The organism is Rathayibacter sp. AY1E2 (assembly GCF_002932325.1).
Lineage (GTDB): Bacteria > Actinomycetota > Actinomycetes > Actinomycetales > Microbacteriaceae > Rathayibacter.
Genome location: NZ_PSVO01000002.1, coordinates 1 through 57,671, shown reverse-complemented (window position 1 = coordinate 57,671; position 57,671 = coordinate 1). Strand labels below are relative to the sequence as shown.

The following is a 57,671-nucleotide window of genomic DNA, read 5'->3' as shown; positions in this document are numbered from 1 at the left end:
AGCGAGGGCGGCTGCAGCAGCGGGATCGACGCCGTGCTCGGGTGCGGCGCGCTCGCGGTGAACAGGCGCGCGGCCGGCTCGTCGGCGCCGGTGCGCTCGAAGCGGCCGGAGCCGGTGATCACGCCGCGGACGGCGGCCTCGCCGAAGACGAGGCGCGCCCGCTCCTCAGGGTCGTCCGCGTCCACCGGGACGTACGCGGCTCCCGCGGCGAGGACGGCCAGGATCGCGAGGTAGAGCTCGCGGGAGCCGCTGGGCATGCGGATCCCGACGCGGTCGCCGCGTCGGACCCCGGCGGCGGTGAGCTCGCCCGCGAGCTGCACCGTGCGGGCCAGCAGCTCCCGGTAGCTGAGCGCTCCGGCCGGGTCCTCCAGCGCGGAGGCGTCCGGGTGGCGCTCCGCGGTGTCGCGGAGGACGTCGACCAGCGTGCGGGGAGGAGGGGTGGCCGCTCCGGCGTCGAGCACGTCCTGGGGGCCGGCCGTCTCGGTCACGTCTCGTCTCCGTCCCGGCCGCGCGATCGGGAGCGCGGCGGCCGGGGCGACACCGTAGGGAGGCGGGGTGACGCGGAGGTGAACAGGCGGGGTCGGCCCGCCCGGCTCAGTGCGCCATCGGGAGCGGCGCGTCCGACTCCGCCGGGCGGCGGACGAAGAACGCGGCCACGATCGCGACCGTCGCGATCGACGCGCCCCACAGGAACGCGGAGTGGATGCCGCCGGCGTAGGAGGCGACCTCGTCGGCTCCGCCCTGCGCGAGCTCCGCCGACCGGATCGAGAGGACGGTGACGAACAGCGCCGTGCCCGCCGCGCCGCCCAGCTGCTGCACGGTGCCGATGATCGCGCTGCCGTGCGAGTAGAGCGAGGGGCGCACCGAGCCGAGGCCGGCGGTGAACAGCGGCGTGAAGACGAAGGCGAGGCCCAGGCTGAGGGTGACGTGCAGCGAGAGGACGAACCAGGGCGACGAGTCCGCCGCGAGCAGGGTGTACCCCCACAGAGCGCCGGCGACGACGATCGAGCCGGGCACGAGCAGCACGCGCGGGCCGAAGCGGTCGTAGCCGCGGCCGACGAACGGCGCGAGCAGGCCCATCAGCAGGCCGCCGGGGAGCAGGAGCAGCCCGGTCTCCAGCGGAGTGAGGCCCAGCACGTTCTGCGTGTAGAGGGGCAGCAGGATCAGCGTGCCGAAGAGCGCCGACATGCTGACCGCCATCATCGCGATGACGATGGTGAAGTTCGCGGAGGAGAAGGTCCGGAGGTCCAGCAGGGCCCGGTCGGTGCGCTGCAGCAGGAGCTGGCGCGCGATGAAGCCCGCGAGGCCGAGGCCCGCGACGACGAACGGGATCCACGGCGCGACGACCGCGGCTCCGCCCTCGCCGAGGCTCGACAGGCCGTAGACGAGGCCGCCGAAGCCGAAGACCGAGAGGACGACCGAGAGCGAGTCGATCGGGATGGAGCGGGGCTCGGTGACGTTCTCGACCTTGCGCAGGCCCAGGAGCAGCGCGCCGATCGCGATCGGCAGCACGATCCAGAACATCCAGCGCCAGCCGAGGAAGTTGAGGATGACGCCCGAGATCGTCGGTCCGACGGCCGGAGCCACCGAGATGACGATCGAGATGTTGCCCATCATCCGGCCGCGGATCGCCGGGGGCACCAGCGTCATCACGGTCGTCATCAGCAGCGGCATCATGATGGCCGTGCCGCCGGCCTGCACCACGCGGGCCGCCAGGAGGACCGCGAAGGTCGGGGCGAGCGCGGCGGTGAGCGTGCCGAGGCTGAAGAGGATCATCGCGGCGGCGAAGAGCGTGCGGGTGTGCAGCCGCTGGATCAGGTAGCCCGTGATCGGGATGACGACGGCCATCGTGAGCATGAAGGCGGTCGAGAGCCACTGGCCCACGTGCGCCTCGACGTCGAAGTCGCGCATGAGGTCGGGCAGCGCCACGCTCATGATCGTCTCGTTGAGGATCACGACGAACGCCGACACCAGCAGGAGGCTGATGACCAGGCGGCTGCGCGGCTCGAGGGTCGAGCCGGCGGCGGGTGCGGCGGGCCGCGCGGCGGGAAGGGTGCTGCGCTCGGTCACAGGTGTTCTCCGGTCGTGAGGGGGATCGGTGTGAGGGGCGCATCGACGGCTCGACTCGCGGGCGCGGATGCGGGGTACGGAGGGAGAACAGCGGCGGACGCCCCGGACATTCCCGATCGACGGGGATCCGCTGCGAGAGGTCTCAGGTGAGGACCGCGCAGAGCGCGGAGGACGCGGCCTCGGCCTCCTCGAGCGTGGAGCCCTCGCCGAAGCTGAACCGCACGGCGGTCCGGGCGACGTCGGGGTCAAGGCCGAGGGCCAGCAGCGCGGGCGAGGGCTCGTCGCGCCCGGCGGCGCACGCCGAGCCGCTCGAGACGACGACTCCGCGCTCCTCCAGCTCGAGGAGCGTCGACTCGCCGCTGCGCCCGGGGACGGCGTACGCGGCGATCGAGGGGAGCCGGTGCGCCGTGGAGCCCAGCGGCACGGCCCGGGGCGCCAGGGCCGCGACCCGCTCGGCGAACGCGTCCCGGACCGCTCCGACCCGCGCCGCGCGGTCCGGATCGAGCAGGCGCACCGCGGTGCCGAGCGCGACCGCGAAGGCCACGTTCTCGGTGCCCGAGCGCCGCTCCCGCTCCTGGCCGCCGCCGTGCAGCAGGGGCTCGAACGGGAGCCGGCTGCGCAGCAGCAGCGCCCCCACGCCCTTCGGCGCCCCGAGCTTGTGCCCCGAGACCGAGACCGCGTCGGCGCCCCAGCCCGCGACGTCCAGCCAGCCGGCGGCCTGGACGGCGTCCACGTGGAGCGGCACGCCCCGCGATCGACAGAGCGCCGCTATCGCCGGCACGTCCTGCACCGTCCCGATCTCGTTGCTCGCCGCGAGCACCGAGACCAGTGCGGTGTCCGGCCGGACCAGCGCGGCGAGCGCGTCGAGGTCGAGCAGGCCGGTCGCGTCGACGGGGGCCGTCGACACCTCGAAGCCGTGCAGGCGCCGGAGGTGGTCGGCCGACTCGACGGTCGCCTCGTGCTCGAGCGCCGAGATCACCAGGTGCCGTCCGCGCGGCGATCCCAGCGCGAGGCCCTTGACCGCCGTGTTGATCGACTCCGTGCCGCCGGAGGTGAAGAGCGTCTCGGAGGCGCGGCCGCCGAGGAAGCGGGCCACGTGAGCGCGCGCCGCCTCCAGCGCGCGCGCCGCGGCGTCGCCGAGCGAGTGGCTGCTCGACGGATTGCCGTACTCGGCGGTGAGGAACGGCCACATGGCCTCCAGCACCTCGCGGCGCACGGGCGAGGTCGCGGCGTGGTCGAGGTAGATCACTCGACCGCGATGTCCAGGCCGAGGTCGAGCGAGCGGACGCTGTGGGTGAGCGCGCCGACGGAGATCACGTCGACCCCCGCCTCCGCGATCGCGCGCACGGTCGAGAGGTCGACGCCGCCGCTCGCCTCGACCACGGCCCGCCCGCCGATGAGGGCGACGCCCTGGCGGAGCAGCTCGGGGGTGAAGTTGTCGAGCATGATCGTGTCCGCGCCTCCCGCCAGCGCGGGCTCGATCTGGTCGAGCCGGTCGACCTCGACCTCGAGGTGCGCCGTGTGCGGGATCGAGGCGCGCGCGGCCCGCAGGGCCGCGGTCAGGTCGATCCCGCGCGCGGCGAGCACCGCGAGGTGGTTGTCCTTCGCCAGCACCGCGTCCGAGAGCGAGAAGCGGTGGTTGCGGCCGCCGCCGCTGCGGACGGCGTGCCTCTCGAGCGCGCGCAGGCCCGGCGTGGTCTTGCGGGTGTCGACGATGCGGGCGCGCGTCCCCTCCACCGCGGCGACGTACTGCGCCGTCAGGGTGGCGATGCCGCTCATCCGCTGCACGAGGTTGAGCGCGACGCGCTCGCCGCGGAGCACGCCGCCCGCGGGGCCCTCGATCCGGGCGAGGGTCTGCCCGGCCTCGAAGACCGCGCCGTCCTCCACGAGCACCGAGCAGCGGATCCGGGAGTCGACCTGCAGCATCGTGCCGACGAGGACGGCGCCGCCGCTGAAGACGCCGGGCTCGCGGGCCACGAGGGCTGCGCTCGCGGTGGCGTCCGCGGGGAGGAGGGTGTCGGAGGTCAGGTCGCCCCAGGGCGCGTCCTCCTCGAGGGCGAGGGTGACGACGCGGTCGATGCTCTGGCGGGTCAGCACGGAAGGGCCGCCTCTCTGGTGGGGGCGGCGGCGCTCGCCGTCGCGGGGTCGGAGGAGTCGGTGCGGTGGTGGGCGCCGACGGAGTGCGTGCGCGCGAGCGCGGCGTCGATGAGAGCGAGGGCGCAGGTCAGCAGGTTCGCGTCCTCGAGCGTCCTCAGTCCGAGCGGAGCGGGCGACGCGGAGGCGACGAGCGCGTCGCGCGCCGCTGTGAGCCCCGCCGCGTCCCGGGAGAGGCCGGCTCCCGCCCACATCGCGTCCTGAAGAGCGGTGCGGTCGAGCGTCATCGGGACGACGGCGCGGGGAGGGGCGACCGGGCCGCCGCTCCAGGAGAGGGAGTCGAGGGCGAGCGCCGCGCGGCGCGCGAACACGACGCCCTCGAGCAGGCTGTTGGAGGCGAGGCGGTTCGCGCCGTGGACGCCGGTGCGGGCGACCTCGCCCACTGCGAGCAGCCCGGGGAGGCTGGTGCGCCCCTCCAGGTCGGTCGCGATCCCGCCCATCCAGTAGTGCGCGGCCGGAGTCACGGGCAGCAGGTCGTCGGCGAGCGAGAGCCCGTTCTCGCGGCAGGCCGCCGAGATCGTCGGGAACCTCTTCGCCAGCACCTCGGGGTCGATCGCCCGGGCGTCCAGGTGCACGGGCAGCCCGCCCTGCAGCCGCATCCGCTCCGCGATCGCGCGCGCCACGACGTCGCGCGGCGCCAGCTCTGCCTCGGGGTGCACCCCGGCCAGGAACCGCTCGCCCGCGGCGTCGCGCAGCACCGCGCCCTCGCCGCGCACCGCCTCCGAGACGAGGAAGCCGCCCGGCAGCGCGAGCGTGGTCGGGTGGAACTGGTAGAACTCCAGGTCCGCCGTCTCCGCTCCTGCCCGCAGGGCGGCGGCGAGCCCGTCCCCGGTCGCGACGGACGGATTGGTGGTGTGCCGGTAGAGCTGCCCGGCGCCTCCGGTGGCCAGCACGACCGCGTCGGCCGCCAGGCGCTCGAGCACGCCGTCGTGCAGGACGTCGGCGCCCGTGACCGAGCCGCCCTCCCGCACCAGGTCGACCAGGGCGGCGTGCTCGCGCACCTCGACCGACGAGGCCCGCACCGCCGCCACGAGAGCGGCCTCGATCGCGGCGCCCGTCGCGTCGCCGCCGGCGTGCAGGATCCGCGGACGCGAGTGGGCGCCCTCGAGTCCCCCCGCCAGCTCGCCGCCCTCGCGGTCGAAGCCGACGCCCCACTCCTGCAGCACCGCGACCGCCTCCGGCCCCTCGGCGCAGAGCACCTCGACCGCCGAGCGCACGGCGAGGCCCGCACCGGCGGTGAGCGTGTCCTCCACGTGCAGCGCCACGGAGTCGCCCGGCGCCGTGACCGCGGCGATCCCGCCCTGCGCGGCGCGCGTCGACGACTCCGCCAGCGCGCCCTTGGTGACGAGCAGCACCTCGTGGCGGCGCTGCGCCGTCAGCGCGGCGACCAGCCCGGCGATGCCGCTGCCGACGACGACGACCCGCGCCATGTCAGACCGCCGCCGGCCCGGCGGGCGGAACGGCCGCGAGCATCCGCTCGAGGGCGATGCGCGCCTCGGCCTGCACCGACTCCGCGACCTCGATGCGGTTGAGCACCGTCCCCGCGACCAGTCCCTCGAGCACCCAGGCGAGGTAGCCGGGGTGGATGCGGTACATGGTCGAGCAGGGGCAGACCACGTCGTCGAGGCAGAAGATCGTGTGCTGCGGGTACTGGACGGCGAGGCGCTGCACCAGATTGATCTCGGTGCCGATCGCGAAGGTCGATCCCGCGGGTGCCGCCTGGATCGCCTTCACGATGTAGTCGGTCGAGCCGTACTCGTCGGCCGCGTCGACGACCGCCATCGGGCACTCCGGGTGAACGATCACGCGCACGCCCGGGTGCTCGGCGCGCGCCTTCGCGATCTGGGCCGTCGTGAAGCGCTTGTGCACCGAGCAGAATCCGTGCCAGAGGATCACCTGCGCGTCCAGGAGCGTCGCGGTGTCGGAGCCGCCCTGCGGCTTCCGCGGGTTCCACATCGGCATCCGCTCCAGCGGCACGCCCATCGCCTTGGCGGTGTTGCGGCCGAGGTGCTGGTCGGGGAAGAACAGCACCCGCTGCCCGCGCGCGAACGCGTCCTCGAGCACGGTCGCCGCGTTCGAGGAGGTGCAGACCACGCCTCCGTTTCGGCCGCAGAACGCCTTCAGCGCGGCGGAGGAGTTCATGTACGTGACCGGGACGAGCGGCACGCGGCCGTCGGCGTCCGGCTCGGTGCCGTAGAGCTCGGTGAGCTCGGCCCAGGCGTCCTCGACGGAGTCGATGTCGGCCATGTCCGCCATCGAGCAGCCGGCCGCCAGGTTCGGGAGGATCACGGCCTGCTCCGGTCCGGAGAGGATGTCGGCCGTCTCCGCCATGAAGTGCACGCCGCAGAACACGATGGCCTCGGCGTCGGGCCGGCTCGTCGCCGCCTTCGCCAGCTGGAACGAGTCGCCCACGTAGTCGGCGTACTGCACCACCTCGTCCCGCTGGTAGAAGTGCCCGAGCACGACGACCCGCTCGCCGAGCGTCTCCTTCGCCGCGAGGATGCGGTGGTGCAGCTCGTCGGCGCTCGCCGTCGTGTACTCCTCCGGCAGACGTCCCTGGACCGGGGCGTCGGCCGGGATCGGGTCGGCCTGGGAGGCGCCGGGCCCGTAGGCGGGCAGGCCGAGGTCGAACGACCAGGGGGCCTCCGCGAGCTCGGGCGCGCAGGTGGCGCCGGGCGCGGAGCCGCCCTCGATGAGCCGGATGGTGCTGTCGACGGATGTCACGGTGTTCTCCTCGTGAGGCGGGTGGGGGAGTCGGGCGGCGCGCTCAGACGGGCAGCGGGCCGTTGTCGACGAGCGCCGCCGACTCGTCGTAGCGGTAGAGGCGCGGGGGACGGTGGCGGGTGCCCGTCAGGCGCTCCCCGGTGGGCACCACGGTGCCGGAGCTCTCGATCGTCCGGCGGAAGTTGGCCGGGTCGAGGGGCTTCTGCAGGACGGCCTCGTGGACCTCCCGCAGCTGGGACAGGGTGAAGGCGCCGCCGAGGAAGGCCTGCGCGATGCGGGAGTACTCCATCTTGTTGCGCAGGCGCCAGAGGGCGTAGTCGACGATCAGTCCGTGGTCGAAGGCGAGCTCGAGCGGCAGATCGGTGCAGAGCCAGGCGACGTTCTCTCCCACGATGGCCTCGTCGGCCTCGGCGGAGCGCACGAGCGCCCAGTAGACGATCGACACGACGCGGTCCTCACCGGGGGAGCGGTCGGTGCCGCCGACCGCGTAGAGCTGCTCGAGGTAGCGCGGAGCCAGGCCCGTGGTCTCGCGGAGAGTGCGGCGGGCCGACTCGGCGAGATCCTCGTCCGGATGCAGCGGTCCGCCGGGCAGTGCCCAGAGTCCCTCGAACGGCTCGCGGATGCGCCGGACGACGGGGATCCAGACGGTGCTCGCTCCGGTCACCGGGTGCGGCCGCAGGGCGAAGATCACCGTCGACACGGCGAGCTGCACGTCCGGCATCCGATGCCCCCTACTAAGAGTCGCACCGACTGTAAGTGCTGGGATCACCTTAGTGTCACCAACACCTGAACACCTAGCGGGAGAAGCGACACGCCGCTACGGGCCCGCCCCGCCCGCTAGGCTGACCGCACAACCGAATACCGGGCCGCAATACGCGACGCGGGAGAGCCGACTCCGGTCGGCACCGAAGGAGCAAGCCTCCCCGCCAATCTCTCAGGTCTTGTACCGCGTCGAACTGGCCACTCTGGAAAGCGATCCGCTCGGATCCGCCCATGGTGAAAGCGCTCGACCCCTCGGGGCGGCGCGAATCTCTCAGGCTCCACGACAGAGGGGGAGTTCCCACGGCACTGCTGTGCTCTGCCGCGAACGCGGCGCGAGTCCAGCACTGCGACGAAATGGAGAACTCATGTCCGAGACCCCGACGACCAGCCCCGAAGCCCGCTACTCGCCCCTGCACGAGGTGCACGTCGCCGCCGGCGCGTCCTTCACCGACTTCGCCGGGTGGCAGATGCCGGTCCGCTACTCCGGCGATCTCGCCGAGCACCACGCCGTGCGCACCGCCGCCGGCCTCTTCGACCTCTCGCACATGGCCGAGATCCTCGTCGTCGGCCCCGAGGCGGTCGACGCCCTCGACTACGCGCTGGCGAGCGACATCTCGGCCGTCGCCGCCGGCCGCGCGAAGTACACCCTTCTCCTGGAGCGCACGGGCGGCGTGATCGACGACCTCGTCGTCTACCGCACGGGCGAGGACCGCTTCATGGTCGTCGCGAACGCGGCCAACCGGCACATCGTCGTCGAGACGCTCCGCGACCGCACCGCGATGTTCGAGTGCGAGCTGTTCGACGAGAGCGACGACGTCGCCCTCATCGCGCTGCAGGGCCCGCGCTCGCTCGAGATCCTGCAGAACGTCCAGGGCCTCGCCGTCGAGACCGAGCGGGGAGCGGAGTCGGTGCTCGACGCGGACGACGCCGCCCGCCTGCTCGCGGAGCTGCGCTACTACCGCGCCGTGCCCGCGACCTTCGAGGCGCACCCGATCCTGATCGCGCGCACCGGGTACACAGGCGAGGACGGCTTCGAGATCTACGTCTCGCCCGACTCCGCTCCCACGCTCTGGCAGGCTCTCGCCGAGACCGGCGCCGGAGCGGGCCTCGTCCCCGCCGGCCTCGCCGCCCGCGACACCCTCCGCCTCGAGGCGGGCATGCCGCTCTACGGCCACGAACTCTCCCGCGACGTCTTCCCCGCACAGGCCGGCCTCGGCCGCGTCGTCGCCTTCGGGAAGCCGATCGACTTCGTCGGCCGCGCGGCCAGCGAGGAGGGTCCCTCCGGAGACGCTCCCGTGCTCGTCGGGCTCGTCGGCGAGGGCCGCCGCGCCGCCCGTGCCGACTACACCGTCCTCTCCGGCGACGACGAGGTCGGAGTGGTCACCAGCGGCGTCCTCTCGCCGACCCTGGGCGTCCCGATCGCGATGGCCTACGTCGCCCCCGCCTCCGCGCAGCCCGGGACGGCGCTCGCCGTCGACATCCGCGGCACGCGCCTCCCGATGACCGTCACCGAGCTCCCCTTCTACTCGAGAAAGAAGAACTGACATGGCCGTGCCCACCGAGCTGCAGTACACCTCCGACCACGAGTGGATCCGGGTCGACGGAGAGGTCGCGACCGTCGGCATCACCGCCTACGCCGCGGACAAGCTGGGCGACGTCGTCTTCGTCGAGCTCCCCGAGGCGGGAGCCCGCGTCGAGGGCGGCAGCGTCGTCGGCGAGATCGAGTCGACCAAGTCGGTGGGCGAGCTGTTCGCCCCCGTCGACGGCGAGGTCCTCGAGGCCAACACGGCCGTCGTCGACAGCCCCGAGCTCGTCAACTCCGACCCGTTCGGCGAGGGGTGGCTGATCCGGGTCCGCTTCGACGCCCTGCCCGACGGCCTCCTCGACTCCGCCGCCTACACCGAGCTGGTCGGCGAGTAGATGGCGGCCACCAGGACCCCCGGCGCCTTCGAGTCCCGTCACATCGGGACCGACGCCGACGCGCAGCGCACCATGCTCGCGGCTCTCGGGTACGACTCCGTGGAGGAGCTCGTCACCGCCGCCGTCCCCGAGTCGATCCACGTCCGCGACCTCCCGCAGGTGCTGCCCGCTCCGGCCACCGAGACGGAGGCGCTCGCCGAGCTGCGCGCCCTCTCCGCGAGGAACACGGTGCGTCGGCCGATGATCGGCCTCGGCTACTACGGCACGCACACCCCCGCGGTGATCAAGCGCAACGTGCTCGAGAACCCCAGCTGGTACACGGCCTACACGCCGTACCAGCCCGAGATCTCGCAGGGGCGCCTGGAGGCGCTGATCAACTTCCAGACGATGGTCTCCGACCTCACCGGCCTCGACACGGCCGGCGCGTCGATGCTCGACGAGGGCACGGCCGTCGTCGAGGCCATGCTGCTCGCGCGCCGCGCCTCGAAGGCGCGCACCGACGTCTTCGTCGTCGACTCCGACGCTCTCCCGCAGACCCTCGCGCTGCTGCGCGGCCGGGCGGAGGCCGTCGGCATCCGCATCGTCGAGCTCCCGCTCTCGCGCACCGCCGCGGAGGAGGTGCCGGAGTGCTTCGGCGCCCTCGTGCAGTACCCCGGCGCGTCCGGGCACCTCTGGGACCCGTCGGCGGTGCTCGCCGCGGTGAAGGCACACGGAGGCCTGGCGGTCGTCGCCGCCGACCTGCTCGCGCTGACCCTGGTGCGCTCGCCGGGCGAGCTCGGCGCGGACGTCGCGGTCGGCACCACGCAGCGCTTCGGCGTCCCGCTGGGCTTCGGAGGACCGCACGCCGGCTACCTCGCCGTCCGCAAGGGACTCGAGCGCCAGCTGCCCGGCCGCCTCGTCGGCGTCAGCCAGGACGCGGACGGCCACCCCGCCTACCGCCTGTCCCTCCAGGCCCGCGAGCAGCACATCCGCCGCGAGAAGGCGACCTCGAACATCTGCACCGCGCAGGTCCTCCTGGCGGTCATGGCGGCGATGTACGCGGTCTACCACGGGCCGGACGGGCTCGCCGCGATCGCCGAGCGCGTGCACGGCCGGGCCGCGCTCCTCGCGCGCCTCCTCCTCGACCGGGGCCACCCTCTCCGGCACGCCGACTTCTTCGACACCGTCTCGGTCGTCGTGCCCGGCGGCGCGGAGGCGGCGGTCGCCCGCGCCCGCCAGGCCGGCTTCGACGTGCGCCTGGTCGACGCCGACACGGTCTCGGTGTCGATCGACGAGACGGTCACCGACCTCGAGGTGATCGCCGTCGCGACCGCCGTCGGGCAGCTGGACTCGTCGTTCGGCTTCCTCGGCGGCTCTGCGCGGAGCATCCCCGCCGAGCTCGACCGCCGCACGCCCTTCCTCGTGCACCCGGTCTTCAGCAGCCACCACAGCGAGACCTCGATGATGCGCTACCTCAAGCGCCTCGCCGACTCGGACTACGCGCTGGACCGCGGCATGATCCCGCTCGGCTCCTGCACCATGAAGCTCAACGCCGCCACCGAGATGGAGGCGGTCAGCTGGCCCGAGTTCGCGGGCCTGCACCCGTTCGCCCCCGAGGCGGACGTGCAGGGCTCCCTGGCGCTGATCGACCAGCTGGAGGGGTGGCTCGCCCACCTCACCGGCTACGACTCCGTGTCGCTCCAGCCCAACGCCGGCTCGCAGGGCGAGCTCGCGGGCCTGCTGGCGATCCGCGGCTGGCACCGGTCGAACGGCGACGAGGACCGCACGGTCTGCCTGATCCCCTCGAGCGCACACGGCACCAACGCCGCGAGCGCGGTCCTCGCCGGCATGCGCGTCGTCGTCGTGGCCTGCGACGAGCTCGGCAACGTCGACCTGGACGACCTCCGGACGAAGATCGCTGAGCACGCGGGCTCCCTCGCCGCGCTGATGATCACCTACCCGTCGACCCACGGCGTCTACGAGCACGAGGTCGCCGAGATCTGCCGCCTCGTCCACGAGGCCGGCGGACAGGTGTACGTGGACGGCGCGAACCTCAACGCGCTCCTCGGCTTCGCCCGCTTCGGAGACTTCGGCGGCGACGTCTCGCACCTCAACCTGCACAAGACGTTCTGCATCCCGCACGGTGGAGGCGGTCCCGGCGTCGGTCCCGTCGCCGCGAAGGCGCACCTCGCGCCGTTCCTGCCCGGCCACCCGCTCGCGCAGCGGCTCGAGCACGGCGTGGGCACGCAGGGCGAGCGGATCGTCCACGGCGGCGCACCGGTGTCGGCAGCTCCCTACGGCAGCCCCGGCATCCTGCCGATCTCGTGGGCGTACGCCCGGATGATGGGCGAGGAGGGCCTGCGGGCCGCGACCGGGGCGGCCGTCCTCTCGGCCAACTACGTCGCCGCGCGCCTCCGCGAGCACTACCCGGTGCTCTACACGGGGGACAACGGGCTCGTCGCCCACGAGTGCATCCTCGACATCCGCCCGCTGACGGCGGCGACCGGAGTGACCGTGGACGACGTCGCCAAGCGCCTCGTCGACTACGGCTTCCACGCGCCGACCATGAGCTTCCCCGTCGCCGGGACCCTGATGGTCGAGCCGACGGAGAGCGAGGACCTCGCCGAGATCGACCGCTTCATCGACGCGATGATCGGGATCCGGGCCGAGGCCGACCGCGTCGGCGCGGGGGAGTGGCCGGTGGACGACAACCCGCTGCGCGGCGCCCCGCACACCGCCGAGTGCCTGACGGCCGAGGAGTGGACGCACCCGTACAGCCGCGAGGAGGCCGTCTACCCGGTCCGCTCGCTGGTGCGCGGCAAGTACTGGCCGCCGGTCCGCCGGATCGACCAGGCCTACGGCGACCGCAACCTCGTCTGCGCCTGCCCGCCCATCGAGGCCTTCGCCTGATCCGCCCGCACGCGCTCGTCCGCAACCGAGGGTGAGAGAGCAGGAACGGAGCCCCGAGCCCGTCCTCGGCTCTCCGACCCTCGGTTGCGGGCACCGTCGGTCCCTCACAGGCGCGGAGTGGGGCGCAGTCCTCCCGATCCGGGGGGAACGGCGCACGGCGACTCCGATGCACGAGGGAGCCCGACCGTGTGGAACGCGTGGTGGAGGTGCCGGCAGGCAGGGCTCGACGGAGTAGTGACGAGCGAGCAGCTCCACCGTGCGGGCGTCACGCCGCGGCAGTGGAGAGCCGCGGCGCGGTCCTGCGGCTCCTCGGATGCGATCGGTCCGACGTCACGTCCGCGGAGCCGGCGGCGCGAACAGCTCGGGCCAGAGGGCGACGGCCAACGGGTACCCGACGAACGAGACGATGTCGATGATCGAGTGGGCGATCACCAGGGGCAGGGTGCGGCCGAAGCGCTGGTAGAACAGTCCGAACACCAGGCCCATGACCACGTTCCCGATGAAGGGCCCGATGCCCTGGTACAGGTGGTAGCTGCCCCGGAGCAGCGCACTGGTCACCAGGATCCGCCACCGCCCCCAGCCCAGATCGCCCAGGCGGGCGAAGAGGTACCCGATCACGACGACCTCCTCCTGCACTCCCGCCCGGATCGCGGAGAGCACGAGCACCGGCACCGTCCACCAGTACGCGTCCAGCGGCGAGGCCACCACCGCCACGGTGATGCCCAGCGCGCGTCCGACGGCGTACAGCGCGATGCCCGGCGCGCCGATCGCCACCGCGAGGACGGTCCCGGTCCCCAGGTCCGCGAACGGCCGGCGCAGGTCGAGCCCCAGGCGCCCGAGCGGACGGCCCGAGCTCTGCCAGAGCAGGAACGCGCAGAGGGCCACCGGCACCAGGTCGAAGAAGAGCGCGAGCAGCTGGTAGACGAGGTCGAAGCCCGGGCGGTCGCTGAGGGCGCCGTTGATCGTCGCGGTCTGGTCGGCCAGTGCGGTCGAGCGGGTGAGCCGGTTGGCGATGGAGACCACCGAGTAGACCGCGGAGGCGCCCAGCGAGAGCCCGAGGACCAGCAGGATCTCGATGCGGATCCGGCGCCGTCCGGGCGCGGATCCTGACAGGTCGGTGGACACTCCGTGCGTCTCCTCTGAAGTCGATGTGTTGCGCGACGGCCGCCCGGTACGCACGTTTCGTGCAGAACAGCGCAAGGATTCCACCTCCCGGTTACCGCTGTGTAACGGTTGCCACATGCTTTTGTGCAGATAGCGGGCGAATACATAGTCTCGTTGAAGGCATCCGCGCGACGGCCACCAGTCTCGTGCGCCGCCGCCGTCGCCACGCGCACGGCACTCCACGCGTCAGGGAAACCACTTCTCGCGCGCCCCCACATCACTGGAGGAATAGTGAACATCAGACGTTACGGATTCGGGGCTCTGGCGCTCGTCGCCGCGAGCACGCTGGTCCTGGCCGGCTGCAGCAGCTCGAACGACTCGGGCGGAGGTGCATCGGGAGGCGACGCCGCCGCGATCATCTCCACGAACGGCTCCGAGCCGCAGAACCCGCTGATCCCGACGAACACCAACGAGGTGGGCGGCGGCAAGATCCTCGACGAGATCTTCGCGGGCCTGGTCTACTACGACGCCAAGGGCGCCCCCGAGAACGACGTCGCCGAGTCCATCGAGTCGGACGACGCGCAGAACTACACGATCACGATCAAGTCGGGCCTGACCTTCACGAACGGCGACCCGGTCACCTCCAGCTCGTTCATCGACGCCTGGAACTACGGCGCCAAGCTGTCGAACAACCAGCTCAGCGCGTCGTTCTTCTCGAACTTCGAGGGCTTCAGCGACACCGAGGACAGCGAGCTCACCGGCCTCAAGGCCGTGGACGACACCACCTTCACCGTCGCGCTCAAGTCCCCCCAGTCGGACTTCCCGATCAGCCTCGGCTACTCGGCGTACTACCCGCTGCCCGCCGCCGCGTTCGACGACATGGCCGCCTTCGGTGAGAACCCGATCGGCAACGGCCCGTACAAGCTCGACGGCGACGACGCGTGGCAGCACGACGTCCAGATCGAGCTCGTCAAGAACGACGAGTACACCGGCCCCCGCGAGGCCCAGAACGGCGGCCTGAAGATCGTCTTCTACGCCACCCAGGACGCCTCCTACGCCGACCTCCTCGGCGGCAACGTCGACGTGATCGACCAGATCCCGGACTCCGCCTTCGGCACCTTCGAGAGCGACCTCGGCGACCGCGCCGTGAACCAGCCCTCGGCCGTGTTCCAGTCCTTCACCATCCCGGGCCGTCTCCCGCACTTCGACGGCGAGGAGGGCCAGCTCCGCCGCCAGGCGATCTCGATGTCCTTCGACCGCAAGGAGATCACCGACGTGATCTTCGAGGGCACCCGCACCCCGGCCTCCGACTTCACCTCCCCGGTGATCGACGGCTACAGCGACGCCCTCTCCGGCGCCGACGTGCTCGAGTACAACCCCGACGAGGCCAAGGCGCTGTGGGCTCAGGCCGACGCGATCAGCCCCTGGGACGGCACCTTCAAGATCGCCTACAACGCCGACGGCGGCCACCAGGGCTGGGTCGACGCGGTGACCAACTCGATCAAGAACACGCTGGGCATCGACGCCGAGGGCGACGCGTACCCGACCTTCGCCGAGGCGCGCACCAAGATCGTCGACCGCTCGATCGAGACCGCGTTCCGGACCGGATGGCAGGCCGACTACCCGAGCCTCTACAACTTCCTCGGACCGCTCTACGTGACCGGCGCCTCGTCCAACGACGGCGACTACTCGAACCCCGAGTTCGACACCCTGCTCCAGCAGGGCCTGTCGGACGCCGACGCCGACGCTGCGAACAAGACGTTCCAGCAGGCCCAGGAGATCCTCCTCAAGGACCTCCCGTCGCTGCCCCTGTGGTACGCGAACGTGACCGGCGGCTACGGCGAGGGCGTGTCGAACGTCGAGTTCGGCTGGAACTCGGTGCCGCTCTACTACGAGATCACCAAGAACTAAGCTCGAACCACTGGGGCGCTTCGCCCGTGCCGTCGGCCACCAGGTCGCGGCACGGGCGGAGCGCCCTGTTTCGGTCACAATCGAATGAGGTCCCCATCCATGCGACTCCGGAACCGGCTGGGCTGACATGCTCGCCTACATCGTCCGACGCATCCTGCAAGCCGTCCCCGTGCTCATCGGCACCACGTTCCTCATCTACTTCATGGTCTTCTCCATGCCGGGGAACCCGCTCCTGTCGCTCTTCGGCGACAAGACGCCGAGCCCCGCACTCCTCGCCCGCCTCGAGGAGCAGTACCACCTGAACGAGCCCTTCTTCGTCCAGTACCTGTACTACCTGGGAGGCGTCGTCCGCGGCGACTTCGGCATCTCGTTCTCCGGCCAGTCCGTCAACGAGATCCTCGCCCGCACCTTCCCGGTCACCCTGACGCTGGCCATGATGGCGATCGTCATCGAGATCGTCGTCGCCCTGACCATCGGCCTCATCAGCGGTCTGCGCAAGGGCAGCTTCTTCGACGCGAGCGCCCTGGTCGTCAGCCTCCTGCTCGTGTCGGTGCCGATCTTCGTGCTCTGCTTCATCGCGCAGTCCTTCTTCGCGATCCAGCTGGGATGGTTCCCTCCGACCGTCGGAGCCGACGCGTCGTTCCAGAGGCTGCTGCTGCCCGCGATCGTGCTCGCCCTGTTCGTGGTCGCGTCGGCCATCCGCCTCACGCGCGGCTCGGTCATCGAGACGGCCGGCTCGGACTTCGTCCGCACCGCGTACAGCAAGGGGCTCTCGCGACGCCGCGTCATCCCCGTGCACGTCCTGCGCAACTCGCTCATCCCGGTCACGACGCAGTTCGGAGCCGACTTCGGCCTCCTGATCGTCGGCGCGACCGTGACCGAGGGCATCTTCAACGTTCCCGGAGTCGGGAACACGCTCTATCAGGCGATCATCCGAGGTGAGCGGCCGACCGTCGTCTCCTTCGTCACGGTCATGGTGCTGTTCTACCTCGTGGTGAACATCCTCGTCGACCTGCTCTACGCCGTACTCGACCCGAGGATCCGCTATGCCAAATGAGTCCACCGGCGGCGCGCAGAAGGCCCGCCGCATCGACCACTTCGTGGCCCCGCTCGAGGAGACGCCGATCGCGTCGGTCGACGCCGTCAGCCTCGACGAGAAGCCCAGCAACCTCTGGACCGACGCGTGGCGCGACCTGCGCAAGCGGCCCATGTTCTGGATCTCGGGCGTCCTGATCCTCGTCATCATCGCCGTCGCGCTGTTCCCGGGCCTGTTCACCTCGGTGGACCCCCGCCAGTGCGCGCTCTCGTTCAGCAACCAGGGCCCCGGCGACGGCAGCCTGCTCGGCTACACCAAGCAGGGCTGCGACGTCTTCTCGCGGATCATCCACGGCACGTCCACGTCGCTGACCGTCGGCCTCATCGTGATCGTGATCACGACGGTCTCCGGCGTCATCGGCGGCGCGCTGGCAGGCTTCTTCGGCGGCTGGGTCGACACCGTGATCATGCGCCTCGGCGACATCTTCTTCTCGATCCCCTACATCCTCGCCGCGGTCGTCATCATGTCTGTCTTCTCGGCCTACCGGAACGTGTTCGTCATCGCCCTGGCGATCGGCGCGTTCGCCTGGCCGACGACGGCGCGCGTCCTGCGCTCCGAGGTCCTCCGCGTGAAGCAGGCCGACTTCGTCGGCGCCGCCACCGCGACCGGCCTCTCCCGCATGGCGATCCTGTTCCGGCACGTGCTGCCGAACTCGATCGCCCCCGTCATCGTCGTCACGACGATCTCGCTCGGCGCGGCCATCACCGCGGAGGCGACGCTGTCGTTCCTCGGCGTCGGCCTGCCCGGCTCGGTCATGTCGTGGGGCAACGACATCAGCCAGGCCCAGCGCGATCTGCGCACCAACCCGCAGACGCTGATCTACCCGTCGATCGCCCTGACGGTCACGGTGCTGAGCTTCATCCTCCTCGGCGAGTCGCTCCGCGACGCGCTCGACCCGAAGGCGAGGGCCCTCCGATGACCGCCACGACACCGAACCCACCGCAGGGGCCGCTGCTCGAGGTCACCGACCTCGAGGTCGGCTTCCAGACCGGCAGCGGACTGGTCCCCGCCCTCCGCGGCGTGAGCCTCACGATCGAACACGGCCAGACCGTCGCGATCGTGGGGGAGTCGGGCTCCGGCAAGTCGACGACCGCCGCCGCGATCATCGGCCTGCTCCCCGGCACCGGCCAGGTCACCGCCGGCTCCGTGCTGTTCGACGGCAAGGACCTCGCGAAGGCGACGAGGACCGAGCTCGAGGACATCCGCGGCCGCCGGATCGGCTACGTCCCGCAGGACCCGATGTCGAACCTGAACCCCGTGTGGTCGGTCGGCTTCCAGGTCGAGGAGACCATCAAGGCCAACGGCCTCGCGACCGGTCGCAAGGAGGTGCGCGCCAAGGCGATCGAGGTCCTGCAGAACGCGGGCCTCGCCGACGCGGAGAAGCGCCTCAAGCAGTTCCCGCACCAGTTCTCGGGCGGCATGCGCCAGCGCGTGCTGATCGGCATCGGCCTGGCCGCGGCTCCCCAGCTGCTGATCGCCGACGAGCCCACCTCGGCGCTCGACGTCACGGTCCAGCGCCGGATCCTCGACCACCTCGAGACGCTGACGAAGACCGACGGCACCGCGCTGCTCTTCATCACGCACGACCTGGGCCTCGCCGCCGAGCGCGCCGAGAAGCTCATCGTCATGTACAAGGGCCGCATCGTCGAGTCCGGCGCCTCGGTGGAGGTGCTGCAGAACCCGCAGCACCCCTACACGCAGCGCCTGATCGCTGCGGCGCCCAGCCTCGCGTCGCGTCGCATCCAGTCGACGGCCGGTCGCGCCGTGGAGTCGGTCCCCGGCGAGTCGGAGGCCGTCCGCGAGGTCGACCTTGTCGGCACGGGCGTCGCGCACCACGCCGCCGCGGTCGCCTCGGGCGCCCCGATGATCGAGGTCGACGGCCTCACGAAGGTCTTCAAGATCCGCCGCGGCGGCCTGAAGGCCGAGGACTTCACCGCCGTCGACAACGTGTCGTTCTCGATCCCGAAGGGCACCACCACGGCGCTCGTCGGCGAGTCCGGATCGGGCAAGTCGACGATCGCCCGCCTGGTGCTGGGCCTCGAGACGGCGACGTCCGGAGCGATCTCGATCGCCGGTCGCCGGACAGAGAAGCTCAAGGGCCGCGACATGCTGGCGCTCCGGCGCTCCATGCAGCCGGTGTTCCAGGACCCGTACGGCTCGCTCGACCCGCTGCACAACATCGGCAACACCATCTCGGAGCCGCTGCGGGTGCACAAGGTCGGCGACCGGACGTCGCAGCGCGAGCGCGTCCTCGAGCTGCTCGACCAGGTGTCCCTCCCGCGCGTGATCGCGAGCCGGTACCCGAACGAGCTCTCCGGCGGCCAGCGCCAGCGCGTGGCGATCGCCCGCGCGCTCGCGCTGAAGCCGGAGATCGTGGTGCTCGACGAGGCCGTGTCGGCTCTGGACGTCCTCGTCCAGGCGCAGATCCTCCGCCTCCTCGCCGACCTGCAGGCCGAGCTCGGGCTGACCTACCTGTTCATCACGCACGACCTGGCGGTGGTCCGCGTGATCGCCGACGACGTCTGCGTGATGCAGAAGGGCAGGATCGTCGAGCACGCCCCGACGGACACCGTGTTCGACTCGCCGCAGCAGGAGTACACCCGCGAGCTGCTCGACGCCATCCCCGGCGCCGGCATCGAGTTCGCGGTCTGACCGACCGTCACCTGGGCCCCGGCCCCGCCTGGAGCGCTCCTCGGAGCCCTCCGGAGCGGGGATCCGGGGCCCTTCGCCGTGCGGACGCCTCGCTGCGGTACGATGGATGGTCCCCCTTTTGCACGAGAACACGAGACGAGTCCGTATCCATGGCAAGTGCCACCCGCTCCGACCTGCGCAACGTCGCGATCGTCGCCCACGTCGACCATGGCAAGACCACGCTGGTCGACGCCATGCTCAAGCAGACGAACTCCTTCGACGCGCACGCCCACGTGGACGAGCGCGCGATGGACTCCAACGAGCTCGAGCGCGAGAAGGGCATCACGATCCTCGCGAAGAACACCGCTGTCTCGTACAGCGGCAAGCACGCGAGCGACGGTCCCATCACCATCAACGTCATCGACACCCCGGGCCACGCCGACTTCGGCGGCGAGGTCGAGCGCGGCCTGTCGATGGTCGACGGCGTCTGCCTCCTCGTCGACGCATCCGAGGGCCCGCTGCCCCAGACCCGCTTCGTGCTGCGCAAGGCGCTCGAGGCGAAGCTCCCCGTCATCCTGCTGGTCAACAAGACCGACCGCCCCGACGCGCGCATCGACGAGGTCGTCGCCGAGAGCCAGGACCTGCTCCTCGGCCTCGCCTCCGACATGGCCGACGACGTGCCGGACCTCGACCTCGACGCGATCCTCGACGTCCCCGTGGTCTACGCCTCCGGCAAGGCCGGCCGCGCCTCGGCGAACAAGCCCGAGGACGGCACGCTGCCGGACGCCGAGGACCTGGAGCCGCTGTTCGAGGCGATCCTCAAGCACATCCCCGCGCCGACCTACGACGACGACGCGCCCCTCCAGGCCCACGTCACCAACCTCGACGCGTCGCCGTTCCTCGGCCGCCTCGCCCTCCTCCGCGTCTTCAACGGCACGATCAAGAAGGGGCAGACGGTCGCCTGGGTCCACCACGACGGCACCCACACCAACGCGCGCATCACCGAGCTGCTGATCACCAGGGCGCTCGACCGCTACCCGGCCGAGTCCGCGGGCCCCGGCGACATCGTCGCGATCGCGGGCTTCCCCGAGATCACCATCGGCGAGACCATCGCCGACCCCGAGGACATCCGCCCGCTGCCGGCCATCACGGTTGACGACCCGGCGATCTCGATGACGATCGGCACCAACACCTCGCCGCTCGTCGGCAAGGTGAAGGGCCACAAGCTCACGGCGCGGATGGTCAAGGACCGCCTCGACCGCGAGCTCATCGGAAACGTGTCGCTCAAGATCGTCGACATCGGACGCCCCGACTCCTGGGAGGTCCAGGGCCGCGGCGAGCTCGCGCTGGCCATCCTCGTCGAGCAGATGCGCCGCGAGGGCTACGAGCTGACCGTCGGCAAGCCCCAGGTGGTCACCCGCCAGGTCGACGGCAAGACGCACGAGCCCTTCGAGCACCTCACGATCGACGCTCCGGAGGAGTACCTCGGCGCGATCACGCAGCTCCTCGCCGCCCGCAAGGGCCGCATGGACGGCATGTCGAACCACGGCACCGGCTGGGTCCGCATGGAGTTCATCGTCCCGTCGCGCGGCCTGATCGGCTTCCGCACCGAGTTCCTCACCACCACGCGCGGCACCGGCATCGCGAACGCGATCCTGCACGGCTACGAGCCGTGGGCCGGCGCGATCGTCACCCGCAACAACGGGTCGATCGTCGCGGACCGCAACGGCGTCGTCACCCCGTTCGCCATCATCGCGCTCCAGGAGCGGATGACCTTCTTCGTGAACCCCACCGAGGAGGTCTACGAGGGCATGGTGATCGGCGAGAACTCGCGCAACGACGACATGGACGTCAACATCACCAAGGAGAAGAAGCTGACCAACATGCGTCAGTCCACCTCCGACACCTTCGAGTCGATGACGCCGTCGCGTCAGCTGACGCTCGAGGAGTGCCTCGAGTTCGCCCGCGAGGACGAGTGCGTCGAGGTCACCCCCGAGGTCGTCCGCATCCGCAAGGTGGAGCTCGATGCGAACGCCCGCGCGCGCATGACGAGCCGCCTCAAGAAGCAGGGCTGAGCCCCGGGCGCCTCGGCGCCCGCCCACGACGAGACCGGCCGGAGCGATGCTCCGGCCGGTCTCGTCGTCTCCGCCCCGGTGCTGCAGCGTGCAGCGCCGATCCCGTCCCTCGCGGTCCGGATCAGCCCGCCGGACTCGGAGAGGGAGAGGGGGTCGAGGACTCCGCCTCGAGCGTCGAGGTGACGAAGGAGACGAACGCCGCCGCGTCGTCCGGCTTCCCCGTGTACTGCTCGCCGTTCACCAGCACGGTCGGCGTCGACTCGAGCTTCGGAAGGGAGGAGTTCGCGAGGGGGAGCGAGGTGGCCCGCTCGGTCGCGGCCTTCACCCAGGGCCGGAACTCGCCCGCGGTCATGCAGGCGAGGACGTCGTCGTCGGTGACGCCCGCTCCGGTCACCAGCGCCCGCAGAGCGTCGTCGTCGAGGCCGGTCGTCCCCTCCGCCGGCTGCTGCGCGAAGAGCGCCGCGTTCACGGCGAGGAAGCGGTCCGGATCCTCGTCGGCGACGCACGCCGCCGCGTTCGCGGCCCGGCTGGAGTACTCGGAGCCGGCCGAGGAGGAGTCGAGGATCGCCACCGGGTGGATCTCGAGCGTGATCGCCCCCTTCGTCAGCCACGACTGCAGCTGCTCGGCGTTCGCCTTCTCGAACTGCCCGCAGTACGGGCAGAGGTAGTCGACGTAGAGGTCGACGGCGACGACTCCGCCCGCACGCGTGGCGCTCTCATCGGTCGGGACGGGGGATGCTCCCGGAGCGATCGCCGCGCTCGTCGTCGCCGTCACGGCCGAGCCGTCGCCCGCGAGGACGATGCCGTCGCTGAGCATGTTCGCCGGGCCGGCGCTCGCGACCTCCTGCTGCGACCAGACGTTCCAGCAGACCAGGGCCACGACCGCGAGGAGCCCGACGACCGCTCCGCCCTGCCCGAGCAGCCGGTTCCGGCGCCGCCGGCGCCTCTCCGCTTCGCGGCGCTCCCGCGCCTGCGCTCGGGCGAGCTCCTGGCGCTCGCGCTTGGTCAGGCCGCTTCTCGCACTGTTCCCGGACATCGCCGACGACGCTACGGGCGCAGGCTTCGGCGCGCCGTGGAGTGCGCCCGCCGGATCCTGGGACGGAGTGCGGGTCCTCTCAGGGATCAGGCGAAGAGGCCGGAGCCGAGGAAGTCGGTCTCGTCGCGAGCACCGGGCGGCACCGCGAACACGGCCGAGCCGACGTGCTTCACGTACTCGTTCAGCGCGTCCGTCGCGAGGTTCCGCTGCACGGTGACGAACTGCTCCGGGGAGCGCTGGAACGAGAGGAAGAACAGCCCGGCGTTCAGGCGTCCGAGCTCGTCGTTGCCGTCGACGAAGTTGTAGCCGCGCCGCAGGAGCCGCACTCCGTTGTTCACGCTCGGGTGCGCGAGGCGCACGTGCGACTCCTGATCGATCAGCGGGGCACCGGTGGCGCCGGCCGCTGCGAAGTCGGGCTCGGTGGACTCCGTGCCGCCCGAGAGCGGGGCTCCGGACCCCTTGCTGCGGCCGATGACCCGCTCCTGCTCGCCCAGCTGGCTGCGGTCCCACGTCTCGATGATCATCCGGATCTTCCGCGCGACCAGGTAGCTGCCGCCGACCATCCACGCGGGACCGTCGGAGGACGGGACCCAGACGTGCTCCTCGACGGCGTCGGCCTCCTCGGACTTCACGTTCGCCGTGCCGTCCTTGAAGCCGAAGAGGTTGCGCGGAGTCGCCTGGGCGGTGGACGTCGAGGAGGTGCGGCCGAAGCCGAGCTGCGACCAGCGGAGCGAAGCCCGGCCGAACGCGATCCGGCTCAGGTTGCGGATGGCGTGCACGGCGACCTGCGGATCGTCGGCGCAGGCCTGGATGCAGAGGTCGCCGCCGCCGGCCGACGGGACGAGCGCGTCGCCGCGGAAGCGGGGCAGGGCCTGCAGCTGCGGAGGCCGGCGGTCGGCGAGGCCGAAGCGGTCGGCGCCGGACTCGTCCGTGAAGAGGGTGGGTCCGAAGCCGACCGTGACGGTGAGGGACGCGGCGTCGAGCCCGAGCGCCTCCCCGGTGTCCTCCGGGGGAGCCGTGTCCGGCCCGTCCACCGCGCCGGTCTCGCCGACCTCGAGGCCCTGGGTCATCCGGGAGGCGGCGAGCGTCCAGTCCTTCAGGAGCTCGACGAGGTCCTCGCGCGTGGTGCCCGCGGCGAGGTCGAACGCGGCGAAGTGCAGCCGGTCCTGCGCGGCGGTGGTGATGCCCGCCTGGTTGGCGCCGAAGAACGGCACGGTGCGCGTGGCGGAGGAGGCCGTCGCGCTCGCGGACGATGTGACGGCGACCGTGCCGCCCACTCCGGCGGCCAGCCCGGCCGTCCCCGCCGAGACGAGGCCGAGCAGCCCGCGCCGCGAGAGGCGGCGGGGTTCGTCGGCGGGCTGCTCGGAGTCCGTCGGCCGGGCTCCCTCGTGCTGCTCGGCGTCCACTACGCGGTCGGCTCCTCGACGCCCAGCACCGTGTGGGTCAGCTGCGAGAGCGGCTCGGAGAGAGCGTTGACCGCGTCCGAGAGCTCCTTCTTCTGCTCCGCGGTGACGGTGGAGTACGCGGCGAAGCCGGAGTCGATCGAGCCGTACTGCGCGAGCATAGCGTCGAGCTCGGAGAACCGCTGCGTGATCCGTCCCGTGAGGTCGGCGCCCTCGTCGCCGCTGGCGGTCGCGATCGGCTCGACGTTGCCGAACGCCACCTCCGCGCCCTGGACGTTCGCGGCGAAGTCGGTGAGGTCGGTGCTCGACCACCAGTCCTCCTCGCCCGTGATCTTGCCGGCCGCGACCTCGTCGAGCAGGCCGATGGCGCCGTTGGAGATGTCGCCCACCGAGACGGTGAAGCCGGGCGCGTTCACGAGGTCGGCCAGGCTCTGCACGTCGTCGACGAGGCCCTGGCCGAACTGCGCGCGCTGCTCGGGGGTGGAGGGCGCCCAGTCGAGGAGCGCGCTCGTGCCGTCGGAGTTGAGCGCACCCTCCGCGGGGGCCCACAGGTCCTTCTCGATGCGGTGGAAGCCGGTCCAGTCCAGGCCCTCGGCGACCGCGTCGACCTCGCGGTAGTCGATGCGCGGGTCGAGGTCGCCGAACGCCTCCGCGGTCGGCTCGATCCGCTCGTAGAAGACGCGGGTCGACGCGAAGATTCCGCGCGCCTTCTCGTCGTCGCCGGCCTCGTAGGCCTGCGCGAACTCGGCGACCGCGGGGAGCAGCTCGCCCACCTGCGACTTCACGTACGCCACGTAGTTGGTGACCGCCGCCTCCGTCGCCGCCTTCTCGTCCGCCGACTGCGCGGTGGCCTCACCGGTCACGGTGAACTCGCTCAGCCCGACCGGGGCGCCGACCTGCTGGAACTTGCAGGCGGTGTAGTAGGTGCCCGGCTCGAGCTGAGCGACGTAGGAGACGCTCTGGCCCGGGGTCACGTTCTCCTTCTCGCCCACGATCCGCAGCTTGTCCTCGGCCAGGATCTCGAACTCGTTGACGTCCGAGCCGCCGTTGGTCAGTGAGAACGTCACCGCTCCCGCCTCGGCGGTCGCCGTCGACACCTCGCAGGCGTCGTCCCTGATCGCGACGTCGAGCGCGGCGGAGGAGGAGGACGCGGGGGTGTTCGGCACGCAGCCCGTGAGGATCAGCGCCAGGGCGCCGGCGCCGGCGAGGCCGAGGGTGACGCGGGGGAGGGTGGGACGAGCGCGCGAGGACATGCTTCTCCTGGATCGGGGCGAGTGCGCCGGCGGTGCCGGAGCGGGTCAGACGGAGGTGGGAGCGGGAGCGGCGACCGGGGCCGCGCTGCCCCGTCGCGGGCCGCGCAGGCGGACCTGGCGGACGAACAGGGCGCCGACGACGACGAGGTAGAGCAGCCAGGCGGCGAACTGCAGAGCGGTCGGCTCGGGCGTGTAGTTGAAGAGGCCGCCGACCACGGCGGTCACGGGCGGCGGGAGGATCGGGCCGAGCGAGAACAGCGGGGTGCCCCAGCCGGGCAGGAGCGACGCCTCCTGCAGGTCGCCGACGCCGTAGGAGAGGACGCCGGCCGCGACGAGGATGAGGAAGCCGCCCGTCCAGGTGAAGAAGCGCCCGAGGTCGATCCGGACGAAGCCCCGGAAGATCAGGTACGCGATGACGACCGAGCTGAGGATGCCCAGCAGCGCGCCGACCGTGCCGACCCACGCGCTGGATCCCGACCCCGCACTGCTCGAGGACACGCTCGCCCAGACGAAGAGCGCCGTCTCGATGCCCTCGCGGCCGACGCTGATGAAGCCGAGGACCACGATGCCGAGGGCCGACCCCGCGACGGCGCCGTCGAGCCGGGACTCGAGGTCGCCCTTCATGCTGCGGGCGTTCGCGCCCATCCAGAAGATCATCCAGGTGACCAGTCCGACCGCGAGGATCGAGAGGCCGCCGCCGATGAGCTCCTGGGCCTGGAACGACAGGGTCGAGGGGCCCCAGGTGAGGATCGCACCGGTGACGAGCGAGATCGCGATCGCGGCGGCGATACCGGTCCAGAGCCGCGGCAGCACGTCGCGCCGGCCGAGCTTGGTCAGGTAGGCCACGAGGATGCCGACGACGAGGCCGGCTTCGAGGCCTTCGCGGAGGCCGATGAGGTAGTTTGCGAGCACGCGTGTTCTCTTGGTCGATGGTGGACGAGGAGGGGGCGACTCCCGCCCCGAGTCGATCCGGTCGGCGGGGCTCCGTTGTTCGGTAAGCCTTGCCTAACCCGGGTCGACTGTAGTCCGCTGCCCGGTCGCTGTCCAGAAGCGCCCGCAGCGGAGGCCGCGCAGGACGAGAGGCGGAGAGTGGACGCGGGCCGGGACGCAGCAGCGGAGCGGGTGGTGGCGGTGCACGCCCACCCCGACGACGAGACGATCACCATGGGCGGGACCCTGGCGCGGCTGGTGGCGCAGGGCGCCTCCGTCACCGTCGTCACCGCCACGCGGGGCGAGTGCGGCGAGGTCATCCCCGAGGACCTCGCTCCGCTCGAGGGCTCGGCCGAGCTGGCCGCGCATCGGACGACCGAGCTCGTCGTCGCCCTGACGGCCCTCGGCGTCGCCGACCACCGCTTCCTCGGCGAGGCGGGCGCCCGCGCACCCGGCCTCGCTCCGCGCGTCTACCGGGACTCCGGCATGCAGTGGGGGCCCGGCCGCGTCCCGGTGCCGCTCGAGCCGGTGCATCCCGCGTCCTTCACCGCCGCGCCCGAGGACGAGGAGGTGGCCGATCTCGTCGCCGTCCTCCGGCAGGTCGACGCGGGCGTCGTGCTGTCCTACGACGCGGGCGGCGGCTACGGCCACCCGGACCACGTCCGCACCGCCCGGGTCGCCGAGCGCGCCGCCGAGCTGCTGGGCCTGCGCTTCCTCGCCGTCCTCCCCGACGCGGCCCCGCCCCTCCCCGGCGACGTCGTGATCGAGCTGTCCGCCGAGGACCACGCCCGCAAGCGCGCGGCCCTCGAGGCGCACGCGACGCAGCTGGCGGTCGAGGGCGACGAGGCCCGCCTCTCCAGCGGTCCGCCGTTCCCCATCGGCCGCATCGAGCGCTTCCGCCCGGTCGCGCAGGCGGGCCGTCCGGCGCCGCTGCCGGAGGAGCGTCCGACGCTGGGATCGCGCGTGCTGTCGGGCGTCGCCGGAGTCCTGGTCGGCGCGGTGGTCGGAGCGATCACGACGGTCGCTCACCAGAGCACCGTGTCGGTCGGCGGAGTCGTCCTCCCGGTCGGACTCGCCGCCTCCCTCGCCGGCGTGCTGCTGCTCCTGCTCGGGCTGCGCCTCGTGCTCATCGACCGGTTCGTCGCGTTCTGCACCGCGATGGGCCTGCTCGGGATGATCGGGCTGCTCGCCCTGCGCAGCACCGGCGGATCCGTCCTCGTCCCGGCGAACGGCCTCGGCGTGGCCTGGACCTTCCTCCCCGCCCTCATCGCCCTCGTCGTGATCGCCTGGCCGCGGCTGCGGGCGGCCGCTCCCGCCGCCGCCCCGCGGCCGGCGGACGCCGACGCCCCGTCGGCCCCCGTACGATAGAGACACTGTTCGAAGGGACCTGGAGCACCGTGACCTACGTGATCGCACTTCCGTGCGTCGATGTCAAAGACCGCGCCTGCATCGACGAGTGCCCGGTCGACTGCATCTACGAAGGCGAGCGCTCGCTCTACATCCACCCGGACGAGTGCGTGGACTGCGGTGCCTGCGAGCCGGTCTGCCCCGTCGAGGCGATCTACTACGAGGACGACCTCCCCGAGGAGTGGTCCGACTACTACAAGGCCAACGTCGAGTTCTTCGACGAGATCGGCTCCCCGGGCGGAGCCGCGAAGGTCGGCGTGATCGCGAAGGACCACCCGGTCATCGCGGCGCTGCCTCCGCAGAGCCACTGAGGCCGCTCCCATGGCCCTCGGCGCGCTGCCCGACTACCCCTGGGACCTGATGGCGCCCTTCGCCCGCACGGCGGCGGAGCACCCCGGCGGGATCGTCGACCTGTCGATCGGCTCGCCGGTGGACCCGACGCCCGCCCCGATCCGCGACGCGCTCGCCCGTGCGACGGATTCGCACGCGTACCCCACGACCGTGGGTACCCCCGCTCTGCGCGAGGCGATCGCCGCCTGGTACGCGCGGCGGCGCGGAGTCGAGGGACTCGGGATCGACGAGGTCCTGCCGACGATCGGCTCCAAGGAGCTCGTCGCCTGGCTGCCCTTCCTCCTCGGACTCGGGGAGGGGGACGTGGTCGTGCATCCGCGCGCCGCCTACCCGACGTACGCGATGGGCGCGGCGATCGCCGGCGCTGAGGCGCTCGCCTCCGACGACCCGACCGAGTGGCCCGCGACGACCCGCCTGGTCTGGCTCAACTCTCCCGGCAACCCCGATGGCGCCGTGCTCGACGTGCCCGCCCTGCAGCGCGCCGTCGCGCGTGCCCGTGAGCTGGGCGCTGCGATCGCGGGGGACGAGTGCTACGCCGAGCTCGGCTGGGACGGCCGCTGGGCCGACGAGCCGATCCCGAGCGTCCTCGACCCGCGCGTGGTGGGGGAGGACCGCACCGGGGTCCTCGGCGTCTACTCGCTGAGCAAGCAGTCGAACCTCGCCGGCTACCGCGCCGCCTTCGTCGCCGGGGACGCGGCCCTGATCGCGCGCCTGGTGACCGTCCGCAAGCACGCGGGCATGATCGTGCCCGGTCCGCTGCAGGAGGCGATGATCGTCGCCCTCGCCGACGACGAGCACGTCGCCGCGCAGAAGGAGCGCTACCGCTCCCGCCGCGACCGCCTCCGGCCCGCCCTCGAGTCCGCGGGCTTCCGGATCGACCGCAGCGAGGCCGGCCTCTACCTGTGGGCGACCGAGGGCCGCCCGGCCTGGGAGTCCATCGACCGGCTCGCCCGCCTCGGCGTCCTCGCGGGCCCCGGCGTCTTCTACGGGGAGGGCTTCCCCGAGCACGTGCGCCTCTCGCTGACGGCCTCCGACGAGCGGATCGACGCGGCCGTCGAGCGCCTGTCCGGCGGCCTCTGAGGCGCTCGACCCGGCCGATCCTGGCGGGTTCCGACAAGGCCCCGACCCCAGCGCTGGGCGATGTCACAGTGCCCCCGCTTTGCCCATAGGCTGTATGTGGTTCGGTCGACGGCGCCTCGCGAGGCCCCGGCTGCACCACGATCCAGACCCGGCGCCGCCCGCTCCGCGCGAGCGCTTCCGGGGTGCGACCGCGACGACCTGGGAGGCGTTGTGACCGAATCCGGCACGCAGAGCGACGGAACCGCGACGGTGGGCTCCACGGAGCCCGCGACCGGGAGCGCCACGACGCCGCCTCCCGCGCCGGCGGAGCAGGAGCTCCCCGAGAAGGTCACGCTCACCTTCGGCGACCGCACCGCGGACTTCCCGGTCCTGCGCAGCGTCGACGGCTCCTCGAGCATCGACTTCTCGACCCTGTCGAAGCAGACCGGCTTCATGTCGCTCGACTACGGCTTCGTGAACACGGCGGCGACCAAGTCGCAGATCACCTACATCGACGGCGACCAGGGGATCCTCCGCTACCGCGGCTACCCGATCGAGGAGGTGGCCACCAACGCGACCTACCTCGAGGTGGCCTGGCTCCTCATCTACGGCGAGCTGCCGACGGCCGACGAGCTCGCGGGCTTCGACGAGCGCATCCGCCGCCACACGCTCCTCCACGAGGACCTCAAGCGCTTCTTCGACGCGCTCCCGCACAGCGCGCACCCCATGTCGGTGCTCTCGGCCGGAGTGTCGGCCCTGTCGACGTACTACGAGGACAGCTCCAACCCGAAGGATCCGGAGGCGGTGGAGCTCACCACGATCCGCCTCCTGGCGAAGCTGCCCGTGATGGCGGCGTACGCCCACAAGAAGGCGATCGGCCAGGCGTTCCTCTACCCGGACAACTCGCTGAGCTTCGTCGACAACTTCCTCCGCCTCAACTTCGGCACGATGGCCGAGCAGTACCAGGTCGACCCGGTGCTCTCGAAGGCGCTCGACCGCCTCCTGATCCTCCACGAGGACCACGAGCAGAACGCGTCGACATCGACCGTCCGCCTCGTCGGCTCGACCGAGGCGAACCTCTACGCCTCGGTGTCTGCCGGCATCAACGCCCTGTTCGGCCCTCTGCACGGCGGAGCGAACGAGGCGGTGCTCACCATGCTCGGCCGGATCCGCGAGTCGGGCGAGAGCGTGTCGACGTTCGTCGAGCGGGTGAAGAACAAGGAGGAGGGCGTGCGCCTGATGGGCTTCGGCCACCGGGTGTACAAGAACTACGACCCGCGCGCGAAGCTGGTCAAGGAGAGCGCCTCCGAGGTCCTGCAGGCCCTCGGCGTGAAGGACCCGCTGCTCGACATCGCGATGGAGCTCGAGGCCCTCGCGCTCGAGGACGACTACTTCAAGGAGCGGCGCCTCTACCCGAACGTCGACTTCTACACGGGCGTCATCTACAAGGCGATGGGCTTCCCGACCCGGATGTTCACCGTCCTCTTCGCGATCGGCCGCCTGCCCGGCTGGATCGCCCACTGGCGCGAGATGAACACCGACAAGCAGACCAAGATCGGCCGCCCGCAGCAGCTCTACATGGGCGCGCCCGAGCGCCACTGGCCGACCGACCGCTGACCGGTCCCCGAGAGCCCGTCCCCGCCGGGGGCGGGCTCTCGCCGTGCGGCGCACCCGCCTCTCGTCGGCCGTCCGAGGCTCGAACCGCTTCTTCGAGGCGGGACGCAGAGCGGCGTGGTCGCCGCGGACTCGATCAGCTCGGATCGTTCCGGGGCGCCGCCTGCGGGACCAGCGGCGCCGGACGCCCGCCCTCAGGCGTGCAGGGCGGCGTTCAGCTCGATGCCGGCGCCGGTGCGGGGGAGGACCTCGACGGCCCCGGTGAGGGAGTTGCGGCGGAAGAGAAGGTTCGGCACGCCCGAGAGCTGCACGGCCTTCACGGTCTGCGGGGCGCCGTCGGCGCGCGGCGCTCCGCCGACCACGACGACCTTGGTGCCGGCGGTCACGTAGAGGCCGGCCTCGACGACGGTGTCGTCGCCGAGGGAGATGCCGATGCCCGAGTTCGCACCCAGCAGCGCCCGCGCGCCGATCGAGACGCGCTGCACTCCTCCGCCCGAGAGGGTGCCCATGATGGACGCGCCGCCGCCGATGTCCGAGCCGTCGCCGACCACGACGCCCTGCGAGATGCGCCCCTCGACCATCGAGCTGCCGAGGGTCCCGGCGTTGAAGTTGACGAAGCCCTCGTGCATCACCGTCGTGCCGGGTGCCAGGTGCGCGCCGAGGCGGACGCGCGAGGTGTCCGCGATGCGCACCTTGGCGGGGGTGACGTAGTCGGTCAGCCGCGGGAACTTGTCGATCCCGGTGGCCTGGATGCCGTGGCGCCGGAGCGAGGGGCGCAGGCGGGTGAACGACTCCGGCGAGACCGGACCGGCGTTCGTCCACACCACGTTCGGCAGGTGGGCGAAGACGCCGTCGAGGTTCACCTCGTTCGGGCGGACCAGGAGGTGCGAGAGCAGGTGCAGCCGCAGGTAGGCGTCGGACGTGGAGGCGGGCGGCGCCTGCACGTCGATCTGCAGCGTGACCACGTCGATGCGGACCTCGCGGCGCGGATCCTCGCCGGCCTGCTCCTCGAACTCCGCCGGCACGATCCAGGGGTCGCGGCCGGCCGGGATGGTGCCGAGGCGCGGCTCCGGGAACCAGGTGTCGAGGACGGTGCCGTCGGCGGCCACGGTGGCGAGCCCGTATCCCCAGGCGGAGGCGGGCGCGGAGGAGTCTGCGGAGTGCTCGAGGGTCATGCCGATCAGGGTAGCGCGGAGCGTCCGGCCGCTACCCTGGGGCGCATGGCCGATCCGACCACCGCCCCTCCGCTCGATCTGCGCACCGATCCGGTCGCCCTGACGCGGATCCTCTGCGACATCCCGTCCGTCTCGGGCGACGAGCTCGAGATCGCGGACGCGGTGCAGTGGGCGCTCGAGCAGTACGACCACCTCGAGGTCATCCGCGACGGCCACACCGTCGTGGCGCGGACGAACCTCGGCCTCGCCCAGCGCGTCGTGATCGCCGGGCACCTCGACACGGTGCCGGTCAACGGCAACCTGCCCGTCGTCGCCGAGACGATCGACGGCGTCGAGCACCTGGTCGGCCGCGGGACCGTCGACATGAAGGCTGGAGTGGCGGTGCAGCTCGTCCTCGCCGCCGAGCTCTCCGATCCGGCCGTCGACATCACCTGGATGTGGTACGACAACGAGGAGGTCGCAGCGGACCTCAACGGCCTCGGCCGTCTCTCCCGGCACCGCCCCGACCTCTTCTCCGCCGACTTCGCCGTGCTCGGCGAGCCGACGAGCGGAGCAGTGGAGGGCGGCTGCAACGGGACGCTCCGGGTCGACGTGGTCACCCGCGGCGTCCGCGCCCACTCCGCCCGCAGCTGGGTCGGCGAGAACGCGATCCACGCGGCCGCGCCGATCCTCGACCGCCTCGCCGCCTACGTGCCGCGCGAGGTCGAGGTCGACGGCCTCGTGTACCGCGAGGGCGTCAACGCCGTGCGCGTCACCGGCGGGGTCGCGGGCAACGTGATCCCGGACCTCTGCACGGTGCAGGTCAACTACCGCTTCGCCCCCGACCGGTCCGGGGAGGAGGCGCTCGCCCACCTCGAGGAGCTCTTCGAGGGGTTCGAGGTGACGGTGGACGATCTGGCCGAGGGCGCCCGCCCGGGGCTGGACGCACCTCTGGCCCAGGCCTTCCTCGCGGCCGTCGGAGCCGAGGCGAAGCCCAAGTACGGCTGGACCGACGTCGCGCGGTTCTCCGCCATGGGCATCCCGGCTGTCAACTACGGACCGGGCGACCCGCTCCGGGCCCACGCCGACGACGAGCGCGTGGCGGTGCACGAGATCACCGAGTGCACGGAGGGCCTCCGCCGCTGGCTGACCGCGTCCTCGTGAGCGCGACCGCCACGGCCGTCCCCGTCCGCCTCCGCCTGCGCCTGGTCCCGTGGTGGGCGCGCGTCCTCCTGGTGTTCATCGCGACCCGCGTGGTCACGACCGTGATCCTGCTTCAGTTCGCTGCGCACCAGCTCGCGAACCCGTGGACCGGCCCCTCCCCGTCCTACTCGGCCTTCGCGTCGATGTGGGACGGCCGCTGGTACGAGATCATCGCGGCCACCGGGTACCCCGGCTTCCTGCCGATCACGCAGGACGGCCACGTGGGGGAGAACGCCTGGGCCTTCATGCCGCTCTACCCGGGGGTCGTGAAGGCGCTGATGGCGGTCACCGGCCTCACCTGGGCTCCGGCCGCCGTGACCGTCTCCGTCCTGTGCGGAGCCGGAGCCTGCCTCGTCCTGTACCGCCTCTTCCGGCACTCCCTCGGCGAGTCGCAGTCGCTGACGGCGGTGCTGCTGTTCTGCGTGGCGCCGACCTCGCCGCTGATGCAGCTCGCCTACGCGGAGTCGATGGCGATGCTCCTGACCGCGGTCACGCTCCTCCTCCTGGTGCGGCGCCGCTGGCTCGCGGTCGTGCCCGTCGTGCTGCTGCTGGGCCTGACCCGGCCGAGCGGGCTCGCCTTCGCCGCCGCGCTCGGCCTCTACGTCGTCTACCGGTTCGTCCGGCGCCGCACGGAGCCGTTCCCGCGGTCGGAGTGGCTGCCGGCCGTGGGCTTGACGGCGTGGGGGCTCGTGGTCGGCTTCCTCTGGCCCGCCGTGGCGTGGGCCGTCACCGGGTCGATGACCGCGTACACCGACACCGAGCTGGCGTGGCGTGCGGTCTACATCGGCTACCAGGAGCTGCTCCCGTTGACCCCGTGGTTCCAGGGCGGCGCCTGGTGGGGCTCGTGGTGGTTCGGGGCCCCGGCCGTCGGCGTCGTGCTGGTGGTGCTCCTCCTGGCGGCGTTCGTCGGGATCCTCGCCGCACCGTGGACACGGCGGCTCGATCTCTTCAGCCGGGCCTGGGTCGCCGGGTACGGCGTCTACCTGCTGGCGTTCTTCTTCCCGCAGTCGAGCACCTTCCGGCTGCTGGGCCCGATGTTCCCGCTCGTCGGAGCGCTGGCGGTGCCGCGCTCGCCGGTCTTCCGGGTCGCGCTGGTCCTGCTCGGGATCGGCGGCCAGATCGTCTGGATCTCGATCTGCTGGGCCGTCGCCGGATCGGACTGGACCCCGCCGTGATCGTGGTGCGCGCCCGCCCGGCGCGGTGCTCCTCCGGGGACTCCCGACTCCCGCACGGGTATGCTCGTCGGAATGTCTCCCCTCACGCCAGCCGGTGAGCCGCGACACGCGTCGCCCCTCCTCCGGCCGACCCGCCGGCGAGCCGCGGCGACACCCGCCCGCTCCCCGCTGACGACCGCCTCCTCGACGGACCACGGGCCGCTCGCGTGAGCGCCACCGCGATCGCGCCGGAGACGGAGGACGCCTCTCCGTCCCGCTCCCGCTGGGGTCTGCTCCGGAGGATCCCGTGGTGGATCCAGGTGCTCCTGGTCTTCGCCGTGTCCCGGGTCGTCACGACCGTGATCATGCTCCGTGTCGGCGCCGTGCGTCAGGGCGTCGAGTGGACGGGACTCCGCGACACCTACGTCCGGTTCGCGACGACGTGGGACGGCGGCTGGTACGAGCGGATCGGGATGACGGGGTACCCGTCGGTCCTGCCGCTCTCGCCGTCCGGAGCCGTGGAGCAGAACCCCTGGGCGTTCATGCCCGTCTACCCGTTCACCGTCCGCGGCCTGATGAACATCACCGGGCTCGACTGGGCGAACGCGGCGGTGCTCGTCGCCCTGGTCTGCAGTGCAGCGGCGTGCCTGGTGATCTACCGGCTGTTCCGCGTCTCGCTCAGCGAGGGCCAGGCGCTGATGGGGATCGTCTTCTTCTGCGTCGCTCCGACGTCCCCGATCCTGCAGATCGGCTACGCGGAGTCCGGCGGCATCCTCCTGACGGCCGTGCTGCTCCTCCTTCTGGTGCGCCGCAAGTGGATCTGGACGTTCCCCGTCGTGCTGGTCGTGGGGCTCCTGCGCCCGAGCGGCCTCGCGATCGCGGCGATGACGGGCCTCTACTTCCTCTACCGCGTCTGGCGCCACGTGCGCGGCACCGAGCCGTTCGCCCGCCGGGAGTTCGCCTTCACGGTCTCGCTCACGGTCTGGTCCCTCGCGGTGGGCTTCGCCTGGCTGCTCATCGCCTGGGCGGTCACCGGCTCCTTCACCGCCTACACCGACACTGAGCTCGCCTGGCGCAGCGTCTTCATCGGCGAGGGCGAGCTCATCCCCTTCACCTCCTGGTTCGCCGGCGGGGGCTGGTGGGGAGGCCTCTGGTTCGGCTCGCCGATCACGGGCATGGGCATCACCGTCGTGGTGGTGCTCGGATTCCTGGCGATCCTGTTCTCGCGGGCCACGCGCAGCCTCGACGTCTTCTCGCGGCTCTGGGTCGGCGGCTACGCGATCTACCTCTTCGCGTTCTTCTACCCGCAGTCGAGCACGTTCCGCATCCTGATGCCGATGTTCCCGCTGGCCGGGGCGCTCGCGGTGCCGCGGTCGACCCTCCTGAGGGTGTTCGTGGTGGCCGCATCGATCGTCGGGCAGATCGTCTGGGTGCTGCTGTGCTGGGTGTTCACCCCCGGCGACTGGTCCCCGCCGTGATCGGCTGACGCCCGACTTCCGGGCGCGGTTCGGAACACCTCCGCGGATGCACGATAATAGGGGGATACGTCACGAAAGGGGAACTCTATGGCGGCCATGAAGCCGAGGACCGGAGACGGACCGATGGAGGCTGTTAAGGAGGGCCGACTCATCGTCGTGCGCGTTCCGCTCGAAGGAGGCGGACGCCTCGTCGTCTCGGTCAACGATGCAGAGGCGAAAGAGCTGCACGACGCGCTCGCGTCGGTGGTGTCTCCCGCCTGATCCGCACCGTCGTGAACGCCCGTCGCACACCGTGCGGCGGGCGTTCCGTCTGTCCGCGGTCGGCCGCGCTCGTCAGGCGCGGCGCTTGTTGGCCTGCAGCAGGCCGTCGCCGATCGGCGAGAGCACGCTGACCACGGCGGGGGAGGCGCAGACCTCGGCCACCAGCGTGCGGAACGCCGTCGCGATCTCGTCGCGCTGCGCGGGGTTGGCCACGCGTCCGCGCCAGAGCGCGTGGGGGACGAGGACCGTCCCGCCCGGACGGACGAGCCGCAGCGCGTGCTCGACGTTCTCGATGACCTGCAGCGGATCGCCGTCGACGAAGACGATGTCGTAGGAGTTCTCGTTCATGCGGGGCAGCACCTCGAGGGCGCGGCCCGGGATGAGCCGGAGCCGGTTGGGCGAGATGCCCGCCTCGTGGAACTGGGCGCGCGCGTGCTGCTGGTGCACCGCCTCGGAGTCGATCGAGGTGAGCATGGCCTCGGGGGCGCCGTCGAGCAGCCACAGGCCGCTCACTCCGGTGCCGGTGCCGATCTCGATGATGGAGGTCGCGCGCGCCGCGGCGGCGACCAGCGCGGCCTGCGCGCCGATCGAGGGGGAGACGGCGTCGATGCCCAGCTCGACCGAGAGCCGGCGGGCCGAGGCGATGGCCTCCGACTCGACGACCGCGTCCTCGGCGTACTTCCAGTTGGCATCCTTGTCGGACACGGGGGCGCTCCTCTGATCGGTGCACCGGGCGGATCGCGCCCGGGCATCGTCAGGGTACGGTGGCGCGCGGGCTCCGCGAGGGAGGCGCGGCGGGTTAGTGTTGTCCTCGTGTTCGGTCTGACGTTCGACAAGCTCCTCATCATCGGGGTCATCGCCGTCTTCGTGCTGGGTCCCGACCGCCTCCCGCACTACGCCGCCCAGCTCGGGCAGCTCGTGCGCAAGGTGCGCGGATTCGCCACGCAGGCCCGGGAGCGCGTCAAGGACGAGATGGGCGACGAGTTCAACGACGTCGACTGGAAGAAGCTCGACCCGCGCCAGTACGACCCCCGCCGCATCATCCGCGACGCCCTGCTCGAGGACGATCCGGCCCCCACCGTGAAACCGCCCACCGCTGTCGCCGCTCCGGTAGTGCCGGGCGGCACCGGCTCCGCGCAGGACAGCTACTACACGACGATGCAGCGCTCCGTCTCCTCCGGCACGCTCTCGAGCGTCGCGCCGCCGCCGATCGACTCCGAGGCCACCTGAGCCCTGCTCCGCAGGAGCGCCGGGCGGGCGTCTCGACCGACGCCGCCCGCACGAAGCCGCGCGGAGGCGTCAGCCGACGGCGAGCGGGAGCCGACGGCCGGTCAGTCCCCGCGGCCGCGCGGCGAGCGTCGCCGCCAGGGCGTCGATCGCCCGGGCGGCAGGATCCTCCGGATCGCCGACGACGACGGGCACGCCCTCGTCGCCCCCCGCCCTCAGCGCGACGGAGATCGGCAGCGACGCGAGCAGCGGCACCTCGTCGCCCGTAGCAGTGAGCCGACGCGCGACCTCGGCCCCGCCTCCGCTGCCGAAGAGCTCCAGCACCGAGCCGTCGGGTTGCGGAAGCCCCGACATGTTCTCGACCACTCCGACGATGCGCTGACCCGACTGGCGTGCGAGCGCTCCACTGCGCTCGGCCACGTCGGCGGCCGCCGGCTGCGGTGTGGTGACGATGAGGACCTCCGCATGGGGGAGCAGCTGTCCGATGGAGATCGCCACGTCCCCCGTGCCGGGAGGCAGGTCGAGCAGGAGCACGTCCAGGTCGCCGAAGTACACGTCGGTGAGGAACTGGGAGATCGTGCGGTGGAGCATGGGCCCGCGCCAGGAGACGGCCGCCCCGCGGGTGTCGCCCTCGAGGAACATCCCGATCGAGATGACCTTCACGCCGTACGCCACCGGCGGCAGCATCAGCTCGCCGACGCGGGTGGGCCCCGCGACGCGCCCGTCGTGCATCAAGCCGAGCAGGCCGGGGATGGAGAAGCCGTGCACGTCGGCGTCCACGAGGCCGACAGCGAGACCCCGCCGAGCGAGGGCGACCGCGAGGTTGGCGGTGACGGTCGACTTGCCGACGCCGCCCTTGCCGCTGGTGACCGCGTACACGCGGGTGAGCGAGTCCGGGCCGAAGGGCATGCTCCGGCGCCCGCCCTGGAGGCGCTCGGTGAGGGCGGTGCGCTGCGCCGGCGTCATGACTCCGACCACGACGTCGACCGCCGTGACTCCGGGAGCCGAGGCCGCGGCCTCGCGCACGTCGCGCTCGATCGCGGAGGCGGCCGGGCAGCCGACGATGGTCAGCCGGATCGCGACGCGGACGGCTCCGTCGGCCCCCGCCTCGACCGACTCGAGCATGTCGAGCTCGGTGATGGGCTTCCGGATCTCCGGATCGACGACGCGGGCCAGCGCCGTCCTGACGGCGGTCTCGATGGCGGCGACGTCAGGCATCGCGCCGCTCGGGCTCCTGCGCCCGATCCTTCTCGAGCTCCTCGAGCAGGCCGCGCAGCTCCGAGCGGATGAAGTCCTTGCTCGCCATGTCGCGGATCGCCAGGCGCAGGGCCACGACCTCGCGCGCGAGGTACTCGGTGTCCGCGAGGTTGCGCTCGGCCCGCTGACGGTCCTGCTCGATCTGCACGCGGTCGCGGTCGTCCTGGCGGTTCTGCGCGAGCAGCAGCAGCGGCGCGGCGTAGGAGGCCTGCAGCGAGAGGATCAGCGTCAGCACCGTGAAGCCGAGGGCCTGCGAGTCGAAGCGCGCGTCCGCGGGCCCGTAGGTGTTGAACATCAGCCAGAAGACGCAGAAGATCGTCATCCCGACCAGGAACCACGGCGTGCCCATGCCGCGGGCGAACGACTCGGTCAGGCGGCCGAAGCGGTCGCTGCTCGGGCGGTTCCGCCGGGAGAGGACGCGGGTGCGCAAGCCCTTCGGAGCGTCCAGGCGCCGGTCCTGCTTGGTGTCCCTAGCCACGCGCGCCCCTCCGTCCCCGTCGTGTCCTGCCTGTCGCCGCGGGTGCCGGCGGCACGAGCGGGACGCCCTGCGTCGCCGTCGTCACCGGCTTCCTCGGTTCGTCGTCGTCGCCGTGGCTGCGCCAGTCGTCGGGGAGGAGGTAGTCGAGGACGTCGTCGATGGTCACGACGCCGACGAGGCGGTGGGACGCGTCGACGACGGGCACCGAGACGAGGTTGTAGCTGGCCAGGATCCGGGCGACCTCGGCCGCCGAGGTCTCGGGCGTGATCGGGTCCATGCTCTGGTCGAGCAGGGTGCCGAGGCGCTCGTGCGGCGGGTAGCGGAGCATCCGCTGGAAGTGCACCATGCCGAGGAAGCGGCCGGTCGGCGGCTCGTAGGGCGGCAGTGTGACGCAGACGGCGGCGCCGAGGGCCGGGGCGAGCTCGTGGCGGCGGATGAGGGCGAGACCCTCGGCGACGGTCGCCTCGGAGGAGACGATGATCGGCTCCGTGGTCATCAGACCGCCGGCGGACTCCGGGGCGTAGGTGAGGAGCATGCGGACGTCGTCCGCCTCCTCGGGCTCCATCAGCTCCAGGAGCGCCTCGCCGCGCTCCTCCGAGAGCTGGGCGATCAGGTCGGCCGCGTCGTCCGGCTGCATCTGGTCGAGCACATCGGCGGCGCGGTCGTCGTCGAGCCGGCCGAGGATCTCGACCTGCTCGCTCTCGGGCATCTCCTCGAGCACGTCCGCGAGGCGGTCGTCCGAGAGCTCGCCGGCGACCTCGAGCATCCGCTGCTGCGGCAGGTCGAGGAGCGTGCTGGCGAGGTCGGCGGGCTTGAGCTCGGAGAGGCTGGCGACGTACTGCTCGGCGGACTGCGCCTCGGTCGAGACGCTCTCGCGGACCTCGCGCCAGCCGGCGAAGGCGGTCGCGCCCTTGGCGAAGGGGGAGGGGCTGGTCTTGGGCCGGCGGACGAAGAGCTGCGCGAGCTCCCACTCGCCGGGAGCGGCCTCCTCGATCGCGACGTCCTCGACGACCGCGTCACCGGAGCCGTCCACGAAGCTCACCCGGCGGCCGAGGAGCTCGGCGATGACGCGGACCTCGCCGCCCCGCTGCTCGAAGCGGCGCACGTTGATCAGCCCGGTGGTGATGATCTGGCCGCTGCCGATGCTGGTGACCCGGCCGATCGACACGAAGACGCGACGGCGCCCGGGGATCTCGACCACCAGGCCGACCACCCGCGGGGCGTCGTTCTGCCGGTAGACCAGGAGCACGTCGCGGACCTTGCCGACGCGATCGCCGGCCGGGTCGAAGACACTGCATCCGGCCAAGCGCGCGACGAAGACTCTGGCGGAACTCACGGCTACAAACCTAGTCCCGTGCAGCCGGGCGGACGCCGAGCGTTCCCGGCTCGCCCTCGGCCGGTTCTCCGAATCCGTTCAGAGACCTTCAAGTGGCCTGTGCGATTCTGTCCGGGTGACTCAGCAGACGCCGTTCAGCGGCCGAGGGCCGGCCTTCCCCACGATCCCGCGCGGGGAGATCCTCGCCACGTTCGACACGTACCAGGAGGCGCAGGCCGCCGTCGACGTGCTCGCCCGCGCCGACTTCCCGGTGCGCCAGCTCGCCATCATCGGCAACGAGCTCAAGAGCGTCGAGCGGGTGACCGGCAAGCTCACCTGGGGCCGCGTCGCCCTCGCCGGAGCGGCCTCCGGCGCCTGGCTCGGTGTCTTCCTGGGCCTCCTGCTCATCATCTTCTCGCCGACGACGGAGTTCTCCTTCCTCATCGCGGCGGTCCTCCTCGGCGCTGGCTTCGGGATGCTCTTCGGGCTCGCCTCCTACGCCGTGAACCGCCGCCGTCGCGACTTCACCTCGACCATGCAGGTGATCGCGACCAGCTACTCCGTGCTCGTGGACCCCGAGGTGGTCAACCGCGCGCGCAACCTGCTCGACGGCGGCACCTCCCCGGCGGAGGCGCCGCAGACGGCCTGGGCTCCGCCGCCCGCCGCGGTCGGCGACCCGCAGCCGCAGCCCGTCCGCCCCGAGGACGACCCGCGCTGACGATCCTCCACGAAGGCCCCCGGTCCGCCAGGGGCCTTCGTCGTTCCCGGGGCGGGGCGGCTCAGGCGGAGCCGACGGGCGGGAGGACGATGTCGACCGCGAGACCCCGGGGGGAGCGGTTGACCAGGGCGACCGTCCCGCCGGCCGAGAGCACAGTGGTGTGCACCAGGGCCAGCCCCAGACCGCTGCCGCCGGAGGCGAGGGTCCGGGAGTCGTCCGGGCGGGAGAAGCGGTCGAAGGCGACCGGGATGAAGGCGTCGGGCATCCCCGGTCCGTCGTCCGAGACGGTGAGCATCAGGCGCCCGTCCGACTGCGAGAGGGAGGCGACGATCATGCCGCCGCCGTTCATCGCCTGGATCGCGTTCCTCACGAGGTTGTCGATCACCCGGCCGAAGTCCTGGGACGCGACCGCGTAGAGCCGCGCCGGCTCGCGCTCGTCGATCTCGTAGTCGATCTCCACCCCCGACTCCGAGGCGAGCAGGCGGGTGCGGTCGACGGCGCCCACCAGCTCGTCGACGAGCTCGGCGAAGGGAGCGGTCGGGCGGACGGTGCGGCTCTCGATGCGCGAGATGTCGAGCAGGGCGGACGCGAGGCGCACGAGCCGGTCGACGCTCTTCTGCGCGTCGAGGATGACCCGGTCGACCGCGACCGGATCGTCGACGCGATGGTGGGCGATCTCGAGCTGCGCGGAGAGCGCGGCGAGGGGAGTGCGGAGCTCGTGGCTCGCATCCGACACCATCTGCTTCTCCCGGGCCAGCGACGCGGTCTGCTTGGTCAGGAACGCGTTCAGCGTCACCGCGAGCTCGTCGATCTCGTCGCGCGTGCCGACGACCGGGAGCTGGTCGCCCTGCCCGGGCTCGGCGGCGATCTGATCCGCGCGCGCCCGCATCCGCCGCACCGGGGCGAGGGCCGCGCCCGTCAGGATCCACGAGGCGAGCCCGAACGTGACGACGAGGAAGATCGCGGCGTAGACGAGCACGTGGGCGAAGTCGTCGAGGACGAGCTGCGACGCGGCCTGGTCGCGCGCGGAGGCGACCTGCCAGACGCCGCGATCGCTCTCGATGGCCGTGAAGCGGACCAGGTAGCTGCCGTTCGCCGTCGTCACGTCGGCGTACCGGGGCGAGGTGTCGGCCGGCTCCTCAGCCAGAGCGCTGAGCACCTCGCCGCTCAGCCGCGAGGGCAGGGTCGAGGTGCTGACGCTCCCGTCGGGCGCGAGGGCGAGGAACAGCTGGCCCGTCGACGAGCCCTGCGTGCGCGGGACGTTGCCCGCCGAGATGTCGCGGCGCACCTCGTCCTCGATCGACATCAGGATCGTCCGCTCACTGCGGTCGACGATGCCGGTGACCACCTGGTAGAAGAGCAGCGCCGCGAGCGCGAAGAGGGCGGTCGCCACAGCGACCGTTCCCACGGTGATCCTCGCGCGGATCGAGAGCGCGCCGACCCTGCGGCGTGCCGTGCTCATCCGCGACACGGGCTACTCGACCGGGCGGAGGAAGTAGCCCTTGCCGCGGACGGTCACGATGCTGACGCCCGTGTCCTCGGTCGGGAGCTTCTTGCGCAGGTAGCTGACGTACTGGTCGACGATGTTGTTGTCGACGATCTCGCCGCCGCCCCAGATCTCGGAGAGGATCCGCTGGCGGGTCACCACGGAGCCGACGGGAGTGATGAGGAGCTTGAGGAGCTCGAGCTCCTTCGGGCTGACGTGGATGCGCGAGCCGTCGGCGGTGCGCCGGATGCTCGATCCGTCCACGGTGATGCGTCCGACGTCGATCGAGGTGGACATCAGCGACGGGCTGCGGCGCAGGAGGGCCCGGAGGCGCGCGTTGAGCTCGGTGAACGCGAACGGCTTGGTCAGGTAGTCGTCCGCTCCGGCGTCGAGCCCGAAGACGCGGTCCTCGATCGCGTCCCGCGCGGTCAGCAGCATGATCGGCGTGGGCCGGCCGAGCTCGCGGATCCGGCGGCAGATCTCGAAGCCCGACATCGCCGGGAGCATGACGTCCACGATGGCGGCCGAGAACTCGGCGTTGCTGAACGCGACGAGCGCGTCGATGCCGTTCGTGGTCAGCACGGCCTCGTAGCCGGCGTCTTCGAGGCCGCCGACGAGGGCCTCACCCATGGCTGGATCGTCTTCGACGACAAGGATCTTCACGCGCTCACCCTACGGCCCGGCTCCCAGGAGGACGCTCTGGGCGGGCCGTGTGTCGATCGGATGCGGGATCGACCCATCCGATCGGCGCTCGGCGACGAATGAGGAGTGACAGACCGCTCGGGGGCGTGGCGGGAGAGGCGCGATCAATGGCGCAATTCTACTCTTCTCCCCCCGTCGGCCCGATGATACTGTTCGCGAAGTTCACCTCTACCGTCACCCGAAGGCGGCACAAACATGCTCAATATTCTTTCCATCTGGGCGCGTCTCGCGCTGTCGGTCCTCCTGTGGATCGTCCTTCTCCCCGTCATGCTCGTCCTGCTGCCGTTCCGCACGGGCAGGAGCGCCTCGCTCCCCGCCCTGCGACCGGCGCCGGTTCCCGCATCGACGGTGGCGATCGACACCCGGAGCACCAGCGGCGCGTACTAGGCCCACTTCCCGGTCGTTCCGGGCCCGACGCCCCGCTCCCATGAGCTCCGGCGTCGTCCGCCCACCGATCCCCGACACCCGAACAGCCGTGCCTCTCTCCGCCAGGAGGGGGCGCGGCTGTTCGTCGTTCCCCGGGTCGATCCCGACTGACCGACATATGTCGATTTCGGCTACTCTCGATCGCGAGCCGCGTCAAGCCCTTCGCAGAATCTCAGGGACTGGCAATACAGTGCTCGCACATGGTTCACCGATCGGAAGGAACACGGATGCTTCGCGCCACGCTCGACACCGCTGGGATCCAGCTCGATTCGACCACGGGAGCCCCCGTGCGCCCCGACACCCCGGTCTCGGTGGTCGCGTCGGCGCCTCAGAGCCTGATCTCGCGGATGCTCGGACGCCGCCGCTGCGAAGCCTGCGGAGGGACCTCGGCCCGTCGCCGCGACGGCTTCTGCTCGGCCGACTGCGCCGGCACCTTCCACCTCTACGAGTGAGCCCGACCGGCCGAGTGCCGGTGGTGAACGTTCCGAAGGCCCGTGATCGACGATCGCGGGCCTTCGTGCTGTCCGGGGAGGGTCGGAGCGCCGGGTGAGGACCGCCACGGTCGGACTCGGTCGCCCACCGGGTGACGCCGCTCGGTCCGTGGTGGAGGGGTGCGCCTCGAGGGGCGTCGAGCACCGGAGCTGAGCGCCTGCATGCGAGGGAAGGGAGCGCAGGACCGCGGATGTGCCCCCAGTAGGATTCGAACCTACGCCCCTGCCTCCGGAGGGCAGTGCTCTATCCCCTGAGCTATGGGGGCCAGGAGTGCCTGACCACATTAGCACCCGGGCGGGGCGGGCCCCGACGCCGGGAGCGGTCCTCGCGCATGCCACGATGGAGCCATGCTGCGCACTGTCTCCGCCTCGCTGGATCTGCGTCTGAACGGCCCGACCGACCTGATCTTCCTGGTGGCGGCGACGCCCACGGGCGACTCGTTCAAGGACTCCTTCACCGTCCGGCTCGACGGGCAGGACGTGCCGGTGCGGGAGTTCCCGGCGCGGCACGGCGCCCGCGTGCACCGCGTCGCGGGGAACGAGGGCGACCTGCGGGTCGAGTACCGGGCGCGGGTCGCCGGGCACGGCGCTCCGGACGAGCCGAGCGAGCTCGAGCTCGTCGAGTACCTGCGGCCGAGCCGGTACGCCGAGGCGGACGTGCTCGGCGGGATAGCCCGGCGCGAATTCGGGCGGGCCCGGGGCTTCGAGGCGCTGACGGCCGTCGAGGAATGGGTGCACGGCCACCTGTCGTACGTCTACGGGTCGACGGTCGGCACCGGGGGAGCGGCGCAGGTCATCGAGAGCGGCCAGGGCGTGTGCCGGGACTTCGCGCACACGGTCGCCGGGCTGCTCCGCGCCCTCGACATCCCCGCCCGGGTGACGGCGGTCTACGCGCCGGGCCTCGAGCCGCGGGACTTCCACGCGGTCACGGAGGCCTGGGTGGGCGGCGCCTGGCACGTCGTGGACGCGACCCGGCTGGCTCCGCGCGGGTCGATGCTGCGCATCTCGTCCGGCCGGGACACGGCGGACACCGCGTTCCTCAGCAGCTACCTGACGGACCTGCGCCTGACCGGGATGAGCGTGGAGGCCGACTGCGACGCGGCGCTCGTCGACGACCACGTCTCGCCGGTGCGCCTGGGCTGACGCCGGGGCTCAGCCGGCGAGGACGCCGATCGCCGACCGCACGAGCGGCTCGGGGTCGCCCGGCTCGACGAAGGAGGCGCTGGACGCCTCGATCCAGTACTCGCCGACGAAGGCGTCCGCGACGCCCCGCCCCTCGGCCACCTGGTAGTAGCCCTCGATCTCCGGCGGCTTGCCGTAGGTGGGGACGGCCTTGCTGGTGGTGAAGAACTCGTTCTTGAGCGCCTCGATCACCGCGGGGTCGAGGTGGGCCACGGCCAGCTGCAGCTCGGCGCCCGAATCGTCGGACCATCCGCAGACCAGGCCGTCGTACTGGGCGATCTCCTCGGAGACGGCGGTGGTCCCGATGCCGTCGTCCGGGGAGAATCCGCTCCACAGGCCCGCGAGCGCCGAGGCCGGGACCAGCTGCTCGCAGGCGAGGGGGATCGGCGTGCCGCTGACGGCGCCGCTCGCGCTCGGCTCCGGGTCGGCCGCGGGGGAGCAGCCGGAGAGGGCCGCCGCGGCGAGGGCGACGAGGAGGAGGGCGGCGGGACGGCGCATGCGTCGCACCCTAGCAACGCCGCCCTGCCGAGCGGCCCCACGGTGCAGGAGGGACGGGGGGCGCGGGCGCGGCGGCCGGTAGAATCGCTCCCCGTGACTCCCGAACAGCTCGCCGCCTCCCTGCACGCCCTCGTCCTCGACGCCGTGCAGCGACGGGGGAGCGATGCGGGCGTCGAGCTCTCGGACGTCGTGCTGGAGCGCCCGAAGAACCGCGACCACGGCGACTGGGCCTCGAACATCGCGATGAAGCTCGCGAAGCGGGTCGGCGCGAACCCGCGCGAGCTCGCCGCCGAGCTGGCCGAGGGGCTGGGCGCGGTCGAGGGCGTCGCCACGGTCGAGGTCGCCGGTCCCGGCTTCCTCAACGTCCGGCTCGAGGCCGCGGCCGCGGGCGCCCTGGCCGGCGCGATCGTCGAGGCGGGCGAGGCCTACGGCACCGGGTCCGCCTACGCCGGCGTCCGGATGAACCTCGAGTTCGTCTCCGCCAACCCCACCGGCCCCATCCACATCGGCGGGACGCGCTGGGCGGCTGTCGGCGACAGCCTGGCCCGGATGCTCCTCTCGCAGGGCGCCGAGGTGACCCGCGAGTACTACTTCAACGACCACGGCGCGCAGATCGACCGCTTCACGCGGAGCCTCCTCGCCGCCCACCGCGGCGAGCCGACCCCGGAGGACGGCTACGGCGGCGCCTACATCGGCGACATCGCCGAGCGCGTCGCGGCCGCCTACCCGGGCGACCTCGCCGTCCTGCCCGAGGAGGAGCTCGCCGAGACCTTCCGCTCGATCGGCGTCGAGCTGATGTTCGGCGAGATCAAGCAGAGCCTGCACGAGTTCGGCGTCGACTTCGACGTGTACTTCCACGAGAACTCCCTGCACGAGTCGCGTGCCGTCGACCGCGCGATCGAGCGCCTCCGCGAGCTCGGGCACATCTTCGAGGCGGACGGCGCCACCTGGCTGCGGACCACCTCGTTCGGCGACGACCGCGACCGCGTCATCATCAAGAGCGACGGGGAGGCGGCCTACATCGCGGGCGACCTCGCCTACTACCTCGACAAGCGCGAGCGCGGCTTCGATCGGGCGATCATCATGCTCGGCGCCGACCACCACGGCTACATCGGCCGGATGATGGCGATGTGCGCGGCGTTCGGCGACACCCCGGGCGTGAACCTCGAGATCCTGATCGGCCAGCTGGTCAACCTGCTCCGCGACGGCGAGGCGGTCCGGATGTCCAAGCGGGCGGGGACCGTCGTCACGATGGAGGACCTCACGGAGGCCGTCGGCGTGGACGCCGCGCGCTACTCGCTGGTGCGCTCCTCGGCCGACTCGACCCTCGACATCGACCTCGACCTGCTGACCAAGCGGAGCAACGACAACCCCGTCTACTACGTGCAGTACGCCCACGCGCGCACCCGCCAGGTCGCGGCGAAGGCCGCGGCGTCGGGCGTCCCCGTCGAGCCGTTCGCGCCCGAGACGCTGGTGCATCCGACCGAGTCGGCGCTGCTCGGCGGCCTGCAGGAGTTCCCGCGCATCGTGGCGCACGCCGCGGAGCTGCGCGAGCCGCACCGCGTCGCGAGGTACCTCGAGGAGATCGCCGGCCTCTACCACCGCTGGTACGACAACTGCCGGGTCGTGCCGCAGGGCGAGGACCCGGTCGAGGCCGTGCACTCGACCCGGCTGCGCCTGAACGAGGCGACCGGGCAGGTGCTCCGCAACGGGCTCTCCCTGCTGGGCGTCACGGCCCCGGACCGGATGTGAGCGCGTCGGGGGCGGCGCCGCGGCGCCGGCGCGGGGGACGCGCGGCCGTGGTGGTCGTCGTGGTGCTGGTGCTGCTCGTGGTCGCGGCGGTGGTGGGTGACTCGCTCGCTCGCCGCGCCGTCGCGGACCGCGCCGCCGCGAGCCTCCGCGAGGCGCTCGCACTGCCCGCGGACCGGGCGGTGGACGTCGACGTCGCGGGCTGGGCCGTGCTCCCGCAGCTCGTCTCGGGGCGGCTGGACCGGCTCGACCTGCGCAGCTCGGACGTGACGTTCGGCGAGCTCGACGGCGACGTCGCCGCGACCCTGATCGGGGTGCCGGTGAGCGGCGTCGGAGCGGTCGAGTCCGGCAGCACGACGGTCGCGATCGACGCGGCCTCGGTCTCGCGGCTCGTCACCGAGCGCAGCACCGTTCCTGTCGACGAGGTGACCCTGGACGCTCCGCTCGTGCGCGTGACCGCCTCCGTCGAGGTGCTGGGCCTCCGGCTCGGCGCGGGCGTGGGGATGGAGCTCGCCGCCGTGGACGGCGCCATCCGGCTGACCCCGGCCGAGGTCTCCGCCGCCGGTGCGACCTTCTCGGCGACCGACTTCCGCGACCGCTTCGGCGCCGTCTCCGGCGACCTGCTCGCTCCGTCCTCCGTGTGCATCGCGGACTCGGTGCCGCGCGGACTGACGCTGACCGGGGTCGAGGTCGCCGACGAGTCGCTGAACGCGAGCTTCGCGCTCTCTCCGACGTTCCTCAGCGACCCCGCGGAGCAGGAACCGGGCACCTGCGCCTGAGCCCGCGCGGCGCCGCCGCCCCGGACCGGTAGGATCGGAGCCCTGTGCCGGCGTCTTCCGCGGGCCGAACACTGACATCGCTGGCTTCAGGGGTCAATCCGGACCCGCTCGCCCCGCAGTGACGCTCCCACTCTCTCCTGTGAGGTCTCACCCGTGGACACCGTCGACGCCCGCGCCCGCGCCCCCCGGCATCCGCTCGCGCCTGAGTGGCTGCACACGCCCGCCGACCCGAACGCCCTGGCCGACGGCGTGTGGCCGGACAGCGCCGAGCGCGGCGAGGACGGCGGGATCCGGATCGCCGGAGTGCCCGTCGCCGAGCTGGTGCGCGAGCACGGCACTCCTCTCTACGTGGTGGACGAGGCCGACGCCCGCCGCCGGACCGTCGAGATGCGCGAGGTCTTCGCCCGCGAGCTCGGCCGCATCGGCACCGGCGTCACGGTCTACTACGCGGGCAAGGCGTTCCTCTCGACCGAGGTCGCCCGCTGGATGCGCGACGAGGGCCTGAACCTCGACCTCTCCAGCGGCGGCGAGATGGCGGTGGCCGTCGCCGCAGGGATCGAGCCCGAGCGCTTCGGCCTCCACGGCAACAACAAGTCGCTCCGCGAGATCGACAGGGCCGTCGAGGTGGGCGCGGGCACGATCGTGCTCGACAGCCTCGTCGAGATCGAGCGCGTCGCAGCCGCGGCCGAGCGGCACGGCCGCGTGCAGGCGGTGCGCCTCCGGGTCAACAGCGGAGTGCACGCGCACACCCACGAGTTCCTCGCCACGGCGCACGAGGACCAGAAGTTCGGCCTCGCACTCGCCGACTGCCCGGCCGCGGTCGCCCGCATACGCTCCTTCTCCTCCCTGCGGTTCCTCGGGCTGCACTGCCACATCGGATCCCAGATCTTCGGCTCCGCCGGGTTCGCGGAGTCGGCGTCGCGCCTGCTCGACGTCCACGCGGCACTGCTCGCGGACGGCCCCGTGCCGGAGCTCAACCTCGGCGGCGGCTTCGGCATCGCGTACACCAGCGCCGACGATCCGACCCCGATCGCCGAGATCGCGGCCGCCGTCGCCGACGCGGTGGCCGAGCAGTGCGCCGCCCGCGGCGTCCCGGTGCCTCACATCGCGATCGAGCCCGGCCGCTCGCTGATCGGGCCCGCCGGCGTCACCCTCTACGAGGTGGGCACCGTGAAGGACGTGACGGTCGGCTCCGAGGGCTCGACCGCGGTCCGCCGCTACGTCAGCGTCGACGGCGGCATGAGCGACAACGCCCGTCCGGCGCTCTACGGCGCCGACTACACGGCGCGGATCGCCGACCGCTCCTCCTCGGCCGAGCCCGCCCTCGTGCGGGTTGCCGGGAAGCACTGCGAGTCGGGCGACATCGTCGTCCACGACGACTTCCTGCCCGCGGACGTGCGGCCGGGCGATCTGCTCGCCGTCGCCGCGACCGGCGCCTACTGCTGGTCGCTCGCCAGCAACTACAACTACCTCGGGCGCCCCCCGGTGGTCGCCGTCCGCGACGGGCGCTCGCGCGTCCTCGTGCGCGGCGAGACCGAGGAGGACCTCCTCCGCCGCGACGCCGGCATCGAACGAAAGGCCACCTCCCGATGATCGAGTACCGCAGCCTCCGCGTCGCCCTGCTGGGCGCCGGGTCCGTCGGTGCCCAGGTGGCGCGCCTCCTGCTCGACCACGGCGACGAGCTCGCCCAGCGCGTGGGGGCGCCGCTGGAGCTCGTGGGCGTGGCCGTCAGGGACGTGGACGCGCCCCGCACCGCCGACATCCCGAAGCACCTCCTGACCACCGACGCCGAGTCGCTGATCCTGGGCGCCGACATCGTGGTCGAGCTGATCGGCGGGCTCGAGCCCGCCCGCAGCCACATCCTCACGGCGATCTCGTCGGGCGCGGACGTGATCACGGCCAACAAGGCGCTGCTCGCCGCCCACGGCAACGAGCTCTTCGAGGCCGCCGACCAGGTGGGCGCCCAGCTCAACTACGAGGCGGCCGTCGCCGGCGCGATCCCGATCATCCGGCCGCTGCGCGACAGCCTCGCCGGCGACCGGGTCCACCGCATCCTCGGCATCGTCAACGGCACGACCAACTACATCCTCGACCGGATGGACACCGAGCACGCGAGCCTCGAGGACGCGCTCGCCCGCGCGACCGAGCTCGGCTACGCCGAGTCCGACCCGACCGCCGACATCGAGGGCTACGACGCGGCGCAGAAGGCGGCGATCCTCGCCCGCCTCGCGTTCCACACCGACGTCCCGGTCACCCTGGTGCACCGCGAGGGCATCACCGGCATCACGAAGGCGCAGGTCGACCAGGCCCGCGACTCCGGCTACGTGATCAAGCTGCTCGCGATCTGCGAGCGGCTGACCGACGCCAAGACCGGCGTGGAGGGCGTGTCCGCGCGGGTCTACCCCGCGCTCGTGCACCGCTCCCACCCGCTCGCGGCCGTGCACGGGGCCAACAACGCGGTCTTCGTCGAGGCGGAGGCGGCCGGCGACCTGATGTTCTACGGCGCCGGCGCCGGCGGGATCGAGACGGCCTCCGCCGTCCTCGGCGACGTCGTCTCGGCCGCCCGCCGCCACGTCGTCGGCGGCCCCGGCCTGGTGACCAGCGCGAGCTCCGGACTCGCGGTCCTCCCGATCGGCCACGTCACCACCCGCTACCAGGTCACCCTCGAGGTGCTCGACCGCCCCGGCGTGCTCGCGCAGATCGCGGGCGTCTTCGCCGACCACGGCGTCTCGGTCGAGACCCTGGTGCAGACCCCGCCCGGCGCCGACCCGCTGGAGGAGCAGGGCGGTGCGGAGCGGCGCGAGCCGACCGCTACCCTGGTCATCGGCACGCACGCCGCGGCGGAATCCGATCTGGCGGCCACCGTCACCGCCCTCCATTCGCATGGTTTCGTCGGCGCCGTGACGTCCGTTCTACGAGTTGAAGGAGCCTGAGATGGCCAAGCAGTGGCGCGGAGTCCTGCACGAGTACGCGGACCGCCTCGATGTCACCGAGGCGACCCCGGTCATCACTCTCGGCGAGGGCGGCACGCCGCTCATCCCCGCGGCGGCCCTCTCGGCGCGCACGGGCGCGAAGGTGTGGGTCAAGTACGAGGGCATGAACCCGACCGGCTCCTTCAAGGACCGCGGCATGACCATGGCGATCTCGAAGGCCGTCGAGCACGGCGCGAAGGCCGTCATCTGCGCTTCGACCGGCAACACCTCCGCGTCGGCCGCCGCCTACGCGACGCACGCCGGCATCACCGCGGCCGTCCTGGTGCCGGAGGGCAAGATCGCCCTGGGCAAGCTCAGCCAGGCGATCGCGCACAACGCGCAGCTGCTGCAGGTGCAGGGCAACTTCGACGACTGCCTCGACATCGCCCGCGACCTCGCGAAGAACTACCCGGTCCACCTGGTCAACTCGGTGAACCCGGACCGCATCGCCGGCCAGAAGACCGCCGCCTTCGAGGTCGTCGAGGTGCTGGGCGATGCTCCGGACTTCCACATCGTCCCGGTCGGCAACGCGGGCAACTACACCGCCTACTTCCGCGGCTACTCGGAGGAGCTGGAGCGCGGCGAGTCGACCCGCCTCCCGCGCATGTTCGGCTTCCAGGCCGAGGGCTCCGCTCCGATCGTGCACGGCGCCCCGGTCCGCCACCCCGAGACGATCGCCAGCGCGATCCGGATCGGCAACCCGGCCTCGTGGGAGCTCGCCCTCAACGCGCGCACCGTCAGCGACGGCTACTTCGGCGCGATCAGCGACGAGAAGATCCTCGAGGCGTACCGCATCCTCGCGGGCGAGGTCGGCGTCTTCGTCGAGCCGGCGTCGGCGATCAGCGTCGCGGGGCTCCTCGAGCGCGCCGAGGCCGGAGCGATCCCGAAGGACGCCACCGTCGTCCTGACGGTCACCGGCCACGGGCTCAAGGACCCGCAGTGGGCGCTCCGCACGGCCGACGGCGCGGACATCACGCCGACCGTCGTCCCCGTCGACACCGCCGCGATCGCCGACGTGCTGGGGCTGGCCGGCGCATGACCTCGGCGGTTCCCGTCGGCCGCACCGTCCACGTCAAGGTCCCCGCCACCTCGGCGAACCTGGGCCCCGGCTTCGACACGCTCGGCCTGGCGCTCTCGTTCTACGACGAGCTCGACGTGACGGCCGTCGCGGCCACGGGTGCGCGGGTCACCGTGCACGGAGTCGGCGAGGGCGAGGTGGCGACCGACGAGACGAACCTCGTCGTGCAGGCCATCGCGTACACGTTCGCCGACCAGCGGCAGGAGATGCCCGGCATCGAGGTGATCGCGCGCAACATCATCCCGCACGGCCGCGGGATGGGCTCGTCCGGCGCCGCGATCGTCTCCGGCATCATGGCCGCGAAGGGCCTGCTCGAGGGCGTCGTCGAGCTCGACTCGGACGACCTCCTCCGCATCGCCACCGAGATGGAGGGGCACCCCGACAACGTGGCGCCCGCGCTGTTCGGCGGCCTCACCATCGCCTGGGTCGAGCCGCACGCCTCCGGCGCCGACGACTCGCCGCTGCGCCCGCGCTCCAAGAAGCTCATGGTCCACCGCGGCGTGTCCCCGGTCGTCTTCGTGCCCGAGCACACCATGTCGACGCGGCTGGCCCGCTCGCTGCAGCCGCAGAGCGTGCCGCACGAGGACGCGGTGTTCAACGTCTCGCGCTCCTCGCTCCTGATCGCCGCCCTCATCCAGAGCCCGGAGCTGCTGTTCGCGGCGACCGAGGACAAGCTGCACCAGAACTACCGCGCGGCCGCCATGCCCGAGACCTCAGCGCTGATCGCGCTGCTGCGCTCGAACGGCTACGCCGCCGTCGTCTCGGGTGCCGGACCGAGCGTCCTGGTGCTCTGCAGCGACCCCGCCCAGCGCCTCGCCGCCGCGGATCTGGTGGAGCGGGAGGCCCCCACGCCGTGGCGCGCGCACATGCTGGCCGTCGACTTCAAGGGTGCTACAGTGGGGACCGCATCCCGAGGAACCGCGTAACGAGCGGAATCTGTCCGACGGATCGTCCCGACAACCACGGCCATCACATCGTGTGAAGGGCGCCCCTGCTCCTCTTGCAGACCGGCGCCTGGTCTCCGGGCCCTCTCCTCGCTCTCTGCGGCAGTCGGTCCCGGCGGCCGAGAGCATCGCGTGGATCAGAACACGCGATGGCACCGCACGGTCGATGAGCTCTCCCGGTGAGCACTCGTTCCCGGGGGGAAGGAACCCTCTCCAGTGACAGACGTCAACACCCACGGCTCGACCGTGGACCTCACCGCCGACCTCTCCGGTCTGCGCGTCGCCGAGCTCCAGGCTCTCGCGACGCGGCTCGGCCTCGGCGGCGCCTCCAAGCTCCGCAAGGGCGAGCTGGTCCAGGCCATCTCGGACCTGCGCGCCGCCTCCGCCGAGGACGCGCCCGCCGCGATCGCCGACGCGGTCGCTCCGGACGACGCAGCGGTCGCCCCGGACGTCGACGCCACCGGCGTCGAGGCCGAGCCGGCCGATGTGGCCGAGCAGTCCGCTCCGCAGCCCGAGGCGCCGGCGGAGCTGCCGACGCCCGTCGAGAGCACCGAGGCCGACACGGCCGACGTCCTCGAGCAGGCCGCGCCCACCGTCGACGAGCCCTCCGCGACGGCCGCCGAGTCGGCCCCCGTCGAGCTCGAGCTCCCCGCGGCGGCCGAGCCGGTCGCCGAGCCAGCCGAGCGCGCGCCCCGCCGACGCAGCTCGCGCCGCGCCTCCAGCGGCACCGTCGCCGCCGGCGAGCACCTCAACATCCCCGGCGGGACCGGCGTCGAGTCGCTGATCCCCGACCTCCCCGTCATCGAGCAGGACCGCGACGCCGACCAGGCCGCGAAGCCCGTCATCGACATCGAGCTGCCCAACGGGCCGGAGTCGGACGACTCCTCCCGCGAGGGCGGCCAGCGCGAGCGCCGCGGACGCCGCCGCAGCCGCGGGGGCGCCTCCGAGCAGAGCGAGCAGGCCGAGCAGGCGCCCGCCGAGAACGACGCCGACTCCTCCGACTCCGGCGACCAGCAGGAGCAGCAGGGCGGCGACCAGCAGCAGAACGGCGACCAGCAGGGCACCGGCCGCGGTCGCAACCGCCGCAACCGGAACCGCAACCGCGGGGACGACCGCCAGAACGACGCTCAGCAGAGCCCCGCCGCGCAGTCCCAGCCGCAGAACGGTCAGGGAGCGCGCACCGCGCAGTCCGAGGGCCAGCAGGCTCCTCAGCAGAACGGCTCCGGACAGCCCCAGAACGGCCAGCAGGCCGAGGGCGAGGACGGCCGCCGCAGCCGCTACCGCGACCGCAAGCGCCGCGGCGGAGCGATCGGCGACGACTTCGAGCCCGAGATCGGCGAGGACGACGTCCTCATCCCGGTCGCCGGCATCCTCGACGTCCTCGACAACTACGCCTTCGTGCGCACCACCGGGTACCTGCCCGGCGTCAGCGACGTCTACGTCTCCCTCGGCCAGGTCAAGAAGTACAACCTGCGCAAGGGCGACGCGGTCGTCGGCGCCATCCGCCAGCCCCGCGAGGGCGAGGGCGGCGGCCGCCAGAAGTACAACGCGATCGTCCGCGTCGACTCGATCAACGGCCAGACCGTCGAGGAGGCCGCTGCGCGCGTCGAGTTCCAGAAGCTCACGCCGCTCTACCCGACCGAGCGCCTGCGCCTCGAGACCGAGCCCGGCAAGCTGACCCAGCGGATCATCGACCTGGTCGCCCCGATCGGCAAGGGACAGCGCGGCCTGATCGTCGCGCCGCCCAAGGCCGGCAAGACCATCGTCCTGCAGCAGATCGCCAACGCGATCGTGCAGAACAACCCCGAGGTCCACCTGATGGTCGTCCTGGTCGACGAGCGTCCGGAGGAGGTCACCGACATGCAGCGCACCGTGCGCGGCGAGGTCGTCGCCTCCACCTTCGACCGCCCGGCCGAGGACCACACGACCGTCGCCGAGCTCGCGATCGAGCGCGCCAAGCGCCTGGTCGAGCTGGGCCACGACGTGGTCGTGCTGCTCGACTCCATCACCCGTCTCGGCCGCGCCTACAACGTGACCGCTCCTCCCTCGGGCCGCGTGCTCTCGGGCGGCGTGGACGCCTCGGCGCTGTACCCGCCGAAGAAGTTCTTCGGCGCGGCGCGCAACATCGAGAACGGCGGCTCGCTCACCATCCTCGCGACGGCGCTCATCGAGACCGGCTCGAAGATGGACGAGGTGATCTTCGAGGAGTTCAAGGGCACCGGCAACATGGAGCTCCGCCTCTCCCGCCACCTCGCCGACAAGCGGATCTTCCCCGCCGTCGACGTGAACGCCTCCGGCACGCGCCGCGAGGAGATGCTGCTCAGCGCCGACGAGGTCAAGATCACCTGGAAGCTGCGCCGCGCCCTCGCCGGGCTCGACCAGCAGCAGGCGCTCGAGATCATCCTGTCGCGCCTGAAGGAGACCTCGTCCAACGTCGAGTTCCTCATGCAGGTCTCGAAGTCGGCCGTCGGCCCGGCCACCGCCGGCCACGGCAACGGCCACCACTAGCGCCCCGACGTCCGCGGTCGTCCCTGTCACCGGGGGCGGCCGCGGACGTTTTCGCGTCCCCGGGCGATGAGCCCGACCCCGACCACCTCCGGAAGCCAGGACCCCATGTTCGAATCCGTCAGCGTCCTCCTCGCCGAGCACGAGGACCTGCAGACGCAGCTCTCCGACCCGGCACTCCACGCCGATGCCGCCCGCGCCAAGAAGGTCAACCGGCGCTACGCGGAGCTGAGCCAGATCAAGGCGGCCCACTCCGCCTGGATCCAGGCCGGCGAGGACCTCGAGGCCGCGCGCGAGCTCGCCCGCGAGGACGAGGCCTTCGCGGAGGAGGTCCCCGAGCTGGAGGAGTCGCTGCGGGTGGCGCAGGAGAAGCTGCGGCGCCTGCTCATCCCGCGCGACCCCGACGACGGCCGCGACGTCATCATGGAGGTCAAGGGCGGCGAGGGCGGAGCCGAGAGCGCGCTGTTCGCGGCCGACCTCCTCCGTATGTACCTGCACTACGCCGAGGCGAAGGGCTGGAAGACGGAGATCCTCGACCGCGACGAGTCCGACCTCGGCGGCTACAAGAACGTGCAGGTCGCGATCAAGAGCAACGCCACCGATCCCTCGCAGGGCGTGTGGGCGCACCTCAAGTACGAGGGCGGCGTGCACCGGGTGCAGCGCGTCCCCGTGACCGAGTCGCAGGGGCGGATCCACACCTCGACCACGGGCGTGCTCGTGTTCCCCGAGGTGGACGCGCCCGAGGAGGTCGCGATCAATCAGAACGACCTGAAGATCGACGTGTACCGCTCCTCCGGTCCCGGCGGGCAGTCCGTCAACACGACCGACTCCGCCGTGCGGATCACCCACCTCCCGACCGGCATCGTCGTGTCGATGCAGAACGAGAAGAGCCAGCTGCAGAACCGCGAGGCGGGCATGCGCGTGCTCCGCGCTCGCATCCTGGCCCGCCAGCAGGAGGAGATCGCCGCGGCGGCCTCGGACGCGCGCAAGACGCAGATCCGCACGATGGACCGCTCCGAGCGCATCCGGACCTACAACTTCCCCGAGAACCGCATCGCCGACCACCGCACCGGCTACAAGGCGTACAACCTCGACGGCGTGATGAACGGCGCGCTCGACCCGGTGGTGGAGAGCGCCATCCAGGCCGACGAGGAGGCCCGCCTGGCCGACATCGGCTCCGAGGAGGCGTGACCCTCGTGACCACCGGTGTCGACGCGCGCACCCTCCTCGCGGACGCGGTCGCCCGCCTCGCCGCCGCCCGCGTCCCCACGCCGGACGTCGATGCGGAGCTGCTTCTCGGGCACCTGCTCGGGCTCGGCCGCGGCCGGCTGCAGGCGCGCCTCATCACGGGGTTGAGCGTCGACGAGGAGCACGCCGCGGCGTTCGCGAGCGCGATCGAGCGCCGGTCGGCTCGCGAGCCCCTGCAGCACATCACCGGGATCGCACCGTTCCGCTCGCTCGAGCTCGCGGTCGGACCCGGCGTGTTCGTCCCGCGCCCGGAGACCGAGGGCGTCGCGCAGATCGCGATCGACGCGCTCCGCGCGGTCGTCGACCCGGAGCCGATCGCCGTCGACCTCGGCACGGGCAGCGGAGCCCTGGCGCTCGCGCTCGCGCACGAGGTGCCGCACGCGCGCGTGATCGGCGTGGAGAACGCTCCCGAGGCGTTCATCTGGGCCCGTGGCAACCGCGAGCGGCTCGGGCTCGAGAACGCCCGCATCGTCTTCGACGACCTCGCCCGGGCGCTTCCCGAGCTGGACGGCACCATCTCCGTCGTCGTCTCGAACCCGCCCTACATCCCGGCCGCCGCCGTCCCGCGCGACCCGGAGGTGCGCCTGTTCGACCCGCCCTCGGCTCTCTACGGAGGCGAGGACGGCCTGGACGTCGTCCGCTCGCTCTCGGCGACCGCCCTCCGCCTGCTCCGCTCCGGGGGAGTGCTGGTGATGGAGCACGGCGAGCTGCAGGGCGCCGAGATCCGCGCCCTGCTCACCGCCGACGGCTGGCGCGGAGCGACCACGCAGCGCGACCTCACCGGCCGCGACCGCGCGACGGTGGCGGTGCGCTGAGGCGTCGCGGAGCTCTGGCCTGGCCGCCCGGGCCGTCCGATCTCAGTCGCCGAAGGTGATGTCGAGGTAGGGGGTGGTGGTGGATTCGCGGGTCTCGATGCGGACGACGCTGCCTGCTGATCCCGGGGGGAGGTGGGCTTGGTCGATGCCGAGGGAGAGGGT

The 57,671-nt window shown here is 72.2% G+C and carries 50 protein-coding genes, 1 tRNA gene and 1 riboswitch (1 of these 52 running past the window's edge); of the genes, 30 read left to right on the top strand and 21 right to left on the bottom strand.

Annotated features, from left to right (window positions below; genetic code table 11):
* The 7 genes from C5C49_RS02350 to C5C49_RS02320 all read right to left on the bottom strand — a co-directional run.
* Positions 1 to 488, bottom strand: partial view of a Pls/PosA family non-ribosomal peptide synthetase gene (locus C5C49_RS02350; RefSeq protein ID WP_181135689.1) — the 5' end (the start) only. The gene continues 3,451 nt to the left of window position 1, outside the view; only the first 488 of its 3,939 coding nucleotides appear in the window; its start codon is at positions 486 to 488; its stop codon lies beyond the left edge, outside the window.
* 106 nt (positions 489 to 594) lie between these two features.
* On the bottom strand, positions 595 to 2,070 hold the full coding sequence (locus C5C49_RS02345) for a DHA2 family efflux MFS transporter permease subunit (RefSeq protein WP_104345332.1): 1,476 nt from the start codon (positions 2,068 to 2,070) through the stop codon (positions 595 to 597).
* Between the two features lie 142 nt (positions 2,071 to 2,212).
* The gene (locus C5C49_RS02340; protein ID WP_104345331.1) at positions 2,213 to 3,319 is read right to left on the bottom strand and encodes a cysteine desulfurase family protein; all 1,107 of its coding nucleotides are present in this window, start codon (positions 3,317 to 3,319) and stop codon (positions 2,213 to 2,215) included.
* Positions 3,316 to 4,167, bottom strand: coding sequence for a carboxylating nicotinate-nucleotide diphosphorylase (gene nadC, locus C5C49_RS02335; RefSeq protein ID WP_104345330.1), 852 nt, complete (start codon positions 4,165 to 4,167; stop codon positions 3,316 to 3,318). The genes C5C49_RS02340 and nadC overlap by 4 nt, the downstream gene beginning before the upstream one ends.
* Positions 4,161 to 5,654, bottom strand: coding sequence for an L-aspartate oxidase (nadB, locus tag C5C49_RS02330; protein ID WP_104345329.1), 1,494 nt, complete (start codon positions 5,652 to 5,654; stop codon positions 4,161 to 4,163). Before nadB ends, nadC begins: the two co-directional genes overlap by 7 nt.
* A gap of 1 nt (position 5,655) precedes the next feature.
* Positions 5,656 to 6,948, bottom strand: a complete 1,293-nt coding sequence (gene nadA, locus C5C49_RS02325; RefSeq protein ID WP_104222968.1) for a quinolinate synthase NadA — start codon at positions 6,946 to 6,948, stop codon at positions 5,656 to 5,658.
* 43 nt (positions 6,949 to 6,991) lie between these two features.
* Complete coding sequence (locus tag C5C49_RS02320) at positions 6,992 to 7,669, bottom strand: NUDIX domain-containing protein (protein ID WP_104345328.1); 678 nt, start codon at positions 7,667 to 7,669, stop codon at positions 6,992 to 6,994.
* Positions 7,670 to 7,819: 150 nt separating this feature from the next.
* Positions 7,820 to 7,907: riboswitch (glycine riboswitch) on the top strand.
* A gap of 168 nt (positions 7,908 to 8,075) precedes the next feature.
* On the opposite strand from C5C49_RS02320, the gene gcvT reads away from it, so the two are divergent.
* Genes gcvT through gcvP form a run of 3 tightly spaced genes read left to right on the top strand, consistent with a single transcriptional unit; the run spans position 8,076 to position 12,519 of the window.
* Positions 8,076 to 9,254 (top strand): glycine cleavage system aminomethyltransferase GcvT, encoded by a 1,179-nt coding sequence (gcvT, locus tag C5C49_RS02315; protein ID WP_104345327.1) that lies wholly within the window; start codon positions 8,076 to 8,078, stop codon positions 9,252 to 9,254.
* 1 nt (position 9,255) lies between these two features.
* A complete protein-coding gene (gcvH, locus tag C5C49_RS02310; protein WP_104237541.1) occupies positions 9,256 to 9,630 on the top strand; it encodes a glycine cleavage system protein GcvH in 375 nt (124 codons plus the stop codon).
* Positions 9,631 to 12,519 (top strand): aminomethyl-transferring glycine dehydrogenase, encoded by a 2,889-nt coding sequence (gene gcvP / locus C5C49_RS02305; protein WP_104345326.1) that lies wholly within the window; start codon positions 9,631 to 9,633, stop codon positions 12,517 to 12,519.
* Between the two features lie 330 nt (positions 12,520 to 12,849).
* Here gcvP and C5C49_RS02300 read toward each other — a convergent pair whose 3' ends face one another.
* The gene (locus C5C49_RS02300) at positions 12,850 to 13,644 is read right to left on the bottom strand and encodes a CPBP family intramembrane glutamic endopeptidase (RefSeq protein WP_258059269.1); all 795 of its coding nucleotides are present in this window, start codon (positions 13,642 to 13,644) and stop codon (positions 12,850 to 12,852) included.
* A 270-nt stretch (positions 13,645 to 13,914) separates the two neighbouring features.
* Here C5C49_RS02300 and C5C49_RS02295 point away from each other — a divergent pair, with 270 nt between their 5' ends.
* The 5 genes from C5C49_RS02295 to typA all read left to right on the top strand — a co-directional run bounded on the left by C5C49_RS02295 (position 13,915) and on the right by typA (position 21,336).
* The gene (locus C5C49_RS02295; protein ID WP_104222974.1) at positions 13,915 to 15,534 is read left to right on the top strand and encodes an ABC transporter substrate-binding protein; all 1,620 of its coding nucleotides are present in this window, start codon (positions 13,915 to 13,917) and stop codon (positions 15,532 to 15,534) included.
* Between the two features lie 127 nt (positions 15,535 to 15,661).
* Positions 15,662 to 16,591 carry an ABC transporter permease gene (locus tag C5C49_RS02290; RefSeq protein WP_104222975.1) on the top strand — a complete coding sequence of 310 codons (930 nt, stop codon included), beginning with the start codon at positions 15,662 to 15,664 and terminating at the stop codon, positions 16,589 to 16,591.
* Positions 16,581 to 17,549: an ABC transporter permease gene (locus C5C49_RS02285; RefSeq protein ID WP_104222976.1), complete on the top strand. Its 969-nt coding sequence runs from the start codon at positions 16,581 to 16,583 to the stop codon at positions 17,547 to 17,549. Before C5C49_RS02290 ends, C5C49_RS02285 begins: the two co-directional genes overlap by 11 nt.
* On the top strand, positions 17,546 to 19,282 hold the full coding sequence (locus C5C49_RS02280; protein ID WP_104345325.1) for an ABC transporter ATP-binding protein: 1,737 nt from the start codon (positions 17,546 to 17,548) through the stop codon (positions 19,280 to 19,282). The genes C5C49_RS02285 and C5C49_RS02280 overlap by 4 nt, the downstream gene beginning before the upstream one ends.
* 149 nt (positions 19,283 to 19,431) lie before the next feature.
* Positions 19,432 to 21,336 (top strand): translational GTPase TypA, encoded by a 1,905-nt coding sequence (gene typA, locus C5C49_RS02275; protein WP_104225544.1) that lies wholly within the window; start codon positions 19,432 to 19,434, stop codon positions 21,334 to 21,336.
* 121 nt (positions 21,337 to 21,457) lie between these two features.
* Here the strand turns inward: typA and C5C49_RS02270 are convergent, their stop codons facing one another.
* The 4 genes from C5C49_RS02270 to efeU all read right to left on the bottom strand — a co-directional run bounded on the left by C5C49_RS02270 (position 21,458) and on the right by efeU (position 25,940).
* Positions 21,458 to 22,372: a thioredoxin domain-containing protein gene (locus tag C5C49_RS02270; protein WP_104345324.1), complete on the bottom strand. Its 915-nt coding sequence runs from the start codon at positions 22,370 to 22,372 to the stop codon at positions 21,458 to 21,460.
* Between the two features lie 86 nt (positions 22,373 to 22,458).
* On the bottom strand, positions 22,459 to 23,778 hold the full coding sequence (efeB, locus tag C5C49_RS02265; RefSeq protein WP_104345323.1) for an iron uptake transporter deferrochelatase/peroxidase subunit: 1,320 nt from the start codon (positions 23,776 to 23,778) through the stop codon (positions 22,459 to 22,461).
* Entirely contained in the window at positions 23,778 to 25,028 is a 1,251-nt protein-coding gene (gene efeO / locus C5C49_RS02260) for an iron uptake system protein EfeO (protein WP_104345322.1), read from the bottom strand. Before efeO ends, efeB begins: the two co-directional genes overlap by 1 nt.
* 45 nt (positions 25,029 to 25,073) lie before the next feature.
* A complete protein-coding gene (gene efeU, locus C5C49_RS02255; RefSeq protein WP_104222982.1) occupies positions 25,074 to 25,940 on the bottom strand; it encodes an iron uptake transporter permease EfeU in 867 nt (288 codons plus the stop codon).
* Positions 25,941 to 26,117: 177 nt separating this feature from the next.
* Here efeU and C5C49_RS02250 point away from each other — a divergent pair, with 177 nt between their 5' ends.
* The 4 genes from C5C49_RS02250 to C5C49_RS02235 all read left to right on the top strand — a co-directional run bounded on the left by C5C49_RS02250 (position 26,118) and on the right by C5C49_RS02235 (position 30,392).
* Positions 26,118 to 27,326 carry a PIG-L family deacetylase gene (locus C5C49_RS02250; RefSeq protein ID WP_146084820.1) on the top strand — a complete coding sequence of 403 codons (1,209 nt, stop codon included), beginning with the start codon at positions 26,118 to 26,120 and terminating at the stop codon, positions 27,324 to 27,326.
* A 29-nt stretch (positions 27,327 to 27,355) separates the two neighbouring features.
* Entirely contained in the window at positions 27,356 to 27,676 is a 321-nt protein-coding gene (fdxA, locus tag C5C49_RS02245) for a ferredoxin (protein ID WP_104222984.1), read from the top strand.
* Between the two features lie 10 nt (positions 27,677 to 27,686).
* On the top strand, positions 27,687 to 28,796 hold the full coding sequence (gene dapC / locus C5C49_RS02240) for a succinyldiaminopimelate transaminase (RefSeq protein WP_104345320.1): 1,110 nt from the start codon (positions 27,687 to 27,689) through the stop codon (positions 28,794 to 28,796).
* Positions 28,797 to 29,006: 210 nt separating this feature from the next.
* Entirely contained in the window at positions 29,007 to 30,392 is a 1,386-nt protein-coding gene (locus C5C49_RS02235; protein ID WP_244229452.1) for a citrate synthase, read from the top strand.
* Positions 30,393 to 30,583: 191 nt separating this feature from the next.
* Here the strand turns inward: C5C49_RS02235 and dapD are convergent, their stop codons facing one another.
* Positions 30,584 to 31,564: a 2,3,4,5-tetrahydropyridine-2,6-dicarboxylate N-succinyltransferase gene (gene dapD, locus C5C49_RS02230; protein WP_104232738.1), complete on the bottom strand. Its 981-nt coding sequence runs from the start codon at positions 31,562 to 31,564 to the stop codon at positions 30,584 to 30,586.
* Between the two features lie 45 nt (positions 31,565 to 31,609).
* Here dapD and dapE point away from each other — a divergent pair, with 45 nt between their 5' ends.
* From dapE to C5C49_RS02210, 4 genes are all read left to right on the top strand, one after another.
* Positions 31,610 to 32,707, top strand: coding sequence for a succinyl-diaminopimelate desuccinylase (gene dapE / locus C5C49_RS02225; RefSeq protein WP_104345319.1), 1,098 nt, complete (start codon positions 31,610 to 31,612; stop codon positions 32,705 to 32,707).
* A complete protein-coding gene (locus C5C49_RS02220) occupies positions 32,704 to 33,921 on the top strand; it encodes a hypothetical protein (protein ID WP_258068353.1) in 1,218 nt (405 codons plus the stop codon). Before dapE ends, C5C49_RS02220 begins: the two co-directional genes overlap by 4 nt.
* A gap of 206 nt (positions 33,922 to 34,127) precedes the next feature.
* Positions 34,128 to 35,378, top strand: a complete 1,251-nt coding sequence (locus C5C49_RS02215) for a hypothetical protein (RefSeq protein WP_104222988.1) — start codon at positions 34,128 to 34,130, stop codon at positions 35,376 to 35,378.
* An 87-nt stretch (positions 35,379 to 35,465) separates the two neighbouring features.
* On the top strand, positions 35,466 to 35,639 hold the full coding sequence (locus tag C5C49_RS02210) for a DUF3117 domain-containing protein (protein WP_068208299.1): 174 nt from the start codon (positions 35,466 to 35,468) through the stop codon (positions 35,637 to 35,639).
* A gap of 72 nt (positions 35,640 to 35,711) precedes the next feature.
* Here the strand turns inward: C5C49_RS02210 and C5C49_RS02205 are convergent, their stop codons facing one another.
* Positions 35,712 to 36,344: an O-methyltransferase gene (locus C5C49_RS02205; RefSeq protein WP_104222989.1), complete on the bottom strand. Its 633-nt coding sequence runs from the start codon at positions 36,342 to 36,344 to the stop codon at positions 35,712 to 35,714.
* Between the two features lie 108 nt (positions 36,345 to 36,452).
* On the opposite strand from C5C49_RS02205, the gene C5C49_RS02200 reads away from it, so the two are divergent.
* On the top strand, positions 36,453 to 36,869 hold the full coding sequence (locus C5C49_RS02200) for a twin-arginine translocase TatA/TatE family subunit (RefSeq protein ID WP_146076468.1): 417 nt from the start codon (positions 36,453 to 36,455) through the stop codon (positions 36,867 to 36,869).
* A gap of 69 nt (positions 36,870 to 36,938) precedes the next feature.
* Here C5C49_RS02200 and C5C49_RS02195 read toward each other — a convergent pair whose 3' ends face one another.
* Genes C5C49_RS02195 through C5C49_RS02185 form a run of 3 tightly spaced genes read right to left on the bottom strand, consistent with a single transcriptional unit; the run spans position 36,939 to position 39,937 of the window.
* On the bottom strand, positions 36,939 to 38,084 hold the full coding sequence (locus C5C49_RS02195) for an Mrp/NBP35 family ATP-binding protein (RefSeq protein ID WP_104345318.1): 1,146 nt from the start codon (positions 38,082 to 38,084) through the stop codon (positions 36,939 to 36,941).
* A complete protein-coding gene (locus tag C5C49_RS02190) occupies positions 38,077 to 38,601 on the bottom strand; it encodes a DUF1003 domain-containing protein (protein ID WP_104222991.1) in 525 nt (174 codons plus the stop codon). Before C5C49_RS02190 ends, C5C49_RS02195 begins: the two co-directional genes overlap by 8 nt.
* Positions 38,594 to 39,937: a magnesium transporter MgtE N-terminal domain-containing protein gene (locus C5C49_RS02185; RefSeq protein ID WP_104225554.1), complete on the bottom strand. Its 1,344-nt coding sequence runs from the start codon at positions 39,935 to 39,937 to the stop codon at positions 38,594 to 38,596. Before C5C49_RS02185 ends, C5C49_RS02190 begins: the two co-directional genes overlap by 8 nt.
* Before the next feature lie 115 nt (positions 39,938 to 40,052).
* Here C5C49_RS02185 and C5C49_RS02180 point away from each other — a divergent pair, with 115 nt between their 5' ends.
* Positions 40,053 to 40,634 (top strand): general stress protein, encoded by a 582-nt coding sequence (locus C5C49_RS02180; protein WP_258063423.1) that lies wholly within the window; start codon positions 40,053 to 40,055, stop codon positions 40,632 to 40,634.
* Positions 40,635 to 40,695: 61 nt separating this feature from the next.
* Here the strand turns inward: C5C49_RS02180 and C5C49_RS02175 are convergent, their stop codons facing one another.
* Together C5C49_RS02175 and C5C49_RS02170 are read right to left on the bottom strand one after the other, a co-directional pair.
* Positions 40,696 to 42,042, bottom strand: coding sequence for a cell wall metabolism sensor histidine kinase WalK (locus tag C5C49_RS02175; protein WP_181135688.1), 1,347 nt, complete (start codon positions 42,040 to 42,042; stop codon positions 40,696 to 40,698).
* Positions 42,043 to 42,108: 66 nt separating this feature from the next.
* Complete coding sequence (locus C5C49_RS02170) at positions 42,109 to 42,783, bottom strand: response regulator transcription factor (protein ID WP_258059273.1); 675 nt, start codon at positions 42,781 to 42,783, stop codon at positions 42,109 to 42,111.
* 234 nt (positions 42,784 to 43,017) lie between these two features.
* Between C5C49_RS02170 and C5C49_RS02165 the strand changes: the two genes are divergently transcribed.
* Both C5C49_RS02165 and C5C49_RS02160 read left to right on the top strand, forming a co-directional pair.
* Positions 43,018 to 43,209, top strand: coding sequence for a hypothetical protein (locus C5C49_RS02165; protein WP_104345316.1), 192 nt, complete (start codon positions 43,018 to 43,020; stop codon positions 43,207 to 43,209).
* 266 nt (positions 43,210 to 43,475) lie between these two features.
* Positions 43,476 to 43,700, top strand: a complete 225-nt coding sequence (locus C5C49_RS02160) for a hypothetical protein (protein WP_104345315.1) — start codon at positions 43,476 to 43,478, stop codon at positions 43,698 to 43,700.
* 233 nt (positions 43,701 to 43,933) lie between these two features.
* Here C5C49_RS02160 and C5C49_RS02155 read toward each other — a convergent pair.
* Positions 43,934 to 44,005, bottom strand: a tRNA-Arg gene (locus C5C49_RS02155).
* Positions 44,006 to 44,087: 82 nt separating this feature from the next.
* Between C5C49_RS02155 and C5C49_RS02150 the strand changes: the two genes are divergently transcribed.
* Positions 44,088 to 44,882 carry a transglutaminase family protein gene (locus tag C5C49_RS02150; protein ID WP_104345314.1) on the top strand — a complete coding sequence of 265 codons (795 nt, stop codon included), beginning with the start codon at positions 44,088 to 44,090 and terminating at the stop codon, positions 44,880 to 44,882.
* A 9-nt stretch (positions 44,883 to 44,891) separates the two neighbouring features.
* Here the strand turns inward: C5C49_RS02150 and C5C49_RS02145 are convergent, their stop codons facing one another.
* Entirely contained in the window at positions 44,892 to 45,419 is a 528-nt protein-coding gene (locus C5C49_RS02145; protein WP_104345313.1) for a hypothetical protein, read from the bottom strand.
* Between the two features lie 93 nt (positions 45,420 to 45,512).
* On the opposite strand from C5C49_RS02145, the gene argS reads away from it, so the two are divergent.
* The 9 genes from argS to prmC all read left to right on the top strand — a co-directional run bounded on the left by argS (position 45,513) and on the right by prmC (position 57,509).
* Positions 45,513 to 47,171, top strand: a complete 1,659-nt coding sequence (gene argS / locus C5C49_RS02140; protein WP_104345312.1) for an arginine--tRNA ligase — start codon at positions 45,513 to 45,515, stop codon at positions 47,169 to 47,171.
* A gap of 47 nt (positions 47,172 to 47,218) precedes the next feature.
* Complete coding sequence (locus tag C5C49_RS02135; protein ID WP_104262485.1) at positions 47,219 to 47,947, top strand: LmeA family phospholipid-binding protein; 729 nt, start codon at positions 47,219 to 47,221, stop codon at positions 47,945 to 47,947.
* 153 nt (positions 47,948 to 48,100) lie between these two features.
* Positions 48,101 to 49,540 (top strand): diaminopimelate decarboxylase, encoded by a 1,440-nt coding sequence (lysA, locus tag C5C49_RS02130; RefSeq protein WP_104345311.1) that lies wholly within the window; start codon positions 48,101 to 48,103, stop codon positions 49,538 to 49,540.
* A complete protein-coding gene (locus C5C49_RS02125) occupies positions 49,537 to 50,880 on the top strand; it encodes a homoserine dehydrogenase (RefSeq protein ID WP_104223002.1) in 1,344 nt (447 codons plus the stop codon). The genes lysA and C5C49_RS02125 overlap by 4 nt, the downstream gene beginning before the upstream one ends.
* 1 nt (position 50,881) lies before the next feature.
* A complete protein-coding gene (gene thrC / locus C5C49_RS02120) occupies positions 50,882 to 51,958 on the top strand; it encodes a threonine synthase (protein WP_104223003.1) in 1,077 nt (358 codons plus the stop codon).
* Positions 51,955 to 52,923, top strand: coding sequence for a homoserine kinase (thrB, locus tag C5C49_RS02115; protein WP_104225562.1), 969 nt, complete (start codon positions 51,955 to 51,957; stop codon positions 52,921 to 52,923). The genes thrC and thrB overlap by 4 nt, the downstream gene beginning before the upstream one ends.
* Positions 52,924 to 53,157: 234 nt before the next feature.
* Positions 53,158 to 55,449, top strand: a complete 2,292-nt coding sequence (gene rho / locus C5C49_RS02110) for a transcription termination factor Rho (RefSeq protein WP_104345310.1) — start codon at positions 53,158 to 53,160, stop codon at positions 55,447 to 55,449.
* 105 nt (positions 55,450 to 55,554) lie between these two features.
* Positions 55,555 to 56,637 (top strand): peptide chain release factor 1, encoded by a 1,083-nt coding sequence (prfA, locus tag C5C49_RS02105; RefSeq protein ID WP_104345309.1) that lies wholly within the window; start codon positions 55,555 to 55,557, stop codon positions 56,635 to 56,637.
* A complete protein-coding gene (gene prmC / locus C5C49_RS02100; protein WP_104345308.1) occupies positions 56,634 to 57,509 on the top strand; it encodes a peptide chain release factor N(5)-glutamine methyltransferase in 876 nt (291 codons plus the stop codon). Before prfA ends, prmC begins: the two co-directional genes overlap by 4 nt.
* Positions 57,510 to 57,671: the final 162 nt, after the last annotated feature.

Excerpts from the sequence above, each read along its gene's own strand:
- nadB (WP_104345329.1), bottom strand. The coding sequence starts at position 5,654 with ATGGCGCGGGTCGTCGTCGTCGGCAGCGGCATCGCCGGGCTGGTCGCC.
- C5C49_RS02320 (WP_104345328.1), bottom strand. The coding sequence starts at position 7,669 with ATGCCGGACGTGCAGCTCGCCGTGTCGACGGTGATCTTCGCCCTGCGG.
- gcvT (WP_104345327.1), top strand. The coding sequence starts at position 8,076 with ATGTCCGAGACCCCGACGACCAGCCCCGAAGCCCGCTACTCGCCCCTG.
- gcvH (WP_104237541.1), top strand. The coding sequence starts at position 9,256 with ATGGCCGTGCCCACCGAGCTGCAGTACACCTCCGACCACGAGTGGATC.
- gcvP (WP_104345326.1), top strand. The coding sequence starts at position 9,631 with ATGGCGGCCACCAGGACCCCCGGCGCCTTCGAGTCCCGTCACATCGGG.
- C5C49_RS02290 (WP_104222975.1), top strand. The coding sequence starts at position 15,662 with ATGCTCGCCTACATCGTCCGACGCATCCTGCAAGCCGTCCCCGTGCTC.
- C5C49_RS02285 (WP_104222976.1), top strand. The coding sequence starts at position 16,581 with ATGCCAAATGAGTCCACCGGCGGCGCGCAGAAGGCCCGCCGCATCGAC.
- C5C49_RS02280 (WP_104345325.1), top strand. The coding sequence starts at position 17,546 with ATGACCGCCACGACACCGAACCCACCGCAGGGGCCGCTGCTCGAGGTC.
- typA (WP_104225544.1), top strand. The coding sequence starts at position 19,432 with ATGGCAAGTGCCACCCGCTCCGACCTGCGCAACGTCGCGATCGTCGCC.
- C5C49_RS02270 (WP_104345324.1), bottom strand. The coding sequence starts at position 22,372 with ATGTCCGGGAACAGTGCGAGAAGCGGCCTGACCAAGCGCGAGCGCCAG.
- efeO (WP_104345322.1), bottom strand. The coding sequence starts at position 25,028 with ATGTCCTCGCGCGCTCGTCCCACCCTCCCCCGCGTCACCCTCGGCCTC.
- dapC (WP_104345320.1), top strand. The coding sequence starts at position 27,687 with ATGGCCCTCGGCGCGCTGCCCGACTACCCCTGGGACCTGATGGCGCCC.
- dapD (WP_104232738.1), bottom strand. The coding sequence starts at position 31,564 with ATGACCCTCGAGCACTCCGCAGACTCCTCCGCGCCCGCCTCCGCCTGG.
- dapE (WP_104345319.1), top strand. The coding sequence starts at position 31,610 with ATGGCCGATCCGACCACCGCCCCTCCGCTCGATCTGCGCACCGATCCG.
- C5C49_RS02210 (WP_068208299.1), top strand. The coding sequence starts at position 35,466 with ATGGCGGCCATGAAGCCGAGGACCGGAGACGGACCGATGGAGGCTGTT.
- C5C49_RS02195 (WP_104345318.1), bottom strand. The coding sequence starts at position 38,084 with ATGCCTGACGTCGCCGCCATCGAGACCGCCGTCAGGACGGCGCTGGCC.
- C5C49_RS02165 (WP_104345316.1), top strand. The coding sequence starts at position 43,018 with ATGCTCAATATTCTTTCCATCTGGGCGCGTCTCGCGCTGTCGGTCCTC.
- C5C49_RS02160 (WP_104345315.1), top strand. The coding sequence starts at position 43,476 with ATGCTTCGCGCCACGCTCGACACCGCTGGGATCCAGCTCGATTCGACC.
- C5C49_RS02150 (WP_104345314.1), top strand. The coding sequence starts at position 44,088 with ATGCTGCGCACTGTCTCCGCCTCGCTGGATCTGCGTCTGAACGGCCCG.
- C5C49_RS02145 (WP_104345313.1), bottom strand. The coding sequence starts at position 45,419 with ATGCGCCGTCCCGCCGCCCTCCTCCTCGTCGCCCTCGCCGCGGCGGCC.
- C5C49_RS02125 (WP_104223002.1), top strand. The coding sequence starts at position 49,537 with ATGATCGAGTACCGCAGCCTCCGCGTCGCCCTGCTGGGCGCCGGGTCC.
- thrC (WP_104223003.1), top strand. The coding sequence starts at position 50,882 with ATGGCCAAGCAGTGGCGCGGAGTCCTGCACGAGTACGCGGACCGCCTC.
- thrB (WP_104225562.1), top strand. The coding sequence starts at position 51,955 with ATGACCTCGGCGGTTCCCGTCGGCCGCACCGTCCACGTCAAGGTCCCC.
- prfA (WP_104345309.1), top strand. The coding sequence starts at position 55,555 with ATGTTCGAATCCGTCAGCGTCCTCCTCGCCGAGCACGAGGACCTGCAG.